This is a genomic window from Paenibacillus sinopodophylli (assembly GCF_005930355.1).
GTDB lineage: Bacteria > Bacillota > Bacilli > Paenibacillales > Paenibacillaceae > Pristimantibacillus > Pristimantibacillus sinopodophylli.
In genome coordinates this window covers 1-57,671 of sequence record NZ_VDBO01000013.1, presented here as the reverse complement: position 1 = coordinate 57,671, position 57,671 = coordinate 1, and the positions used below count along the sequence as shown (strand labels likewise).

Genomic DNA, 57,671 nt, shown 5'->3' with positions numbered 1-57,671 from the left:
TTGTAATACACATAAGGGGAGTATTGGAAGTACCATTGCTCCTCTTGAAGTGTGAGCGGCAAGACGCGGAGATTCTGACGAGCAGGGTGATCTGGACGTCCCGCATAGCCGACATTCTCAATGCACAGCAGACATTTCGGATATTTCGCTGGTGGCAGCGTTTTGAGCAGCGCAATTTCCTTAGGGTCCTTCTCCGGCTTAGAGAGATTAATCGTAATCTCCAGCTTGCCGAATTCTGTATCGTGCAGCCAATATTGATTTTTGCGAATACGATCCATTCGGATATAATTCGAATCAATGTTTAATTCGTAGAACGCATCTGTTGCAGCTTTGAGGCCCTCTTCCTTGGCTGTACGCTGAAAGGCTGCATTCGCCTCAGACGGACGCGGCAATAAATAGCCCATAATTCGCGCATCCAGAAGGTCTCTGTACGTATTCGTATTGTCTGGAATTATGCCAATTGCAAAACCATAATCAAGCAATGGCTCCAGCAGCGGTATCGCGCTGTCCAATTGCTCCTCGATGACTGACCCTTCATAGGCTTCCGTGAAGCCGAATAAATCAAGCAGCTGATTTCTTGCTGCATGCGTATCCAGCGGATCAGTCAATAGCTTGCGCTGCAATGCGAATTGCAGCAGTCTTTCGATTAATATCAGCGCGTCATCAGCTGATTGTTCTTGTTGTTGAATAGACAATTGCTGTTGCCCCTTTCCGTTAAGCAAGCTCCTACTTGTTACCGTACCCGTTTGGATTCGCCTCATGCCAGCTCCAGGCGCTTTGGATAATATCCTCCAGCTTGTCTCGCTTAGGATTCCAACCCAGCTCCTTGCGGGCGCGATCCGATGAAGCAACAAGAGTGGCAGGATCACCTGCGCGGCGAGCTTCGAATACGGCAGGAATTTCTTTCCCGGTTACAGTGCGAGCAATGTCAATGACCTGCTTGACGGAGAAGCCTGTTCCGTTGCCCAAGTTGTATACAGCGCTGTCTGCACCGCTGCGAAGACGGTCTACTGCAAGTACATGCGCATCGGCTAGATCGCTGACGTGAATGTAATCACGGATACAAGTACCATCCGGCGTCTCGTAATCCTCCCCGAATACCGAGATATGTGGACGCTGGCCAAGCGCAGCTTGAAGCACGATAGGGATAAGATGCGTCTCGGGACTGTGGTCCTCGCCGATCTTCCCGCTCTCATGTGCACCTGCTGCATTGAAGTAACGCAGCGATACGAATTTGATGTTATGAGCAACATCGAACCACTTCATCATTTTTTCCATTGCCAGCTTTGTTTCGCCGTAAGCGTTGGTTGGAAGCGTGCGATCGTACTCATCGATAGGCACGTTCTCCGGCTCGCCGTAGGTTGCTGCAGTCGACGAGAATACGATTCTACGAACATTGTATTCGTTCATCTTCTCGAGCAAACATAATGTACCGAATACGTTGTTATGATAATATTTGCCGGGATCCTTCATACTTTCGCCTACCAGCGAATTCGCGGCAAAATGAATAACCGCATCGATTTCATTTTCTTTGAACACGGTATCCATGAATGCTGCATCACGAAGATCGCCAACGTACAGCTTTCCTCCTAGCAATGCTTCACGATGTCCTTGCTGCAAATTATCAACAATGACAATCTCTTCTCCGCGTTCCTGCAAGGCTGCAACGGCATGCGAACCGATATATCCGGCTCCTCCTGTTACTAAAACCGCCATGATTCATTTCCCCTCTCCATACCTATAGTTACTGCTGCATCCTACACAACTAGATTTATACGAGGCGTTCTACGCCATTTCCAATCGTACATACATAAAAGTCTGCCTGGAGGCCAGTCGCTTCATTGTACTTGCGGCCTACTTCTTCTTGGAAAGCGTCAATACTGTCTTCATGCACAAGAGAAACCGTACAGCCGCCGAAACCTGCGCCCGTCATACGGGAGCCAAGCACGCCATTTACTTGACGAGCAGCCGCAACCATAGCATCGAGCTCATCTCCAGTTACTTCATACAGATCGCGCAATGAGTCATGTGATTGGTTCATCAATTGCCCAAACCCAGCAAGATCATTCGCTTTAAGCGCTTGGATGGATTGCAATACGCGGTCGATCTCTTCCACAACATGCTGAGCACGCATCCGTACTGTCTCATCCTTAATCAAGTGCTTAGCTGAATTAAGCTGCTCCAAGTTAATTTGTCCAAGCAGCGTAATCTCTGGGAATGCCGCCTGCAAATCTACCACTGCTTGCTCGCATTGTGCACGGCGCTCGTTATACGCAGAGTCGACAAGGCCGCGACGTTTGTTTGTATTACCGATAACAAGCTTATATTTTCCTGAATCAAATGGAATGAGATCGTACTCAAGCGTATCGCACATCAACAGAATCGCGTGATCTTTCTTGCCGTTCGCAACTGCGAATTGATCCATGATGCCAGAGTTTACGCCATTGAATTCATTCTCTGATTTCTGTGAGAGCAAAGCGATTTTCACTTTGTCAATCGCAAGTCCTTCCAGCGTTTGGAGCGCGTATGCTGTAACGACTTCAATAGAAGCAGAGGAGGAAAGACCAGCACCATTCGGAATTTCACCGTGGAAGAGCAGATCGTAGCCGCTGCTGAATTTCACGCCGGTTTGTTGAAGCTCATAGACGATGCCCTTAGGGTAGTTCATCCAGTCATCCGCATCATCATATACGATGGAATCGATGGAGAAGCTTTTGAAAGTCGGGAAGTTAGTCGTTGCAAGACCGAGATTACGATCTGTACGCTTGCGGATAAGCAAAGTCGTACCGAATGTCAATGCCGCAGGGAACACATAACCACCGTTGTAGTCCGTATGCTCGCCGATTAGATTCACACGGCCTGGAGCATGAAATACGGCAATATCGCCTGCTTCTCCGCCGTATTGTTGTATAAATTGCTGTGTTAGCGCGTCAATGTTTGCCATTTGCTATCACGTTCCTTTTTTATCAATTTTGTGTGTATCGTTTGCAACTTCAGTATAAGGGACTCCGGCAAAAAACGAAATGGCGGCAAGTGCTTTTTATATGGATTTATGTGACTTCTCACAGGTTGATTAATCATGATATGATAGTGTAAACACTACATTCGCTCTCCATTTCATCCCCATATGAAGCAGGTGTAAAGTAAAATGACACAGGATATGTATACGGTTGCCTCCAATCCAGTTATCGAGGGCAGTACGGACTCGCCGCTTAACGTGCTGTTTGCAGGCGAGAGCCAAACAAAGCCACTTCACAGGCTTGGACCCAAAGTTTACGATTTTTATTTGATGCATACTGTTCTGGAGGGCAAGGGCCACTTTATTTGTGATGGAAACAGACATGAGCTACACGCAGGTCATACCTTCCTCATTGAGCCTGATAAGTTGATCAGTTATGAGTCCGACAGCGAATGTCCTTGGCGATACCGCTGGGTTGCCTTTAACGGAACACATTCAGCAAGCTTGATTGCCTCCGCTGGATTTATTGATGGTCTTAAAGTGGTATTCACGCCCGACAAGCGCCGAACACATACATTGTTCCGCCAAATTTTTGAAACCTTCAGACGAGGGGAATCAGCCGCCGATATAAAGGCGACAGGCTATCTTCATCTTCTGCTCGCGGAGTACAAAGCTTTGTTGCACTCACCTGGCAATGGCTCGATGCGCAGCGGACAAGCAGAAGGCGATCAGCTTCTACAACAGGTCATCCATTATTTGACGACTCAGTATGCCCATCCCGTATCCATTGCTGACATGGCAGAATCGCTCGGTTACAACAGAGCGTATTTGTCTAGACTCTTCAAGCAACGTACAGGAGTATCACCCGTTACCTTCCTGCTGAAACTTCGCATTGACAAAGCAAGGCATATGCTCCGCGAGCGGCCCGAGCTTACGATTGAACAAATTTCCGCATCTGTCGGGCTGCAGGATGCCCTATATTTCTCCAAGCAATTCCGTCGATTTCACGGTCAATCCCCTACTGCCTACCGCAATGCGATGCTCAGCATCGTTGATTAATTAAGCCCGCCCTCCGCATGACCCTAGTATGATCATCTGTTCGCTTCATATTCGCAGATTCGGGTAATACTACCCATAGGGAGTGATGACCAATGAAGGAGCTGTACACCGGAAAATTATATTGGCCGGTAACACTGAACGATACGAGGGAATACCCACCGCTGCGAGACAACAAGAAAGTTCAGGTTGCTGTTATCGGCGGCGGCATGTCAGGTGCGATTTGCGCTGCCGAGCTCGTTAAGAGTGGACTTAGCACCGTTCTGCTGGAACGTGGACAAGTTGCGGGAGGAAGTACGTCAGCAAATACCGGTCTGCTTCAGTTCTGCAATGACATTATGCTCTGTGATTTAATCGACCAAATCGGAGAACGGGATGCGCAAACTTTTTATAAAGCATGCAAGGTTGCAGTAGAATCGCTTGAGAAAACGGCCAGCAGCCTTTCCGTCGACGTGGGGTTTAAGAGAAGAAGCAGCCTCTATTATGCTTCGACAGAACAAGAGTTGCCCAAGTTGAAGAAGGAGTATGCAGCATTAAAGGCTTGTGGCTTTGATGTAGAATTCTGGTCTCCGGAACAGATTGAGAGCCATTTCCCGTTCCGGAAATCAGGCGCAATCGTTACGCATGGCGATGCAGAGATCAATCCGTTCCAGTTCGTGAACGGCGTTGCTGATGCTGCTGCAAATGCCGGTCTTGATATCCATGAGAATACCGACATTATTGCACATGATACGCTTCCTAGCGGACTGCACGTCCTGCGTACGGCAGAGGGCTTCGAGATTGAAGCTGAGCATGTCGTCTATGCTGTTGGATACGAGCCGGAAGAGTTGAAAGGCAGACTAATTAAAGCGAATCTGAATCGTTCTTTCGTGATTGTTACCGAAATTCAAAAGAATCTTCAAAGCTGGCACGAACACTGCCTCGTATGGGAAACGGCGCGTCCCTACCTGTACATGCGTACAACCCTTGATGGGCGCGTTATAGTTGGCGGATTAGATGAAGAAACCGAGCAGCCGATTCATAGCGACAAGGTGAGGAGAAAACATAGTGAAAAGCTGCTGGATCAGCTAAAAGCACTGTTTCCGCAGTTGCAGGCGCCGGTTGAATTCGAATGGAGTGCTACCTTCGGAGAATCACGGGACAACCTACCCTTCATCGGTGCTGATCCAACATGGAGCAACGTCTATTACTGTCTAGGTTACGGTGGCAACGGTACCGTATACAGCATGATTGCAGCGGGACTGCTTGGGTGTTTAATTCACGGTGAAACTCATCCTTTGGTCGATATCATCAAGCTTGAGCGGCCTTCACTTACCAGCGTTTAAGGAAACTGTGCAAGGTGAAACGGCTGTCGCCGTCCTCTGGCGGCACAGCGCGCTTCATTCCGAGAAATATGGATAAAGGATGGAAAAATCCTATCCTTCCCTCTATTTTAAGCAAGCACCAAAAAGCCTCATCCATTTGCAGTCCGATTGCGAATGGAATAAGACTTCTTGGTGCTAATGAAGAGCCTGACGTCTATGCTCCAGCAACGATTAAAGATGCTCCGCAGGACCGAAAGGCAGCCTCTGCCGCTCCTTGCCTGGATAAATCCGGTCCGCCGTCTTTATCCAGCATTGATTTGGTTTCGTCTGTTTCCACGATAACGACAATAGAGCCTTGTTGGAGCGCTTGGCTGCATATTTGTGTTTCCTCATTATCAAGGCCGAGTGCGTGAAGCGTGCTCCCATGTTCATCATGGCCAAACCATACAGCAGCCGCAAATGCATTGCCTCCCACTGTATATGGCGCGATGCCGTATCCCGTCATGCCCATTACGGCATTGGCACCTGCACCTGCATAGCCAGTTGCAGCAGTCATGCCAAATACGGCATCCCCTTCATCATCCGATGCCGCTTCCAGCTCTCTGAGCTCATCAACATGGACATCACTCTCAGACTCGATTCGTCTTGAATGCTCCGAATCCTTGGCGAGCACTTTAAGCTCGCCTTGCACAAAACCAGCTTGCTCTAGCTGACTGATGACATCTATGGCTTGCTGCTCGGTCTGAAAAACGCCAATTTTTCTAGCCAATTTTATCCCTCCTGAATGTAGATAGATATTGATCTCATGCTCTATGAATCAAGCTAATGTTGGTATGCCCTGTTTTTGCAGAATAAGTCGTATCCTGTTGAATGCCAGCGTGAAATAATAAATGCTTTGTCTTATCCCGTGATCAGGTTGTGCATATATGCAGTTCGCGGTATGATGAAGCAATAGATATTGGAAAATCGGACAAGCAGGAGGCAAAGCGATGATCCATCGGATGCTTCGCTATCCCGCAGGATGGGAATGGCATGTACTGCAGCAAGCAAAGCAGCAAACCGTCAGGGATGAGCCTTTGCCGAGCAGAAAAAATGCACATAAGCGAGCTGCCTCTTCACATGAAGAGCAAAGAGCTGTTAAAGCAAAAATGAGGCAAGAGCACGATGCAGCAGAACAGCATACAGAAGAGCTGAAACAGCAGTATCCAGAATGTGCTGCATGGATTGATGAGTGTGCGGGCAGAAGGACTAACAATATATCAGTTGGGGAAACAACGCTGCCCGGCAAACTGCTCTATGGAACAGTCATGTTTCAAGTATCCGAAGACCAATCGGATGTGCAGCCTTTTCACTTCTGGCTGACACAGAGCAAGCTGTTGACCATGCATGAGGACATGCGGGTTCCACTCCGGCTGCAGGCCGTTCAGCATACTTCTAGACTTGAGAGCTGCAACACTGCTCCCGAAGCCATGTTTGTTATGCTCAGCATTATTCTTGATACGTTCCACGCCGGCCTGGATGGTTTTGAGAAGCGGCTCGGAGAGCTCGAGACAACCATGCGGCAAGAGAATCGTACCGGTCTCATCGATGTCATCTTCGAGCGACGGTATGATCTACTCCATTGGAGCCATCTGTTCATCCCTGTCAGAGAGGTGCACAGCGCTGCCAAGGAAGCATTCATGAATGACCTAACTGAATCGGACAGCTTCCAAAGAATTACTCATAAACTCGAGCGAATAGATGCGCTGCTCAAGCACTATGCGCTCGAGATTGATACGTTGATATCGATGGACGATGCGATTTCGAACTTCCGCGGCAATGATATTATGAAGACTCTGACGATATTTACCGTATTATTTCTGCCAGCAACCATCATTGGCGGCATATGGGGAGTCAACTTTGAGAACCTCCCTTTCAAGGATGACAAATGGAGCTTTGCAGCAATGATTACGGCTATCGTTATCATTACTCTATTCATGTATATCTGGCTATGGAAGAAAGGCTGGACAGGTGATTTGCTCAATGGACGTACGCCGAAGGAGATTGTTGCTTCGGACGATGCTACGGATCTCGTGCAGGGGAAACGCGCTAATCGGAGAAAAGGCAGCCGCTCGACAGCACCACAGAAACAAACGGCCGCTGGCTCACCCAAAAGCCGTTCACAGAAAAAACGAAGCTAACGGCGTTTAGCAGCTATCAGCAAGCTTATGAAAAAACCGTCCAAGAGGGCTATTCCCCTCTTGGACGGTTTTCGTTATTATTCGGACTATAGCTTAACAGGCAGCCCTGTACGGGCAGACTCGTTCGCTGCAATCGTAACGAGATGAGTAAGTACCGCGTCTGCATAAGTAGAACGGATTCGTGAAGTATCTCCTGTTCTGACAGCATGCAGGAAAGCGTCGTTCTCCAGCTCATAAGGATTGCTTCGGTTCGAATATTCCGTTCTGCGGCCTGTTTCCGTATCGATCAGCCCGCTATGACCAAGCTCCAATACGCCTTTATTCGTATAAATATGCAGCCCCGAACGGTCACCAGCCGGAATCGCACATGTATTGCTGATCGTGGCAACAGCACCGCCTTCCAGCTTTAGGGTTACCGTACCCACGTCCGGAACCGTTACACCGTCCTCTATGCTGCTCATATAGCGGTCGCCATAAGCGGCATAAACCTCTTTTACTTCGCCTACTGTATAGCGAAGCAAATCAACGATATGCGTAGTCTGCTCTACGAACTGCCCGCCTGACCCTTCCATTTTGCGCCACCAGCTTACTCCCGGCATGGACCCCATCCAATAGCCTAGAGCCATCAGCGCCGTGCGCTCCCGAAGCAGCTCCTTAGCGCGATCTGTACCCTCGAAGTAACGGAAGTGATAACCTACTGAAGTAATGAGCTTCTTCTCTTCTACTCCCTTAAGTATGGCGGAGGGAAGCTCCTGATCTAAGCCAATCGGCTTCTCCACGAGGAATGGAATGCTGCGCTCGAGAAGAGCTTTCTCAATCTCTCCGTGCGCGAATGGAGGCACACATATATAAACCGCATCAAGCTTGCGATCGTCAAGCATTTGGTGAATAGTCGCGTAACCTCGGGACCCCTCGAATTGCTTTGCCGCCTCATCTGCCTTCTGCTGGCTAGTCGCAACGAAACCAGCTACCTTTACGCCATCAAGCTTAGCCAGCTTCTCTGCATGCATCATGCCGAACCAGCCTGTACCTACAATACCTATTTGAAGTGTCATCTATGAATCCCCTTTCAGAATCGGTTTACTTCCACGATTATACTTGGAATGCAGCCGTAAAGTCTATTCTTTCCGCTGGTACCCATCCGCCCGCCTCTTCATACAATACAACATCGGAATGGCCGTAAGGCGTATGAGCGGAGGGATGGATATGGGAGCGAACTCAAGAAACACGGTGGCATCACAGGAACTGGATCTTCGAACGGCTCTATTTTTGGCCGCGGTATGCGGGCAAACCTATATGCAATATAACAACAAGGACGGACTGTTTCTTGTACCGAGAGGCTATAGCTTAGTTGGGGAATTTATGGCAAAAGCGTATGATAACAGTCAGGAAAGGTTCGGATTCGTTCTGACCTCGGACAGAGCTTCCGTTCTCGCCTTTCGGGGCAGCGGCTCCGCTGTGGACTGGGTATCCGATTTCATCGCCCAGCAGACCACGTATCGCCCTGTGAAAAACGCTGGACTCACTCATAAGGGTTTTACAGATATTTATATGTCTGCTCGTACTGGCATTCTCGAACTACTCAAGCAGCTGCCGCCTGAGAAACCTTTGTTTGTCACCGGACATAGTCTGGGCGGAGCGCTCGCAACGCTTGCTGCCATGGACATAGCGAGCCAATCTGCTTTTTCAGCTCCTATTATTTACACATTTGGTGCGCCGCGGGTGGGTGATCCTAAATTCGTAAGCAGCTATAACGCAGCGATCGCGACGCATTGGCGTTTCCAGAATGAATTTGATATTGTCCCTCATTTGCCGACCCTCGTCTACCAATCACCCAAAACCAAACAAACCTATTATTACATGCATGTAAAAGGTGAGGTGAAGCGCTCTTTCCGAATGGGGTCCGTCTCAGGCAACCATATCCTGTCCAGCTATTTCGCTGATCTTGTGAGCGATGATCCATCCTTTGCTATGTCCATTTGTGCAGATCCACCTGGCTGGTGCCCTGCGATTGAGCCCTAATATCCGTTCACTTTCCCCAAAAAAATAGTGAAGCAAGTCTCTTTTCTCATGAGAACATCTTCATGTCTTCATGTGAAATGAGAGTTGCTTCACTATAGCCGAACCGGCAGCACATACAGCAGAATCGCAAAGAAATGAACAATGGATCCGCCTAGCACGAACATATGCCATACCGCATGATGATAAGGGAAACCTCGCCATACATAAAACACGGTGCCGAACGTATATAACAAGCCTCCAGTAATGAGCAGTTGCAAGCCGCCTGGAGCCAGATGCTGACTAAGGGGTTTCCAAGCAAATACGATAATCCATCCCATCGCAATGTAGATAAGCGTCGAGGTAAATAAAAATTTAGAAGCAAAAAACGCTTTGAAAATAACACCTGCGAGTGCCGCGCCCCAAACGATGCCAAACAGTGTCCAGCCTAGCGCCCCTTGTACGATATGGAACAAGATCGGTGTGTACGTTCCAGCAATAAACACATAAATAAAAGAGTGATCAAGCGATTCGAATATCCGCTTTGCCTTTCCCTCGGGAAAGCTGTGTACGAGCGTTGAAGCAGCATACAACAAAAGCATGGCCGTCCCGTATATGGTGAAGCTGACGACATGAAGGGCCGTTCCCTTCGAAGCTGCAAATACAATTAACAAGACAAGCGCCGCTGCGCTTAGAGCAGCCCCAATGCCATGCGTGACCGCATTTGCTACCTCTTCCTTCTTGGTATACGTATGCGTATTTGCCATGTGACACTCACCTCCTAAGTCACAAGCATGAGCTGAATTCCATTTAGCACATAGCCTGCCTCTTCTTAGTGTAAAGGATCACACCCACCCTTTCAACCAGCTACACATGCGATCAATCGTTTTATCGAGATTACAAATCGCTTCTTGATCTGAATAATCCTCCGTATGACGGAAGTAATCCGCATGTCCGCCGATCATCGGGATGCCTTCTACGTAACTAGGGGCATACTTCATCCGGTTCCACCTTGGCATCGTGAAGCGGTCTCGGCTCCAGCCGCCCCAAGTACCGATCCGACTTATCGGATCGTTCAGCTTGCCGAAGCTGTTAATGGAGTGGAAGTAGCTTACGTGATTTTGCAGCTTAGGCTCAATCGGCGTTCTAGGTGAACCAATCTGAACAATACGGAAATCTTCTACCTGCTCTTGCTCATGGAGCATCTTCGCTGCTTGATACGCTGCAGCCCCGCCTCCACTATGTCCTATTAGCAGCATGCGTTCCCCGCCGAACGTTTCTTTAATCTTAGCAAGCGCGTTCCGCCCGCCGATTCTGCCTGCCGTTAGGCGATTGGACAAATCGCTTCTCACCTCAAGCACCTGCCTGACCAAGCTGCGGCTTGCATCTCCGTAAGGGAATATAACATGAATGGTCGGCTCAATGCCGTCGGACTGAAACAGCTTTTCAAGCTTTATTTTGCATTCCGTAAATATACTGTTGGATGTTGCGACACCGGCAAGCAAATAAATAGTCATGCGTGTGGGTTTGGTCGCCGTCATAACGAATCCCTCCAAAAATCATGTGCGTATACTCATTATGTGGGATAGCCGTAAGAATCATTCTTGTATATATATGTTTTTTCCTTGAAGATCGATTTTCCAGCCTAGAGCCGTTATAGCTTGCTTAAGCGGCAGTGCGCGTATGCTTCGGTTAATATGGTGCTGCCTCTCCGTTTTTAATCCTGTCCATATGTTACGTTGAACGACCGTTATTGGTGTCGTAGTCAACGGATATCCATCCCGGCTCAATAGCCTCCCGTATTCCACGCCACTGTCATCTCTGGCCACCTTCACTTTCAAACGCAGCAATTGTGAGAAGAACAGCTCATCTACATACAATTTCCCATTTTCCTTGAAAATGAACCCTCGATACGTAAAGTGCTGCTGTACCGCTTGCTTATAACCAGACGGATACTGAGCAAGTTGGTTTAAGAAGTGGCTTGAATTCGTCACACTTCGGTAAGCCTGCAGCAGCTCCGCATTGCCGGTTAAGGAGTAATCGTTAATTTGGCGTGCTTTGTTATAGGCGGCTACGTTGTTGACATCGAAATAATAAACCGCCTTCACACGTGGGTAGTCGCTCTCCAAGTGCCGATATAACCGGGAAATCCGATTGATTGCGAAGCGGGTATCTTCTTGTCCATCCGTCGTGTTATAGTGCGTGGCTCCGAATTCAGACAGCTGAATTGGCTTCGCACGACTGAAACGGTTATAGACGAAATTGAGAAGATCACGTGGATCTTCATGACTGGCATCATCTCTTTTATTCCCATTATGGTACTTCACATTGTACAGGTTAACGCCAACCCAATCCACATAACAGTCGCCAGGATAGAAATGCTCAATCGTGCTCACAGGAAACGTCAGCACTGTCCAAACCATCGCTACATTAGGAGCCTCTTTGGCAAAAATGTCATGAACCATGCGCCATACGCGTTTGTAGCCTTCTGCATCACCGCTGTATGCGGTCCATGTCCCATTCATCTCTGACGCAAATCGCAGAAAAATCGGCGTGCCCGCCTCATTGGCCTGACTCGCAAACTCATGAATATAGGCATCATCCTGTACCTTTCCAAGCCCCTTGTTCGGCTCCCATGCTATATGCGGAAATGCCCCCGCTTCCTTCACCTGCCTAACCCATTCAGCAGGAAAAGGCTTTCCATAACCGACATACTTAAAGAAGCTTGCATGCTGCCTGCCTGTTCGCTCGTTGAATGCCTTCATGCTGAATTGAATGGCGCTGTCCTGCAGCACATAAGCGCCCAAATAAACGCCTTTCTTCGGCTCGGCTTTCGCCAGCTTATACGAGGCTTCAGGCAGTTGATAATGAATCGTCCAATCCCCTCTTTGTACAAGCTTCATCCATTGTTTTGCACGACTGATGTTATGCTGTTGTCTAATGCTTGAATCGCCATCACCCGTATAGCCCTCTGCCTGCGTCCTAGAAGGAAGCAACAAAGCAGGACATATCAGAATCAGAACAGCAATTCCTTTCAACATCGACCAGCGAACATTCGAGCAGCTGCTTCTTTCCTGCCCCATCCTGTCTACACTCCTCCCGCACAGACTCAAACTTCTAGTGCTTGTAGGAAAATCATTACTTATGCTTACTTTAATTTCAGCTTTCGCTATCCTTACGAACGTTATTCCCTGTAAAATCCACCATCTGCATCAAGGTGAAGCGGCTGTCGCCATCCTTTGGCAGCGCGGCGCGTTTTATTTCGAGAAATATAGAGAAAGGCTGGCGAAATCATATCCTTTCCTATGTTTGAAAAAAAAAAGAACGCTCAGCTGATGTCAGCCGGCGTTCTTCTTTAGCTATTGCTGCGTCTAGCTTGCCGAGTTCAGCAGCTATACGCCCATTTTTTTACGCTGATTGTTGACCTTCTTCGTATTCTGGCTCTTCAGTGCCTGCGTCCCGGTAGAAAGATGTGCTTGACCAGGGGCCCCTCCAGCTTTCGCTTGCTTCTTCTGAGCAAGCAGCTGCTTTGCTTTCTCCGCTTGAGTCAGCTTCTTCGGCTGCTCTTCGGATTCGTTTTGTTCGATTGTAGACATAGGTTCACCTCGCTTCACGCGCTACATATTTCTTATTCTACTACACTTATATATCTGGTAAAAGAGGCTTTGCTCAGGGTTGTGCTTTTTGTTGTGCGCAAGCCTGCTACTAACAGCTGCCGCTCGATCGGCTCCGTCGTTATGATAACTGCACTCTTTGCCCATCTCTTTATGCTCACCAACATATCGAGCTGCTCCGCCTCGGGCAGTACGGAGCACAAATTGTAAGGCAAATCCACAATTGCTGCGTCGTACTTCCCTTCGATCAGACGCATATCGCCTAGCCTAACAACATCGGGATAACCGTAATATGCGAGGTTTGTTCGCGCTCCCCTTACGGCCAGCGGATTTAGATCGAGTCCTTCAATTGAGATGCCCATTGATAAGGCTTCAACTAGAACCGTCCCCATGCCGCAGCACGGATCAATGACGCGTAGCCGTTCCGTCGTCCTCCCCGCAGCAATGTTGACAATCGCTCTTGCTGCTCTCGTCGGCAGTGCAGTCGAATAGTTTTGCGGCTTGCTCTGATGCCTGAGCCAGACTGCGCTATTCTCCTCCAGCAATCCGAAAAACCAGCTTCCTTGCAGCTTCATTAACCCAAACTGCCGCTCAGGCTTCCGCATGTCTGCTTTGCCTGTAATAGCCGCTCCCGCAGCCCGCTCAAGCTGGCGCTGCTCGTCGTAGGCAACCGCTTCATCCCCTTGCGTATACACGACTTTAAACGTTAATCCGTCAAGCTTAATGGAAGAGAGCAGAGGCAGAAGGTTATGCAGGCTATCTGCCTGCATAACCACCTCAATTCTCCTTTTGAAGAACGGACTCCGATCAACATGGATGCTATAAGGACTTATTAGAACGCCTTCGATAGCTGTTTGGCCAAACAACGTTTGCAGCTCAAGCGCACATAGATCAGCTTCGTCCTCATGACAAGCGTACGTATAAATAAACATGCTGTCCTCGCTATTCTTATTCAATTACTCGCTCGGCGGGCAATACTGCCGATTCCTCCCGCTCCATTTGCACTGCTGTGCGCGATAGGCCTGTGCCAGACAGTTCCCCTTCACGGGATAGCTCAGCTACTTGCTTCTCCAATACTTTAATCGTTCGCTGAAGTCGAATTTGACGAATCATGCCAAGTAGCCCTACCGTCAGTCCCCCAAGCAGCGTCGATGCCAGAATAACAAGAATAAGCGGAAGCGTCGCTTCCGTAAACAAGAAGTTAACCTGAACGGAATCAACGTTTATGACTGCAAATATCGCGATTAGAAGCGCAAAAACCAGCGCGGATATGAGAATGCTTTGTCCCTTCACACCGATTCCTCCCTTTTCCAGAAATCATACCACAATTAATTGCAATTCGCCTATTGTTGCTGTGCACTGATTTGAACTGTGCACTGCTCAATTAAGCTTAACCACAACGAGGGCAACATGAAGCATATTACCATAAATAAATTTGTCTTATGACAGCTGCATAGGTATTTAGTCCAAATGTGCGTGCTTAGGTGTCACCATATCTTTGCGAAGCTGCGTAACGGTGACCTTTATGATAATAAATAACAGAACGGCTAGCTGCGGAATCGTCGTTTCCCAGGTCGGATATACACCAATAAAGCTAATAGTCGGGAGACCTGATGCATGGTGAGACGACACCCAGCCCGCTACCTGCAGAGAATGGATACTCTCGCCAAGAAAACGTACCACCAAGTAATAAATAAGTGCTGATGCCACTAGGAAGAATGGGCGAACAGGCAGCTTCGCGCTAAATCTGATGATGGCATAGCCTAATGCGAGCAGCAGTACAAATGTAACACCAAACCCCAGCGCGAGCTGAAGCGGAGCGATCGATGGCGCCATACCCACATAGAAAATGGTTGTCTCTGCTCCTTCACGAAAAATCGCCAGCCCCGATACAGCGAATAAAGACCATAAGCTGCCTCGTGCCAATGCACTGCCCATTTGCTTATCAATATAATGATTCCAGTTTTTCATATTGGATTTATTGTGAAGCCAATTGCCTACGGTGATCATGAGTATGACGGATAATAAGCCGGCGAGGCCCTCAATGGATTCGCGAGCACTGCCTGCAGCCACTTGGGCAATCGCGTAGGTTAATACAACAGCCATTATGCCGCTTAGCAGCAAACCAGCCCAAACCCCTGACCACACCCACTTACGCTTGTCATTGTTCCCTGTGCGCTGCAAGTAAGCCAGCAGTGCTGCCAACACTAGAATCGCTTCCAGTCCTTCACGCAGCAGAATCATACCCGCATCCCATGCTGTATATCGTGTTTCTTGCATCATCGGTTCAAGCTGAGACATCATAGTGGTAATAATGGCCTCCGCTTTATCTGCAAGCGGAGGGGTCGAAGCCAAATATCCGCCCGCCTCGGCCATTTTAATCTCAATGCTGCTATAGACTGCCGCAGATCGCAGCTGAACGTCGCCTTCAATTGCTGGCCATGAAGCGATAAAAGCATTCATCTGCCCTGCCGCTTCCGAATGATGAGCTTGCTGAATATCGTTTAACGCTTGTGCAAGCATGTCGACGGCATCTGCCACCGTCAAGCCAGCATCCTTAGGCGTAGATGCGATCTTGCCCGCTTCATAATCTTTAATGAGCTGGATCAGCGCAGTCGCTTCCGCTTGAGCTTGCTCTGCCCGGGGAGGATCAGCTTGTATAGCGATACGCAGCATACTCATTCTCGTCTCCAAGCTGCCATAGACGGTAAGATTGTCACCCCTTACAGCAGGCTCAATCTTAGGCCAGCCTGTATTTATTTGGCGGTAATCTGCTCTTGTCTGCTCCCACTCGCCTGCTGTCGCATGACTGAGTAATTGCTCAACGATTGGAAGCAGGCTTGCGGCAGCCGCTTTGCCATCAAGCTGCGGCGCTTTCTCCTCCACGCTTTTCACATAGTTATTTAAAGCCTTGGCAAGCGTAGAAAGCGGCTTTTTTCCTTCTGCTGCATTTGTACCGCTGCTCGCTGCCGACAACGCCTTAAGGGCTCCTGCGAACGCAGAATCAACAGCTGCCGACTCTTTGGTCGCCGCTGGTGCTAGCTGCCTCCACGTAGCAGCAGCCACATTGACATGCTCACTGGCTTCCTGCCAATCGCCTTGCCCAGCCTCGACCAATGCACTGCCTACAAGCGGCAGTAATTGCTTCAGCTCCGATGGCTGCTCACTCGCCGCATGGACAGGCAAGCTGCCGCTAGTTATGAGGACTAACAGAAAAAAAACGGAAACGAAACGCCCTAAACGGCGTTTCATCCCGTTGCTAAATTGTGCGGACAATGCCATCCGCTCCTTTCATCCTAACGAGTCTCTTACCTCTAGCCGATTGAACCTGACTTGTATCTTATCATTTATGATTAGAACAATGTTTCTCCAATATATCCGCCCTCGCTCACGCCAGGGAAGCAGGCAAATACGGCGCTCCCAGTATGCACGATATACTCATTCAAGAGATCGCTTTGCCCCAGTTTCTGCTGCATCGGTATAAACTGCTTGCGTGAATCGCGGTTGTAGCCTATGAATAGCAATCCCGCATCCAGTTGACCCGTTTTATTGTCCAGGCCACTTGAATAAGAGAATGAGCGGCGAAGGATTTTCACTGATCCATCACCGTGCGCCAGCCTTACATGAGCATTCATCGGGATAACCGGTTTACCCTTCTCATCTTTTTTGTCCAGATCAAGCTTATCCGTCTCATGAACAGCACCGATTGGTGCGCCACTAGCACGATGACGACCGAAAGTAGCCTCTTGGTCGCCAAGGGTAGAGCGGTCCCATACCTCGATCCGCATCCGAACTCTCCTGACGACCATATAACTGCCTTTGCTCATCCAAGCCGTACCGTCAGAAGCAGAAGCCCATACGACCTTATTCATCTCCGCGTCGTCGGTCACATCAGGATTGCCAGTTCCATCTCTGAAGCCCATCAGGTTGCGAGGTGTCGCTCCTGAAGGGTCAGCTCCGCTCGTGCGCTGAAAGCCTTCCTGCGTCCATCGCAGCACAGCTTTGCCCCTTGCTATTCGGGCTAGGTTTCGAAGTGCATGAAAGGCGATCTGCAAGTCATTCGCATTCACTTGAACACCAATGTCTCCTCCCGACCATTCAGCACGAAGCTCATCGCCGCCAAATGCCGGCAAATCCACAAGTGCTGCTGGTCGCTTGCCGGCTAAACCATACCTCCCATCAAAGAATGAGGGACCTACTCCAAAAGTTATCGTCGTTCGAGAAGGCGAAAGTCCCGCAGCCTCACCTGTATCTGACGGCGGCAGATTTAAGTTGTCATTCGTATCGCCTAGCAGTTCTCCACTTGCCATCGTCGCTGCTGCTTGGGTCCAGTCTTGAAACAGCTTGCGTACCTCGCCTAGCGAAGCTGCCGTTAAATCAAACGCTGCAAAAACGATAAAATCTTGAGCAGGGGTCGTAATGCCTGCCTGATGCTTGCCGTAGAAGCTGACAATTTGGTCTACATTTGCTGCGACTGTTGGCGCAGCAGATGAAACGCCACTGCGTGACTTCGCAGAGAAAAGGCCACTGACGCCTGTTGCCCCAAGCAGCAGCCCCGCTCCGCCAACGCCAGCCAGCCGCAGTAAATCTCTGCGGCTGATTGTTTTGTCCAAGACGTTGGATTTACCCTCATCCTGACTATCATTCGAGTCTTTTGGACCTGTCATGTTGTTAAGCCTCCAATATGGTTCCCATTTGAGAAAGTGGCTCTGCCAGTGCATCGATAAGCTGACTCAGCTTTTTCGTGTCCTCCTCTTTCAAATCCAAATAGGACACATAACCATCGCCCGATTTATAAGCCGCCAGCGCCTGTTCAAGATCAGCGAAGCCTTTGCCGATTTGCTCATCGAGTGCTGCATCCTTCTTGTTGAGCTCTGCTTTGACTAGTTGATAGATTTTGTCTGCACCCTCCACATTCGCTGCAAAATCATACAGATCGGTATGCGAATAACGTTCTTCCTCGCCCGTAACCTTGGATGAAGATACCTCGTTCAGAAGCTCAACCGCTCCCGTTAACAGCAAGCTAGGTTCAACCTCGACGGTTTCCATCAAAGCACGCAGCAACTTCACATCCTCAAGCAGCCGGTCTGCATACTCATCCAAGCCCTCCGTTGAATTCCGCTCCCATAATCCTTGCTCAATACGGTGGAAGCCGCGCCAGTCCTTGTCCTCCACGTCGTTCTCGCGCGCATCAATATTCGGATCCAGATCACCAAGTGCTTCCGCTATCGGCTCAATGCGTTCAAAGTACATGCGTGTTGGGGCGTACAGCTGCTTAGCCGTATCCAGATCGCCGCCCTTAACAGCCGTTACAAATTTCTCTGTTTCAATTATGAAAGTGTCCGCCTGCTCAATCGTAAATTGACGGTAGCTCTCCAGAATCGGTGCCCACACCTCTTCTGACACAGTCGTTTCATCCGCTGCATTAACCGCTGCTCCTTCATTCGCCTGATCATTCGTCTCCGCTGCATTCGAGCCGCATCCTGTAAATACAATCGTGCACGCTACTAAAAAAGATACTAATTTAAATTTCATTATGATTACTCCCCTATTTCTATAGATTAGTTCTGCTTTTATTCTAAAACGAAGTATATTCGCTAATGATAATCATTGTCAATTAAATGTTTTAGTACTAAATAGTAAGAGCCTCTTTCATGCTTTTTGCACGAGAGAGACTCTTCCTTATGATTCCTATTGGAGGAAATGCTTCATCGTCTAGACATCCAATTAATCTCAGATGAGTTAACCGTTCTGCCGGTTGTAATCGCCTGATCCATCAATAGTGCGAGATAGTGATCCTGTGCAGCGTCAGCCAAGCTGTAATATGAACTCCCACCTGCCGCATAGTCGCCCATACGAAGCAGACAAGTCGCAATCGCGATCTCATCATCGCTTAACCTCGCAGGAGCCACAGGATTTCTGTACAGCCATTCCCCATCCGCCATCACACCTCGATGATAATAACCCTCCAAGTTACCATGATGACCTGTATCCACTCGGCGCAGCTCTGTATATACAGGGGTAGCATAGTCATGCAGATAGCTGATCTCATTATCTACGAGCTCACCCTTGCTTCCTCTAATCAGCATACGGCTGCGTCGGATCCAAGAGAAGTATTGATCCCCTGTAAAATCGTAGACGGCGAGCTTCTCCCCAAAACGAAAGGTAGCAATTCGCTGTATGGACGGAGCCAACTGCTCCTCTAGTGGGTCACCTTGCCGAGTTGGCCCCTGCATAATGAAGGATTCGAACTGCTGTCCGCTAATTTCTGCCTTTTCGAATCCGATACCGAGTAACTGTCTAATTAAGCTGATCCCATGATAATCATGAGCGGCTGACACCTGAACATGCGATACGTCACCAAGCTTCCCTGACTTTGCAAGCTGAATACGAGCCGCATGCATCGGTTGGTACAAATACTGCTCTGCCACCTGAATTTTTGCATCTGCCGGGACAGAACTGCATAGCGATAAAAGCGCATCCAAATCAACAGCCGGCGGCGTCTCCGCAAGGACGGGAATACCACTGTCCGCAAGTTCAAGAAGGATAGCAGGTGCAGCTGTGCGAGGAACGGAAACAACCGCGAAGCTGTAATGCTTGGCCTCTGCCATAAACTGCTGAAGCGTGTGTACCGTGCGAATGCCCCATTTCGCTTCCAGCTCAAGTGCTTTTTCCTCATCCCTCACCAGCATAATTGGAATTTGAAATCTCTCTGGCAGCGCTTTAGCAATTCTGATGTAAAACTCCGCGCGCCAGCCTCCACCGATAATCCCGAAACTTATGATAGACATTATTGCTTCAGCCTCCATGTTTGAATGTGTATCTCATCGGGTAAAAAGAAAAAGACCTCTTCGTAAGAGATCTTCTCAGGCTGTTCGGAAGGTACCAGCTGTCGCTTTAATTTCCTCTTGGACGCCTGTATAGGCTTGCAGCTTACCATGATACACCAACTCAAGCAGCGTAGTGTTCTCCAGATCTGCCGGTGTAACGAACAAGGACGGCTTATTAACCAGATTCACACCGCTTTCCTCAAAGACAGAAGCGACGAACTGTGAGCAGAAGAAAGCGTAATCCCGCTTCATCTCAATGTTGAGCATAATGCCGAGCATGCCGAGCAGGTTGTATTTGTATTGATCTCGATTCTTCTCCATATAATGAATCTGATTTCTTATGTTTATATAGGCACTATGACTAATCGTGCATCTGTATAATGCGCAGGTTGAATGTTCAAAAAACTCGCCTCGTACATTTTCTTTCACGAAGCCGGCAAAAAATGGATTGCTCGGGTTCTTCCTCCCAAAGCTATAAACCTCGTTCAAATCACTGTCAAAAGCAATTGACGCATGATTGAGCATATTCTTCGTATACCATCTAATTGTTTTCGAAAATAATGTCCCTGTATTCGTTAGGAGCACATAAATTTCCATATCCCTATTCATGCCGTACTACCTCCACATTAAAGAACTTTCATATAGGTATTAACTTTAATGCAGGAGAAAAAAATTCTACACCTGCTCAGGTAATAGGCCTATCCACGACCTTAGTCCAGTTCTGTAAGCATAGTGTGACAGAAATTCGCCTACCAAACCTCTCATACTTGCATAACCTTACTCCATATTACTGGATTTCCTTCGTTTACTCAATACGAAACTCGCCCTTTTCTCCCTCTTGTTTAAAAAATTGTTAACATTTTCATGTCCGAGAGATGATATAGTAGGAAAAGATTGGTACCTATCTAATCTATATTGTATGCATAGAAATTTCATTTAGTATGGTCGTTACACTTACACAATGACAACGGAGGTTGTTTTCATGGAATGGTTTACGGTATATAAAGAACGGCTGGGCCAAGTGTACGCACAGGCCGAGGAACGTATTTCTCAATTTCCGGAACCGCTTAATACGCTAGGAATCGCTTATGCGGACAAATATAATCCGGTCAAGCATGATAGCGGTAAGGATTACATTTGCAGCCTGCTGCCTTACTGGGTCAAGGAGACTAGCGGAATCAGCGACTCGCAGTGCGAGCGGCTTGCTTTGGCTAATGTATATGGCATGTTGTATTTTTTTATTCAGGATGACGTAATGGATAGCCTGCCATCGGCGGAATGGAAGGAGCAGCTTGCCCTTGGCAACCTCCTGCTGCTTGAGATGTTCAGCGTATTTCGTGAACTATTCCCCTCACACTCAAGATTCTGGGACTACTATCACCGATATGTTAACGTTTGGGCCGAAAGCGTGACGAATGAGAATCGCGATAATTACTTTATCAGTGATCCGATCCGTACCGCAGGCAAAGCAGGTCCCGTGAAAATAGCAAGCACGGGTGCCCTCCTCTTAACCGGCCGCAACGAACGAATAGACAAGCTTGAGCGTGCCATCGAGATCGTGCTAATGACGCTCCAGATGGCTGATGATTACGCAGATTGGAAAGAAGATATGGCAGGCAGCAGCTATAATGGGCTGCTCGCTATGATACAAGCTGACAGAGATGCCCATGCTGAGCCTTTCACGGAAAAGGATGCTGAAAACGCCATCTATATTCGCGGCTGCATGCAGCAATACGTCCAACATGCGACGAACAATCATGCGAAACTACTGGATTTAGAAGCGGGTGTTTCGGGCCTAGTTGACTTCCATTTATATATATTGGATCAATTGAATCAGATTGCTGAGACGATAGAATCAAATAAACAACGGCTGCTTAAAGGTGGTTTGAACTATTTGTTCACAGCACCCGCTGCTGAACAGATACTATAGAATCTATTATTTGTCGAATATTTGAAAATTTATATAGAATTTGTCGAAAGCTCATGATAGACTGGGTATGGTAAACTTATACATATTCGGAAGGGTGATTAATGTGTCAACAAGACAAAACTTGCAAGATCAAATTATTCAAAAAGCATGGGAAGACGCTGAGTTCAAAAAACAGCTTATTGCTAATCCGAAAGCAGCCGTCAAAGAAGCCTTTGGCGTAGATCTCCCTGATGCAATTGAAGTCGAAGTTGTTGAAGAGTCAGCCGCTAAGTTTTACCTGGTTTTACCTGAAAGTCCTTCTGCCGTTAAGGCCGACCTTCATGTTGCCTATCCTAGATGGCCAAATGAATAAAAAAAACGCCCACTGCATTCGCAGTTAGGGCGTTTTCTCCTCATAGGGGAAGATAATCGTTGCTTCCGTACCAAACCCTTTCTTGCTGCTGAATTTCAAGATTCCTCCCATAACTTCTATGATTCGGAATGTAACCATCAGCCCTAAGCCAGTTCCTTTTGACTTTTGAGAATAATAGGGCTCTCCTAACCTTTTCAAATCCAGTTCGTTCATTCCTTCACCGTTATCCCTAATTCGGATAACTACACTATTATTTTTTTGATTCTTATAAGCCTGAATATGAATGGCACCGTTTTGCCCCAGTGCTTCTATACTATTTTTAATAATATTTATAAGCGCTTGTTTAAATTTAGATGAGTTACCGCGCACACAAAGTCCCTCAGCCAGATCCACTGTAATAACTCCACCCTGCATGGTTGCAAGAGGTATAAGTATACCTTCAATTTGCTGCAGCTCTTCCCCGATGTTCAGTATCGTCGTATTCTCTATCTGCGGCTTCGCGAATGTAAGGAAATCTGTAATAATCTCCGAGGCGCGGTCGAGCTCCTCGATTGCCATTAGCATAAATGCTTTATCCTTTTCGGCAACAGCCTTCCCACCTATTATCTGAAGAAATCCTCTTGTTACCTGTAGTGGATTCCTCACCTCATGTGCAACCGATGCAGCCAGCTGGCTAATAATATCCATTTTCTCAGCGCGTTGAAGCTCATTATTGAAAATCTCGACCTGTTTAGAATATGTAATAATTTGCTCATAATTATGCAGACTGCGGCGAATGAGAATAATAACAAGTGAGCATAGAAAACAAAGTACTCCCCACTTCCAAATGAACATATTGTAATTCATTTTCATATAGTAAAACCATGATAGTTCCATGATTCCAATAAAAGTAAACAAACCAAACCCCGCTCCTAAAATGATTGCCTCTTTATTTTTCTGCTTACAGTACATGATAAGCAAAATAATAAGAAGAAAATTACTGGTTAATAGTAATAGCGTAAAAACTACAGTGCCATAGAACGAGTACCATTCTCTAATATTTGTGAATTGAAAGCCTGCGATAAAGAACAATATATTAATTACAGCAAAACCTACCTGGATTTTTCTAAAACGTGTAATGAGTCTGTAAGGACCTTTCCCGAATACTTTCTCTAGGAATATAAAAACAGCAGGCATCAGGAATGTAGACGAAATATCGAATAAATGATAGGTGATTATCCCGAATTCAGGATACAGATGATCCAAATAAGGGGTAGACGTTAATATCATTATTCCGATCGACAATATGATATAAGCCAAAGAATTCACAGCTGTAAATTGTGTCTTTCTAATAAATAATAAACTAACAAGCATAGCCGCGCCTATAAATGAGAGTGCGACTCCTAAAATAATATCGCCTATGCCATTTTTCATGTTCTCTTTTTCAATTTGTTGGTATTCTCCCAACATGATTGCGCCCTGTAGACCTAATGGTTTTATTTTACGATTTATCTTTATATACACCATTTGGCTAGATTCTTCATATTGCAGCGGGACAATGATTTGATTTGTGTTATTCGTATACATACGATGCGACTCGAATACAATTTGTTCTTTGATATAGATGGTTAATTTATTTCCATTTAAATTGCTTATTGAAAGAGCTGGTCTCGCTAGTTCAAAGGGCGGTATTTTGAATCGCAGCCATGCTGCTGTCACATCAACAGGCTCTTCGGGAAGCTTATCTCCAGTGGACAACTTAAACCAACGATTATCTGAATGGTTGGATCGCGCTTCCTGAAGACCAGAGTTTTCATCATAATCCCACATCATTTCCCACTCTTCAATGAAAACAGCAGGCTTATTAGATAAAGCATAAGAGGTAGTTAACCCGAATTGAGAAACTGAAAACAATAAAACCAAGAATAGAACTATAAGTCTATTGAACCCCTTCATCGGACACCTCAATGATAATAATATAATCTCTCTACTTTACAGTATTTCGACAATCTTCGATTTAGCACCTTCTGACGTTTCCTTTTTTTCCAATTATATTAACTTGTAGAAATTTGATCCTTCATGATTATTATCATCCAATTTTAGTATATCGGCAACATATATAAAAAAACCACTTATAACAAGGCCTTTAAGACCATTTTTCACATCAATATAGAAAATAAAAGGATCTATAGTATCTATTATATGTCGAAAATAAGATTTTCATATAGATTATGTCGAAATTCCCTGTTACAATTAGGAAGAAAGACTTATACATATTCGAGAGGATGATCAATGTGACCGTGAAGCAAACGTTGCAAGAGCAAATCGTACAAAAAGCTTGGGAAGATGCTGAATTCAAGAAACAACTTATCGCAGACCCAAAAACAGCAGTAAAAGAAGCTTTCGGCGTTGATGTACCAGATTCAATCGAGGTAGAAGTAGTAGAAGAAACGGCAAGCAAGTACTATTTGGTGCTTCCGCAAAATCCATCAGACATACGCAGCGAAGACGATTCACAACTATCAGCTTGGCAATAAACATAGAAAGAGGAATAGCGCTTGACTGCTCGCTTGAGCAGTCAGCGCTATTTTTTAGCGAGAGGGAACTGAATAATAGCTTCTGTCCCAACTCCTTTTTCACTTGTAAAGATAATCGTGCCTTTCATAACCTCAATGATCCGGAAGGTGACCATTAAGCCTAAACCGGTTCCTTTCGTTTTCTGGGAGTAATAAGGCTCTCCTAGCTTGTTCACCTCGTGTTTGCTCATCCCCTCGCCATTATCTTTTATACATATGACGACGTGGCGGTTATCCTTCAGATAAGCTCTTATGGCAATAATCCCATCTTTATTTATCGATTCAATACTGTTCTTTATGATGTTAATAAGCGCTTGTTTAAACTTAGAAGAGTTACCGTGCACATATAAACCAGATGCTAATTCAACTTGAATTACGCCGCCCTGCATATTAGCCAACGGTACGAGTATCGCTTGAATTTTCAATATTTCATCTGCTGTATTAAGAATGCTAGTCTGCTCAAGCTCTGGCTTAGCAAACATTAGAAAATCAGTAATAATTTCCGAAGCCCGGTCAAGCTCCTCAATCGCTAGCTTCATAAAGCCTTTTTCCTTGTCATTCCTCGAGCCATCCCCGAGAACCTGCAGAAACCCTCGCGTAACCTGCAGCGGGTTGCGAACCTCATGTGCAACAGAAGCAGCCAACTGACTAATGATCTCCATTTTCTCTGAACGTTGAAGCTCATTATTGAATACCTCTAGCTGCTGAGAATATTCCAATACCTGATCGTAGCTTTCAATAATTCTTCTTGCCAATATGAATAACAAAGAAACAAGGAAGCTTAGAATACCCCATTTCCAAAAAATCATCTCGTAGTTCATATCGCTTATGAAATACCAAATGACTTCCGCTACGCTGATTGCAGCGAATATACCGAATCCTGTTGTCATAATAATCGCATTTTTATTTCTTTGCAGACAAAACCGGACCAGCATAACGAGCAACAATCCATTTCCAACAATAATAGTTCCACCAAAAGTAAAGATAGTAGCTGACGTATACACATTTAGTATGTCGTTTGAAGTTAAAGACAATAACAACCATGATATCGAAATAACTGAAACGACAACCTGAAACTTTCTGAAGCGGGTAATGAGCTTCCATGGTCCAGCACCGAAAATTTTCTCAAAAAAGAAAAATAGAGAAGGCATTAACAAATTCGAGCCTATATCGAATAAAAAATACATGGCTCTTCCATAATCGCTATGCGTCGCGTGCAAATAGGGCGATAACGATAAAATCATTAAACTTACCGACAAAATAACTATGCTAAGTGAACTCAAACCACTCAAATAGGATCTATTCAAAAATACAAAACATAACAGCAATGAGAGAGAGACAAACAGCAGAATCGCCCCAAGAATAACATCATAAATTTCTTTCTTCATAAAAACTTTGCTTAGTGCTTGCCCCTCGCCAATCTGTGGCTGTTGCTTTAGGCCAAGCCAATCAGAATCCGTTTGCAAATAAAGATATACCATCTTCCCCGATTCCGCTTCACTTAGCGATAATAAAATCTCATTTTTATTAAATGGGTAGTTTCTCTTGGATTCATAAACCATTTCCCTGTCCATAAAAACCATAACATCCTTGGCCGTCAGCTTCGTAATAGAAATAGCTGGCCTAGCCAAATCAAACTCAGGCAGCTTGAATCGAAGCCATGCTGCACGAATATGAGCAGGCTTCACAGGCAATGCGTCTTCGAATGTAAACGCCTGCCACTCACCAGTCCCGTGAGCGCCGTCCGCTTCTTCAATGTTAGGGACGGAATCCTCGTCCCACATCATTTCCCAGTGAGATATGCTGTTTGATTGCTCATATGCCTGCACCTTAGTCGTTGTTGATAAGATCAATGAGAGCGTTAGCACAATGAGTATAAGGGGGGCGATCCATCTATGTAATGCCTTCATGCAGCACCTCAATAATTAAAATAAAATACGCTTTATTTCGACAAACTTCGATCATTCTCCTAGTTCTATTTTAGCGCGTATACAAATAAATAGTAAGCAATTTTAACTAATTTCCAAAAAAAAAGCTGCCCTCCGTTAATCAAAATAACGGAAGACAGCCTATTTGCATAGGGTTAAACAACTTTTTTCTTAATCGCGACCCGTCGGATAAGCAAATAATTTAATCCAATGATACTCGCCATTACGATTATCGCAAGCACAATAACTGCAGCAAGCGGACTGCGCTCAACCTCGAACACCGATTGCATAAGGCTGCCCATCCAATCAGAGGACAAGACTACTTCCATTGCCATTGCAGGCAATAAGGCGACGACGGAGATGATGATGCCAATCTGCCATTGAAAGCGCGTAAAGCCGGAGCCGATCATCCAGCCGCTACCGAAATAAGCGAAGAACAAAAAGAAATATTCGAAAAAGATGCCGATCAGCTGATCAGAGGAAGTGAAGATATGAGGATTATTGAGCGCAAGCGACCAGCCATTCTTGTCGTAAATCATTTGTTCAATTGGATATCCGGCAACCATAACGAAAGCGAATATAGCAGACATCACCATCATGAAAAACCCAATACCCATTATAAAATGTTTTCTTGTAACACCGCTCGAAACAAAGCTTGCTAATGATAATGGTGTAAGCAAAATTCCTATGACCATAAGAAAGACTTTGGGCGAGTTGGCTGCACCTTCCCACACGCTTTGCGAATCCATAGCTTCTTTACTTGGCGCAAGATGATTTAACACAACTGCAATACCGATAAAAATGGCTATAAAAACAATCCAATACACAATAAACGTCCAGCGGTATGTGAATAGCAGCTGATGGGTTACATTATGAGCAGGATGCCTTCTCTTCCTTGTCATTGTCCATCCCCTCTTCTCTTCGTCAAATGTACGAACAAATCCTGAAGAGACACAGGGCCTAGCTCGATCCCCTCCGCAAGCGCAAGCTTACGCTGCTCCTTTGTCAGTTCACCGAATACCGTAACCGATTTGGTTCTGCCCAATTGCTGTTCGCCTAACACTGTCAATCCTTCAGTAAGCCGATCCACAACCTCATCAGGTCCAGTAATGGTAGCTCCGCGTGACCTAAGAGCATCTGTTTCTTCATGCATAATGAGATGCCCTTGATCAAGTATGAGTACCTCCTCAAACAACGTCCCTATTTCCTCGATCAAGTGCGTCGATAATATGAACGTACGCGGCGTTTCCATGTAATCCTGCAGCAGCTCCTCATAGAAAGCATATCGCGACGGCGCATCCATCCCTAGGTATGCCTCATCAAATATCGTTACGGGAGCACGACTGGCAAGGCCGACCGTAACCCCTAGTGCAGATTTCATTCCCCGTGAGAGCGCCGATAAACGTTTTTTCAGCGGCAGTTCATATAATTGGATTAAGCGCGCTGCATATTCCCGATCCCAATTCGGCCAGCAGCTCTCCGATAGCCTCAATACATCAGCTACCGATGTACTGTCCTGCATATAGCCGCTTTCTTGAATGAAGCATACCTGCTCCATGATTTTGGCGTTCTCGAACGGCGCTTCCCCGCCAATTGCGACTACACCGCTCGTTTGCTCACGAAAAGAGGCTAAGATAGAGAGCAAGCTCGTTTTACCAGATCCGTTCCGACCAAGCAGACCATAGATCTTGCCGCCTGCAAGTGTGAAGCTCACATCCTTAATCGCGCGAAAAGAACCATAATTGAGCTGTAAGGATTTCACCTCGATACCTAGTGTCATGCTTCATTCCTCCTGTTCGCCTTTTCAATTCTCCCAATAATTTCGGAGATCGGCACGCCGATTTTGTCCGCCTCAGCAAGCATCTGGTCAACAACTTCTTCGAAAAAACGCTCTCTCCGATTCTGTATCAGCGATTGCCTCGCTTCACCGCTTACAAACATGCCAATTCCTCTTTTCTTGTATAGAATGCCTTCCTCCGTCAATAAATGAAAGCCTTTCGCTGCCGTTGCAGGATTAATCCGGTAGAATGCCGCAAATTGATTCGTTGACATAACCTGTTCGTCCTCTTGCAGTAAGCCTCTCACGATATCGTCTTTAATTTTGTCAGCTATTTGCTGGTATATGGGACTACGATCATCAAACAAGAAATCACCTCTTTACTTATGTGGTTCATTACTTATGTAACTAACCATATAACGTATGAAAAGGAATGTCAAGCCCATTTGTTAAATGTACATACGCCCCATTCAGTAATAAACAACGCAAAAAAACTGCCCTCAGGAGATTCTATTCTCCTGAAAGCAGCTTTCCCTGTTTATATTCAATGCTGGAGAAGCGATGCGTCCGTCTATATAGCAGCAGCCTCCTCTTTAGGATTTGCTGCCTTGTATTCCTTTCATCCAACCGATAATCGCACTGCTTACACGTTCCAGCTGTTCCTCAGGCTTAATGCTTGCCTGCTTATCTCCCTTTTGAGAGCCATAAGAGCCAAACTGCCCATGGTTTCCACCCTCGACTGTTACATACTCTGTCTGGCTAGGCATAAATTTCTTCCCTTCGCTCCAAGCTTCCCAGTTCAGAACGCCATCATTCGAACCGGTAATTTGCAGAATAGGGAAGTCAGCATCAGCTAAATTTCCTTTCTCATCAGCATACGCAGCTAGAAAATACACGCCATCTATTTCCTCGATGTGTTCGGCCGCATAGCGAGCTGCAAATACGCCGCCAAGCGAATGTCCACCTATCACATAGCTCTCACTCGGATGCTCTGCGATAAATGCATCCGCTTTATTCTGCCCTGTGAACGCCAAATGAAGCGGCATGCTTGCAATATATACGCGGTGACCTGCCTCTGCCAGCTCACGCGCGAGCGGGGCATAGCTTTTCGGATCAACCAAGCCGCCGGGGTATAGAATAACATTCGGCTCGGCAAGTAGTGCCCCGCCTGCTTTAGGTTCAAAACGATATCCTGCTTGTCCAATACTGACCTCAACCTGATCATCGGTTTTCATAGCTGCCTTGGCAGCATCGCTTGGCGTATACAGCATCATCTGGTAAATAACCGCAAGCAATAATACCATTACCAGCAGGGCAGCCACCGCCCAAATCATACGTTTTCGGTTCCTATGCTGCTTAGGTCCCTGCAAAGCCTGTGATTGTTGACTCATATCCGCACTCCCTCTTCTTCCAGCAATGGCATCCACTGCCGAACTTCTATGTTGCTAGCATGAATGTCCATCATACGCCAAAAGCAGCCGTTCTAGCAAAAGCAGTCTTTTCCCCTGCCTCACTAACATTCATAAAAACACCCCGCATTCAGCATAAATTTGGTACACTAATAACAAATTTGTTTCTATAAGGATGATGACCATGTCGGATTATAATGACCACGACGATCTTGCTAATCGTCGCCGCAATAAGCTGAAGGTGCTTCGTTTCGATAATAACGGCAAGGATCTAATAGAATCCGAGAAGCCGGAAGAAAATTTCGCTGATGTAGGCGGTCTAGAAGACGTTAAGAAAAAAATACGCATGAATTTCATTCTGCCGCTTAAGCAACCCGAGCTTTTCGCTGCCTATGGCAAGGAAGCAGGCGGCAGCCTCTTGCTATACGGTCCTCCGGGATGCGGCAAAACCTTCCTCGCGCGGGCAGTCGCAGGTGAAATTGATGCTAACTTCATGCATATCGAGCTGCAAGCCATTCTTGGCATGTACGTAGGACAAAGCGAGAACAATTTGCATGATATATTTGAGAAAGCTCGTGAGAACAAGCCTTGTGTTATCTTCATCGATGAGCTCGATGCGATGGGTGGAAGCCGTAACCAAATGCGCCAGCATCATGACCGTATTCTCGTCAATCAGCTTCTAATGGAGCTCGATGGACTTCGTACCTTCAATGATCAGGTGTTCGTAATCGGTGCAACCAATACACCTTGGTACCTCGATTCTGCACTTCGCAGGCCAGGTCGATTTAATCATATGATCTTTGTGCCGCCACCGGAGGAGGCTGAGCGGGCCGTCATCCTGCAGCTTAAGCTTGCTGGAAAACCGCTATCCACTCTCGATTTGAGCAAAATCTCGAGGGAAACGAAGCATTTCTCAGGAGCTGACTTAGAGCAGATCGTCAAAGATGCCGTAGAGTGTGCGCTGGAGCGTACGCTGGACACGGGAGAGATTCAACCTATCACACAGGATGACCTGAAGAAAGCGAGCAAGCACCGCAAAGCGACCACCCTTGATTGGTTCGCGACAGCCAAAAACTATGCCACGTTTAGCGATGTCAATCAAGACTATCAGATTGTTCTGGATTATATGAAACAAAACGGGATGAAATAATGACGATAGAGCGAGGACATGACTGCTATGAATGAATGGGATGAAGAGTATCAGAATAGGCGTTACCAGGAAATACAGCAGCTGATAGAGTGGAAGAAGCTGGATGAAGCAAGAAGGTCCGCTGTTTCACTTATTCAGGATGCGCCGGAGGATCCGGACGCACACGCGCTGCTTGCGCATATATGCCTCTATCAAGATCAATACGATCAGGCGCTACACTGGGCAAGTGAAGCACTTAGGCATGATCCTGAGAATCAGTTAGCGTGGTTCGTCCGAAGCAACACCTACTACACGATGGAGCGTTGGAAGTCTGCTTTGGAGGCTATCACTGAGGGACAGCGAATTGATCCTTACGAGCCTCATTATTTTTTCTTGCTCGCTAATATTTACAATAAGACAAGCAAATACGAAGAGGCCCGCGAATTATTGCTGAAGGCGCTTGAGCTCTCTCCTGAGAATGCTCTGTATCTCGCCAATTTAAGCTATAATGAGGCATTGGTACGTAATTTCGTCGAGTCCAGACTGCTTGCAAGTCATGCGCTCCGCCTTGAGGTTGAGTCTGATCTTGTCTATCTGTACCTTGCATGGTCTGCTGAGAGACGGAATGATTATGATGAGTATCTGCTTATGTTGAAGAATGCTATACGACTGGACCCCGATGATCAGCAAATTCGCAAGGAATACATGGAGGGCCTACAGAAGACTTACAAGCTTTACCGAATCCTTCTGTATCCTAGCAGTTTAGCGAAACGGATGAAGCCTTGGCAGGTGCTGCTCATATGGATTGGGCTTTGGATCATATTTAGACCGCTTGTCATTGCCTTTATCGTTCTCTATTACGCTGTCTATTGGATTACACGATTAATGGTTCATGTTCGAATATTCGGATGGCAATTCCGGAAATAGCTACAACCAAGGTGAAACGGCTGTCGCTATTCTTTGACAGCGCAGCGCGTTTCAGTCCGAGAAATATAAGCCCTTTATAAGCTAACAATCTTATAAATGCTTATATTTGCACAAAGAAAAAGACGCTCGCAGTCTCATCAGACCGCGGAAGCGTCTTTTTCATATCCTTAACCTTCTCTATTCCTCACTCATCAAATCACTCAAACGCAAAATTGTTGTGAATGCTTGCTGGCGCGTGTATGTGCCTTTTGGACTGAAATTGTTATTGCCCGTGCCATTCATAACGCCATAAGTGAATACAAAATCCACACTTGGCTTAGCCCAGCTGGCGATTGCCTTGCTGTCCGCGAAAGTAGACGGATCGCCTGTAATGTCAAAGCCGAACACATCAACCGTATTCGTTAACATGACAGCCGCTTCCTGCCTTGTGATACTGCCGTACGGATCGAATATCCCATTACCTTTACCATTAACAATTCCCATAAGATTAGCCGCGATGACTTGCTTGATGGTCGTATCTGCGAAAGGGTTATCGCTCAAGCTAACTTCGTTCTCTTCGAGAATCGCATCAATGGTTTTGCCTGTTGTCACCTCGAGCAAATTGACGATAAGCTTCGCGAAGTCCGCGCGTGTAATCTGTTGCTTATAGTAGCTTTGCAGACCCTCCGGAACGAGACCGCCCGCTATAGCTGCTTCTACCTCCGTTTTCGCCCATGCATCTGGCTGGTCACCCGATACATTGCCCTTGTCGATTTTGAAAAAATAACTGGTTTGATTGCCTGTTTCCTCATCCGCTATGTACAACTCATAATAAGGCAGGCCATATTCAAACGTTACCGTTCCCGTTGTATTAGGAGCAAAACTATTCACTAGCTGTTTTTTTCCTTTTATTGTCCAAGGAAGAGACTCAGATACAAGTATCCCATTCTCTAAGCTATAGCCTAATACGACTGCGCTAGTCTTTGCTTTCGCCGTAAATGTAAGTATGGCTTTATCTGGTACAAGAGTAGAGGTCACATCCATGTCCTCATAGAGCTCACCTAAATCTTCAAATGTGATGACCTCATCCACTTCACCTAAGCTTTTGGATACCGAATGCGTATACTTATCCTCTGATACTTCTGCTGCTGCAGCCGGAATCGCAAATGACAATGCCATTAAACAGACAGCCATCCAAAATAATAATACTTTCTTATTTCTTCTCATTCCCTTACCTCCACGTGTTGTATAATTGTTAACTCATAAGCATTCCACACTACATGTGTTAATTCCTTTTCTCAGAACAATATAAACGTATTCACAACAAAGAAACTACCCGCAAATCATCATCGATGACCACGGATAGCCCCTTCGCTCTCACTTATACAATATTTCCTTCACACCTAAGCTCTTACAGCTGATGCTGCTGAATAAGATCCCTCTTCAATTCCCATACTGCCTCGCTCAAATTAACCCGATAAGCCTCCGCATTCAGCTTACGCAAATATTGAGGCCAGAACAGCTCGAATTGCTCCAGGTGATAGCGCCTGATTCGCTCCAAACTTGGCAGCTCATATACGAGATCACCGCCGCTGAATATCGGCTTCAAGAGAGGTATTGCCTCGTAACGCTCAATATATTTATGAATATAAGGATGAACGGGGTCAAATAGTTTAATTCGATTACCCCTGCCGATCTGCTGTTCATCCTTCAATGTGATATAATCGGCTTCTGCTTTTCCTGTATCCTTATTAACGATACGGTAGAGCGACTTGAAACCCGGCGTAGATACCTTCTCCGGGTTGGCCGATATTTTGATAACAGGCTCATAGCTTCCGTTTTTCTCGCGTGCTACCAGCTTGTATACACCGCCCAGCGAAGGCTGGTCTGCTGCCGTTATGAGCTGAGTACCAACGCCCCACACGTCAATTCTTGCTCCTTGCGACTTCAGATTGGATATAATGCTCTCATCCAGATCATTAGAGGCTACGATTTGCACATCGGGAAAGCCTGCTTCATCCAGCATTTTCCTTGCAATCTGCGACAGATACGCCAGATCGCCGCTATCGAGTCGTATTCCATTCATTCGCTTGCCTTGCTTCTCTAACTCACGGGCTATCTTTATGGCATTTGGAACGCCGCTTCTCAGCGTATTATAGGTATCTACGAGCAAGGTCACTTGATCCGGCAGTGATTCTGCATAAGCACGGAAAGCCTCTTCCTCCGAGTCATGTCCCTGCACCCAAGAATGGGCATGCGTGCCTTTGGCCGGTATGCCGAACAGCATTCCTGCACGCATATTGGATGTCGCATGAAAACCCGCAATATAGGAAGCTCTCGCCCCCCAAATAGCAGCATCTACTTCTTGCGCACGCCTTGTGCCGAACTCCAGCAGGATATCATCGCCCGCAACTTGCTTAATACGTGCAGCCTTGGTCGCAATTAGCGTCTGATAGTTCATCATATTTAGGATTGCCGTTTCTACTAATTGAGCTTCGAATACGCGTGCCTCAACACAGAGCAGCGGCTCATTCGCAAAGACCAGCGTTCCTTCTTCAACTGCAAAGAGGTTGCCCGTGAAGCGGAATTGCCTCAGTTCTTCAAGAAATGCTTCCTTGTAATTTTCCTCTTGAGTACGCAGATAGGCAATTTCTTCTTCTCCGAATTTCAGTGCTCGGACATAAGATACGATCCTCTCCAGCCCAGCAAATACAGCGAACCCATTGCCGAAGGGCAGCTTGCGGAAATATGCCTCGAATACCGCTTTATCATTCATGCTGCCCTGCAGCCAATGCGCGTACATCATATTAATTTGATATTTATCCGTATGTAGTGTCAAATTCGTATCGCTCATCCCGTTAACTCCCTTCTTTGTAAACTTACTCTCTCCATTACCCATACCTTTCACTCTTATACATATGTACAAACAAAAATAGCGCCGTTGAGTTTGGATAGCTCCTCTCAATAGCGCAATGGATCAGCCGATAAGGCTCCCAATTATTTGAACCAGCCCTTCTCCTTGAAGCGGGTAATCGCCTCAATGCGGTTACTGACATCAAGCTTGTCAAGAATAACCGATATATAGTTCCGTACCGTTCCCGTTGTAATAAACAGCTCACTCGCAATTTCCTTCGTATTCTTGCCATCCGCTACGAGAACGAGTACTTCCTTCTCACGCTCGGTTAACGGGTTCTCTTGGCCATAGGCTTCGTCAACGAGCTCGGATGCGAAGATACGACGTCCAGCCATAACACTGCGAATCGCATCAGCCAGTTCTTCGCTCGGGCTGTCCTTCAGCAAGTAGCCGCTCACTCCCGCTTTGAGCGCACGTTCAAAGTAGCCAGATCTTGCAAAGGTGGTCAGAATGATTACCTTGCAGTCCTTCCCCTTCAGCTCTTCCGCAGCATCAAGCCCCGTCTTCGCCGGCATCTCAATATCCATGATGCAAATATCCGGTTTATGCTGATGGACTAAACTGACAGCATCCTCCCCATTACTCGCTTTCCCGACAACCTTCATATCCTCTTCCAAATCAAGCAATGAAGCGAGGGCGCCTAGCAGCATGCGTTGATCCTCAGCAATGACGATTCTTATCATACCCTCAATCCCCTCTCTCGCAATGAATTAGATTTGTTTAATTACGTTAGGTACCTTGATGACCAGTGTTGCTCCATCTTCGTTCAAAATATCCAAGCTGCCGTTCACAAACTCCAAGCGCTCCTTCATGCCTTGAAGTCCATGCCCTCCATAATTACGAGCCGACTCAGGAATGCCTACCCCATCATCCTTCACTATCAGAAGCAGCTCCGTACGCGAAGACTGAATCGTTACGGTGCATGTAGATGCTTCGCTATGCTTGACGACATTCGTAACAGCTTCCTTCAAGCACATGCTCAGAACGTTCTCGGTCAACAAATCCGTTGTGCCCAGCTTGATGTCCCCTTCGAATTCAAATTCGATTTCAGCCGCTTTCAGAATCTGTTTGATTCGGAACATTTCGTCCTCAATTCTTGTGCCTCGCATCTGCGTAACCATTTCCCGTACTTCCTTAAGAGCTGTTCTCGCCGTCTGGCGAACATCGTTGATTTCGGCCTGGGCTTGAGCGGGATTTTTGAGCATCAACTTCCCAGCCAAATCACTCTTCAATCCAATCAAAGAAAGCTTCTGACCAAGCGTATCATGTAGATCACGTGCGATCCGCTGTCTCTCCTCAAGCTTCACAAGCTCAGAAATTCGCTTGTTCGCATCCTCAAGCTTGCCTTCAAGCAGGCCTTGCTTGTTTTTACTGTACGTGTTGAAGGGGAGCAGAATAACGACAATCAAGCTAATAAGAATAAACGGAAACTGCGTGAAAAACAACGTATTTTGTGTGGCGAAGCCATAATTGACAGTTATGAACGTGCTGACGATATGAATCGCATACAGCGTGAAAAATCCAGCCCTATTCTGAATATTACCGATAAAAAAGGCTAAAAAAATCGAAAAATAAACGTAGCTGAACAACAAAGTCATGGCAATCGATATGACAATTTGCACGCTCGTCCAGAAATACACGAGCCAGCCTTTGGATACAAAGGAAAGCCGGTAGCATATAAAAAACAAAATAATCATAATGATGCCTGAAACAGCTTGATAAGGAGTTGATGAACGGAAAATAAAATAAAAAGGCAAAATACAGAAAACGACCCAAACGTAAGGACTTAATCCTGTGTTTTTATGAAAGATTTGATACCATTTGTTCATCATCGTTCATCCTTTTTCATAAGCCCGAGTAGGGTTGCAATGAGCGGCTCAGTACCATTTTAGCATAGACAGCACATCACGTATTTATTTTCCTTATCACTAAACATACGAGAAGCCAGCCTGTGAGGGCGTGGCTTCATGGTCGTATATTTGCGATGAGCTATTTGAACTTCAAGCTTGGTTGATTTGTCTTTAGCTTATCAGATGCTGATTCCAGCTTGCGCAAGCGATGTTTAATGCCTTTGAAGCTGACGAATTTCTTATCCGTTTCGTCCCATAAGCGGAACTGCAGCGATTCCAAGCTTTCACTTATCGTAATGGTCGTTGCTTTATGAAGCGGAGGCGTCGCATTATGTGCTTTTTCCAGATTATAGTTAGGAACCTTAGGACTTAAATGATGGACATGGTGGAAGCCGATGTTGCCCGTTATCCATTGCAGTAGCTTAGGCAGCTTATAGTATGAGCTTCCGTCAACAGCTGCATTTACGTAGCTCCATTCGTCTTCATGCTCAAAGTAGGAATCCTCGAACTGATGCTGGACGTAGAACAACCAAATGCCGAGCAGGCCTGACACGAAGAACACCGGACCTTGCACGAGAAGGAAGGACTGCCAGCCAATTGCCCAAATCAGAAGTGCATATACACCTACGATTAATGCATTCGTCAAATACGTATTCAAGCGTTCCTTGCGTCTAGCACCTTTCACGTTGAAACGATATTGAATAAGGAAGACACCGATTGGACCAAGTCCGAACATCACAAGCGGATGACGATACATGCGATAAGCAAAGCGGCGCATAAACGGCGCAGCCGCGTATTCCTCTACTGTAAGAATCCATAGATCGCCAGTACCTCGCTTGTCGAGGTTACTACTTGTTGCGTGATGGATCGAATGCGAGTTTTTCCACTGTCTATAAGGAACGAGCGTGATCACACCCGTAATTGTCCCAATAATGTCATTCGCTTTTTTACTCTTGAAAAAAGAACCGTGACAGCAATCATGGAAGATGATGAAGGTACGGATGACAAAACCTGATGTAAGCAGCACAAGCGGCGCCGTAATCCAGTACGAAATCGAAAGACTATAGTAAGCAGCATACCAGAGCAGAACCAAAGGCACTAACGTGTTGATAAGCTGTCTAATGCTGGACTTTAAATCCGTTTTTTCAAATGGGGCAACTTCTTTCTTCAAATGAGCATGCTTCAGCTCTGTCATCGTATTCTTCCTCCTCAATATGACGCTTAGGAGTGTCCGGGGCGTCTATCGCAGTATTCTAACTTTATTGTAAAGAAAAACATCATACGCTTACAGTCATAAGTGTCATTAGCGAGTATGACAAATGTCATATAAAACGGCGTGTAATGACCAGATATAGGTAGTTGATCCCATTAAACAGCAAAAAGCTACCCAGAGGAGGACGTTGCCTCTTCTGAATAGCTTCTCACGGACTATGCGTTATTATATCGCCCAGTTTCCTTTACGGAAAATCGGTACAACCTTACCGTCCTTCGTAATTCCGTCAATATCCATCTCTGCTGAGCCAATCATGAAATCATTATGCGTGATGCTTGAATTGACGCCGCTTGCTTCAAGCTCCTCAGGTGACATCGTTTTGCCGCCCTCGATATTGAATGCATAGCCGCTTCCGATTGCAAGATGATTCGATGCGTTCTCGTCAAACAATGTATTGTAGAAAAGAATGTTCGATTTCGAAATCGGCGATTCATGTGGAACAAGCGCGACCTCCCCGAGGTAATGCGAGCCTTCGTCGATGTCGACCAGCTTCTGCAAAATGTCTTGGCCTTCCTCGGCTTCTACCTTGACGATGCGCCCTTCCTCGAATGTAAGCTTGAAACGGTCAATGATGTTTCCGCCGTAGCTTAGGGGCTTCGTGCTGGATACGTAACCGTTCGCCCCAGTCTTGAGTGGCACTGTGAATACTTCTTCAGTCGGCATATTCGCCATGAACGGGATGTTGTTGACGTTCGTACTGCCTGCCGCCACCCAGATATGCTTCTCAGGCAATTCGATCGTCAGATCCGTGCCGGGAGCCGTGTAATGCAACTTTTGAAAATGATTCTGGTTGAGTGTCTCGCCTTTGCTATGTAGGTTCGCATTATGCTCTTCCCATGCCTTTACTGGATCGTCCGCATGCAGCCTTACAGATTCAAATATGGCTTTCCACAGCTTCTCAACCGCTTCCTCCTCGTTTAATTCAGGGAATACCTTGGATGCCCATTCCTTACCTGCAGCCGCTACAACCGTCCAGCTTACTTTATCCGATTGGATCGCTCTGCGGAATTCTTTCAGCCCTTGGCCAGATGCCTTCTGGAAGCTTGAAATACGGCTCGAATCAATGCCCTTGAGTAGATCCGGACTCGATGAGACGATCGAAATAAAGGCAGCGCCGCGTTCCACGAAAGAATTGCGCTTGCCTGTCTCCCACTCCGGAAATCTGGAGAAAACGTCCTCAGCAGCTTTTTCGTATTTGAGCCGTGATAAGGAATCGTCCGTCCAATCCACATGCACGTTGCTAGCGCCTGCCGCGTAGGCTTTGCCGGCTACAAGTCTGACTAGAACAGCTTGATCCACAGCTCCTGTTACGAATACCTCTTGCCCTGGCTGTACATTAACACCTATTTTTACAATTAATTGTGCGTAAGTATCTAAATGATGTTCATAACCACTCATAATTTATATTCTCCCTTCAATCCTGCCTTTAGGCTGTACTTAGTATCCCCTAAATTGTATCGAAAGTCCGAGCCAACAGTCAAATCAGATAGACAGTAGCGAAACGGGCAACCGTAGCTACATGAGATAGAGAGCAATCGCTGCCTTCAGTTCCGCTGTTGCTCTCTCCCTAAGCTCGGCAGGCTCGGTCACTTGAATATGTGACCCGTAGCTTAGAACGATTTCACAGGCTGATTGCTCAGATTGGAATTCCACATGAGCAATCAGCCATCCCGCGCGCTCGCTGGAGGCTAGGGTTTCGATGATCGTAACATAACGTTCCTTGGTAAATCGCGTAAGAACAGACGCATCCTTTAGTTCAAGGACCGCAGGATACTTAGGTAATCCGCTCTTGAACTCCAAGGTCGACTGCTCCCAGTAGACAGCCAAATCAAAACCCTCTGGGCGCTCGAAGCGCTCCTCCTGCAGTTCCGCTCCAAGCAGCTTAGAGATGCGGTACGTTTTGCGCTCACCATCTGCCTCACCAATGACATACCAGATATTCTGTTTCGCAACTAGTCCAAGTGGACGGATTATACGTTCTGTGATCCCATCCTCCCTTCGATATCGGATACGAAGCAGCCGCTCCTCCCATACAGCTTCCTGTACAAGCGGCAGAAAAGGCTGCAGCACCTCCATCTGATGCCAGCCCGCTCCATCGATATGGATCTTCTGTCTGACTAAAGCCACCCCTCTGCTAACAGCATCAGGAGCAGCTGCCAGCAGCTTCTGAACCGCTGCCTCGTATTGCTGGGACTGGCCGAGATCACCAAGCAGCGCGGATGAGCTGGTGATAATGACAGAGATGAGCTCATCTATATGCATGCCAGTAAGCTCGGTCCGATAGCCCTCCGCAAGCATCCATCCGCCATGCAAACCCCGCTCCGCATAGACCGGTACTCCTGCCTCGCTTAATGATTCCATATCGCGGATAATGGTTCGCTCTGACACCTCCAGCTTCTCAGCTAGTGCCTTGGAGGTCATTTTTCCGTTATTTTGCATAAGCAGTACGATCGCTATCAGTCTTCCTGCTCGCATTGCGTTCACTCCCTCGCTACTTGTTTCTATGCTTAATTATTTTAATTGTAGCATGAATATATGACAGTAGTTGTCGTATATCGTTTGCTAAACTGGTTAAGAGTAAACAAATGACAACAGACAGGAGAGATGGGCATGAAGCCATTGCAAGGAAAAGTAGCAGTCGTTGCCGGTTCTACGCGCGGGGCGGGCCGTGGGATTGCAGCAAGTCTCGGTGAAGCGGGAGCTACAGTTTATTGTACGGGTAGAAGCATCCGTGGACAGGCATCTGACTTGAACCGTGCAGAGACGATCGAGGAGACAGCAGAGCTTGTAACGGCTCGAGGCGGGAAAGGCATTCACGTTCAAACAGATCATACGGTAGAAGCTGATGTGAAGGCTCTATTCGAGCGGATAGATCAGGAACAGAATGGACAACTCGATATTCTAGTCAACAATATTTGGGGAGGCGAGAAATTAACGGAATGGAAGAAGCCGTTCTGGGAGCATTCGCTCAGCAATGGGCTGCTAATGCAGGAGCGTGCAGTGAAAGCACATCTCATTACTAGCCATTATGGCGCACCGCTTCTGGTGAGAAGAAATAGCGGTTTAATCATTGAAGTCACGGATGGAATCGATTACCGTTACCGCGGTAGTCTATTCTATAGCTTGGCCAAAATTTCGCCTATCCATCTAGCAACTGCTATGGCGGCTGACCTAAAGCCTCATGGGGTCGCCGCTGTAGCCGTAACCCCAGGCTTTCTCCGCTCAGAAGAGATGCTGGAGCACTTTGGCGTGGAGGAATCCAATTGGATGGACGCCGTGAACAGCGGTATACAAGACGCCGAGCACTTCAGCCAATCCGAGACGCCGTACTTCGTAGGACGCGGCGTAGCCGCGCTTGCAGCACAACATGACCTCATGGAGAGGTCAGGCCGCGTTTTCTCAAGCTGGCAGCTGTCCGATGAGTTCAACATCATAGATGTTGACGGCAGACAGCCGCACTGGGGTAATTATGCGATGCAGCATGGCTTCTTATAAGATAAGCTAGCCGTTATCCGTTTACGACCTCGCCGCCATTTATGTGTAGGAATTGCCCAGTCATATAACTGGAATCATCGCATGCCAAGTAGACATAAGCAGCCGCGAGCTCATGCGGCTGTCCCGGCCTTTTCATCGGTGTATCGGAGCCGAATTCCGCTACCGCCTGATTATCGAATGTCGCAGGAATAAGTGGCGTCCAGATGGGACCTGGTGCGACTCCGTTTACCCGAATGCCTTGCTCGGCTATATTGACGGACAACGCTCGCGTGAAGGAGACGATTGCCCCCTTTGTGGCTGAATAGTCGATCAAGGTTGGATTGCCGCGGTATGCAGTAATCGAAGCTGTATTGATAATAGAGCTCGAAGCTTTCAGATGCGGCAGCGCCACGATGGTCAGGTAGAACATACTGAATACATTCGTACGGAATGTAGCTACCAGTTGCTCAGATGTGATGTCCTCAAGGTTCTGCTGCACATGCTGCTCCGCTGCGTTGTTGACGAGGACGTCAAGCTTGCCGAATTCTTTAATCGTCTGATCAATTACGCTCTTGCAAAAATCTTCATCCCCCACGTCGCCAGCAATCAGCAAACATTTCACACCGGCCTTCTCTACCACTTCCTTCGTTTTGTTCGCATCCCCATGTTCATTCAAGTAAACGATAACAACGTCGGCGCCTTCCTTGGCATAGGCTACGGCTACAGCTCGGCCAATACCGCTGTCTCCTCCCGTGATGATTGCTGTTTTTCCTTTGAGCTTGCCTGCAGCTTTGTACGTATCCGATTCGTAGATGGGAAGCGGGTTCATCTCAGCTTCGATACCTGGTTGACGGCTTTGATGCTGAGGCGGGTTTACTTGGCTTTTCGATGCGGAATTAGGCATAATCAATCAGCTCCTTATATTTTTTCCGTAAAAGATTTCGTCCATTTCAGTTTTCAATCTGCGCGTAATTTCCTCTTGCTCCTGATTGGTTAATGAATCCTTCGTATAGCCGAATAAGTAATTGTTCAGGTCAAACTGCTTCAGCTTGCATTTCGTATGAAAGACATTTTCTTGATAAATATTAACGTCTATCATGTCATACAAAAGGCATTCTTCCTTCGGTATGTAATTTTGAATCGAGTTGATATCATGGTCAATAAACAGCTTATGCCCGTTAATGTCACGCGTGAAGCCTCGCACTCGATAATCAAGCGTCATGATGTCCGTGTCGAAGGAATGGATCAAATAATTAAGTGCTTTAAGCGGTGATATCTCTCCGCATGTAGAAACGTCTATATCTGCTCGGAACGTGCTGATACCTTCATTCGGATGGTATTCCGGGTACGTATGTACCGTTATATGGCTCTTGTCCAGATGCATCACGACTGTATCAGGCAGCGGCCCTGGTGATTCCTCGAATGATTCATTAGGACCGCCGATGACTGGGCCTTCCGAAACGAGCAGCGTTACGCTTGCTCCTTGCGGCTCATAGTCCTGCTTAGCAATGTTGAGCACGTACGCCCCGATGATGTCGGATACGGTGTTTAATATTTTGGTCAGCCTATCTGAATTGTACTGCTCATCAATATAAGCGATATAAGCTTCGCGCTCTTCTTTCGTCCTCGTATAGCAAACATCGTACATATTAAAGCTAAGCGACTTCGTTAAGTTATTGAAGCCATGCAGTTGAATGCGCTGTTCTGGCGTTAGTTTCAATCGAATGTCCTCCCCTTTCAATAACTACTATTTCCTTTTACCCAAAGACCGATGCGGTAAAACCTAAATTTGCATTAAAAATAGCATGATGCTTTCACGCTGCTCTTCATTGAAATATAAAGAAAGGATGGCGAAATCTTATACTTTCCTATATTTGAAGAACAAATTGCGCTTACAGCTTCCGTTCGAGCTCTCTTCTACGACATTTCGACACCATAATCACACATATGCGCTTACAGCACACTCTTTACGGCTACTTGGCTGCTGTAGGAGCACATATGCGCTTACAGCTTCCTTTCGAGCTCTCTTCTACGCCATTTCAACTCCATAAGCGCATATTTGCGCTTACAGCACACTATTTATGGCTACTTGGCTGCTGTAGGAGCACATATGCGCTTACAGCAACCATCTTTAGCTTCGCATCATCTCCTAAAAAACAAAAAAACCTCCCAGAATGGAAGGTTTGATCATATGATTTATTGGCTTTATAGGTTGAATTTCTTTAAAGGCGTGGATCAATTTCCTTCTCTTTCGCTACCTCGAACAACAGATTCGCGACAGCTCCTGTGTAAGTCTCGTTATCCGTCGCGATCTCTGCGAAAGGAACCGCGAGCATGCTCTGCGCAAGCTTATATTCATTGAATGAGGTACGCAGCTTCATCGCAATGCTCTTCTGCTTAATTAGCTTGCTGTACTTATGAGGGAACTGATAGTCGTACCCATATATAATGGACATATAATCCTTATTGCGTACCTTCATATATGGAACCGTGTATGGCAGCGGGCGCTCCGGTTTAATGACGACACCCTCCATGTGATTGTCCACGGTCAGCGTACGGAAATATTGCTCAGCCCGATCGAAGCTATCGGCTTCTTCCAGCGAAAGAGTAACGAAATCATCATCCGAGAGGAACCGGTACATATCCGAGGTTGCCCAATCAGGAAGTGATTCGCTGCCATCTGCATAGACGATTTTGAGTAAAGAAAACGGCTTATAAGCAAGCTCTCCGCTCTCTGCATACAACTCTAGCTGCCTCTTGTACGTCGCATGAGCACTTTGATGCACGCTAAGTGGAACATGTTTCTCCATAATCTCGTGGACATACTTATAATTCTGATAGATATGCAGCCCATATTTCTCATTGATCGTTGCCTTAGTCAAGTGGTGTTGATCCTTCTCAAAGCCGCTTTCTTGGTAAGCAGCGATCAGCTTATCATAAGCCTCCTCGAAGCCATTCTCCTTCAGGAAGGCAAGCTCCGTATCTAGCGCCCTCTCGATCGGTTTGAATTGCTTGTCAATTAGCCCCTCGCCGAGTGCCTGCCACGGCAGCAGTTCTCCGTCGAGCAGCAGCATGGCAATGTTATTTTCCCGCATATAGCTGCCGAACCGCTCAAACAGCTTCTCATAGACCGCCGTCAGATCAAGCTTCTTAATCTGGTAGCCATTTCGGCTTACAGCGAAGCATTGCTCCACATCCTTATGCAGATAAACATTGCATCTTGAGCCCATGTATTTCGGCTGGAGGACAACATCCTTGGCACCGCGCTCCTTGAAATACGCCAAGCCTTTGCGCAGCGACTCCAGCTCCTGAGCAGCTTCGTCTTTGTCCGCAGGTGCCATCGTACCGGATATAAAGTTAATCTTGTTGCTCGAGCAGTACGCAAGCCTGCGGGTATCATCCTCGCCAAGCTCCTGCAAGGACACCTTGCGATCATCCTTAAAAAGCGTAGGCAGCTCTTCCGTCATTGCTGCATGAACTGATTTCTGAGACTTGAAGAAAGGCTTCACAGAAAGGGTCACCGACGACAACAGATTGCCGTGAACTGCGCCGGAATCCAGATGGATTTTATTTTTAATACGGAAAGTGTTTTTAGCTGCAATGTGTCCGAATACGTGATACGGATGGTTAGCTGTTGCATCTCGTTTCAAGAAATGAAGCTGCTCCTGAATCGGTGCCGAACGGTCGATTCGGAAATTGCGCTGATGCCTTATAGAGTTCGAATCCAGCTTTCCGATATATTTATTCTCGCAAGGAGCATGCGTTACATAGTAGGATGGCGTGCTATTGCCTATCATTCGGTAGAACGGCCTCGACAATGCTACGAGTTCATTGAACCTCCCGAGCAAATGCTCGTCAGCCTTCAGCACCTCTGTCGAATCGAAGTAGGCATGAAGCAGCTCCTCCTCTACACCCTTTATTTCCCCACGCATATACTTGTAGACGAAATTCTCATGATTGCCCAGTACGAACAGAAACTGCTCCTTGTTCGTGTGTAAGAAATCGATGATTGCCTTTGTTTGGCTCCCCTTATCAATCCAGTCGCCAACCAGAAGCACTTTCGTACCTGCGGTCTTGCTCGTCTCCAGCAGCTTCTCTCCATCGATTTGAAAACCATAACTGATAAGCAGTGCCTTCAGCTCATCCACACATTCGTGGACATCGCCTACGATAATCGTCTTTTGGCCTTGCGGCAATACTGTCGACAAATAGTCATCGACATCCTCAATCACTACCGTATAATCTAGATTCGCTTTTCCCTCGATGGGGGAATAGAAATCTTTAGCCCGAACTTTGTGAATTTTTGCGTACCGCTCCCGTGACAGCGAACCCAGCACCTCTTTGCGCAGGCGGTTGATGTGGCTCGTAATCAGCTTCTTCGAGCGATCCGATGCGTAATAATCATCCCGCTTCCTATAATCGAACAGAATGACCTCCAGATTGTAGTTGTTTTCCTTCACCACTTCCCTTACTCTTGCCCGGAAATCCTCCGACAGCCCCGTCGTATCAACTACGACAAATTCAGCATTAATTGGATAGCTGGTCACGTAGCGCAACTTATCGAACAACAGCTTAAATGCCTGATCACTCGCCTCGAGCATGACTTGATCGTATTTATCATAATCTCCGCCGAGCAGCTCCTGCCGTATGCTGTCAGAAGAAATATATTGCACATTGGTATTGACGCCTTTGGACTCATCTTGAAAACGCAGCTGCGGCAGCAGCACTTCGTTTGCAAATGTCGTTTTACCGCATTCCGTTGAGCCAATCAGCATAAAGACGGTATGTACCCTCGTTCTTATTTCCATAGCTGCTACTCCCTCCTTCTCTTCAATATTGCACCCTGCGTCGTTTGGACGCCGTTCACCCCGTCGCCGATGGCAACAAACTGACAATCGACGTTTTGTGTCCGCAGCTCTTCCAGCAGCCACTGCTCGAATGCCTCACGACCGAGCTCCCATTTATGATCATCATGCCTAAAGTCACTCAGCTCGTAGTATGCATTGAACTCCGCATTAGGAGTTGTCAGTACGAATTGGTCAAAGTCGACCGCTGCGCATATTTGACGGATTAATGCTCCAGCCTCATCAAGACTCATATGCTCGATAACCTCAGTCATAACGATATCCACCTGCTCACCGTTGTAAGACTCCAGGAAACGGTCAATGGATGAATAGGTTGCAATATTATCCAGTTCCTTCGCTTTCGCCTTCCGCTGCACAATTTCGAGCAGCGACTCCTCAATATCGACCGCATAATACGTTGCCTCAGTCTTAGCTGCAAACGGTATCGCATAAAATCCTTCACCGCAGCCAACGTCGAGAATGGACTTGTCGAACGGGAGTACACTGCCGATATAACTTCTTCGCTGCTGCGCCGTCCCACCGAAAGCAAGCTGGATCGCATAACGCTCCGTTTTCTCAAGCTCTGCTTTATACTTCTTGAATCGATCCCGGGATGCCAGAAAATTGCGCGCGAACAAGCTGCGAATATAGAATGGCGCATCGATGATTTGAATGCTTTTCACATATTTGATAAGAATGTCATCGGATATATCGATATACTCTTCACTGAACATCGACAGGAACAAACAAAGCACGCTCACGACATGCATAAGCTCGTAGAGCGATCTGCTCGTCTTGATTGTCAGCGAATAGCTTTTACTCGCTTGATGTACCACTTCGAATGAATAGTCCGGCAAATGCTTTTCGAAAAACGTAATATAATGGCGCAGTTGGATATGTATCATATTAATATGGAATGTATGCTCATACTGCTCCGTATCGCTTGTATGTTGTGCCTTGAGCGGCGAGGCAAAAAACTCATTGATAGCACTTAGCACAAACAGAGGCGTGTTGTACCTGGAAACGTTAAGGTACTCGAATTGATCTTCGCGATGCTGCTTGTAGGAAACTTCATTGTCCGCATCCTTGAAATAAACGTTGAAGGTTGTATCGTCTGTATACCAGCCGTAAGCCATCCCTTTGCGGACAGCGCGAAGCAGCATGCCGGAATGTGGGTTTTTGCGAATAATGAATGAAAAATTTGGATTCGTCGATTTCAATTGCACGATAGCCATTCTAATCTTCCCCTTGTCTCTTAATGAACTGCTTCCATCATGAACGCCATACCTCATCGAGTGCACTGCGGAACAGATCGTCAAGCTGGTCGTCCTGTGCGCCTTCACCCGGCTTCTGCTGTAAAGCGATTTGGTCGAAATATACGATACGATCCTCTAAATACGTATTGATCGGATGGAGGCGCGGCTCCATATTGAGCTCATCGCCTGCCTTCTTGCGGCGCAAGAGCTGCTCCACCATGACCCCAAGCTCGCTGTCTCTCGGAATAAGGGCCTCCACAAGCTTGTCGAATTCGATTGGCGGCATCGTATTGTACCTTTCGATCCAGCCACATGCTAGAATCGGGCGCAGCACATAAAAATATTTTTTAATTTTAACCTGCTCACCTTGCAAATAATCTCTATAGTTGCCCTTCGCCATATTGAGGTAATGGTACATGCAGGACTTCGGCGAGAAGGTAAGCGGAGATATTCCACGTATCTGATCCGCAACCGAATATTTCGTGTAATACGTTATCGGCGATTGCAGCCATTCCAGCAGCGGCGGGTTCGATTTGCGGAACAGGTTCAGTGCTTTTCTCAGATCCCAGCCGTTAATATCCAGCATGTCGCTGATTGGCCGCTCGATCACGTCTCTTTTATCAAAAATCGATAAATACCATTCAACCGGTCTGACGTAGATAAACCGGACATCATAGTCACTGTCCTTGGAGGGAAAGCCCCATGCTCTGCTTCCAGATTCGCAGGCATATAGGATTCGGACGTTCTCCTTCTGCTCAATCCTAGTCAGCTCCAGCAAAATATCACTATGTATGTTTGTCATTCGATTCACTCCTCTTCACGTACAAGAAAAGACCATGGATGCATTCATCCATGGTCTTAAGATACGGGCAGACAACATCGCAGTACTTCGTGCTGCGTGTGTATGCCCTCCCATCATTTAAGATTACGGATTCGGCAGATAGAGCTATTATCTTGTAAGGCGGCTTGATTGCTCAATGATTGACTGTGCAAGAATAACCGATCTTCTGCAAGTTGATTTAGCATTCTCCCAAACCCCTTTTTCCTTTTATTTTACGTTCCTTTAACAACAGCGAGCGGCTTGCATTTGGCAACAACCTTAGCGAGTCCTGCTCCTACGACGCTCTCAATAATTTGATCAACATCCTTGTATGCCTGCGGCGATTCATCTACAAGCGACTCCATCGAGCGCTGATTCGCCACAATTTCATCGTCCGTCCCTACCCGCATCGCGGCTGCTACCTCTTCTACTGATACAAGCTGCTTAGTCGCATTCCGCGAGCGAATACGTCCCGCTCCATGACAGATGGAGTAATGGTTCTCTTTCCCTTCGGGGCTGCCGACCATAATGTAAGAGGCGGTTCCCATTGAGCCGGGGATAAGTGCCGGATGCCCAGTTGCGCGGTACGGCTCCGGATTATCTGGATGCCCTGCCGGCAGCGCTCTAGTCGCACCTTTGCGGTGGACGAAGTAGGATTGCTCATCCAATTGCTCTCCCCAAGCGTAATTATGCATGAGATCATACAGCGTGCGCAGCTCGAACTTCGGTCCGAAGATATCTTTGCATGCCTCTCGAACCGCATACGCAATCAAGTGACGGTTCACGACGGCATAGTTCAATGCGGAGTACATGAGGTTAACGTACGTTTGACCGAGCGGATGAGCGAGCGGTGCATAGAGCAGCTTAGGATCAGCGGTGCCGATTCCCTCTTGCCGCATCATCTTCGCAATATCTGTGCTGCAATATTGGCTGACTGCTCCTCCCCAAGCCCTAGAACCCGAATGGATCATAATGACGATCTGACCGTCATACAAACCCCAAGCCTCTGCAATTTCACGATTCTCCTCCGCGATCTCGATCGCTTGGATTTCAACAAAATGGTTACCGCCGCCGAGCGTCCCAAGCTGTCGATGAGCCCGATGCCACACCATCTCAGGAAACATATCCAGCACCTCATCATCGAAATCGAATCGACTGCTCTCCACATGTGTGAGTGAGGTCGCTTTCCGCGGCGTATAAGCATCTGGAATATACTTCTTAGGAAGGCCATGCAGCCCTTTCTTCACGACGTGCTCCAGTCTAATATCCGAGAAATGACCTCTCGCATGCTCCTCGGCAGGCAAATACTTCTCAATTGCCCGGACCAGCTTCCGACGCAGCTTAACTTCCTTCAGATCATCCTTATGGAGGCTTGTTAGCTGTACGCGCATCCCGCAGCCAATGTCACTCCCGACGATAGACGGGGACACATAGCCGTCACTGGCCTTCCATACAGCTGTTGTTCCAATACAAGTGCCAACGCCAACATGCACATCCGGTGTATAGCTCATATACACCTGATTCGGAATTTGCAAATTGTTGTTCGCCATCTCAAATACTTTATAGTCCAAGGACGCGAATAGCTCAGGTCCTGCATATACATGTACCTGCCCAGATGGCAGCTGTACCTTTTGGTAATAATTTTCTTTCATAAACGTTTAATCTCCTCAATAATCAAATGAACACAAAAAAGCCATGGACCTTATAAATCGTCCATGGCTTTACTTGCGCCTTTGTATTCTAATCGATGCAGCAGCTTGCAGCATACAGAAAATTAGAATACAGTCACAGGCCCCGCAGAGGCCGATGAAATGGACTTGCTATCATTGAACTTGCTTTCATAACTTTTATTGAATAATGCTGTGCTTTGTTCTAGATTGTGTTTGAACATTGTCATCGACCTCCATTCATTTGATTTACATCATAATATTCCCATTACGATGCATCTGTCAACCTTTTTGTGGAAATTTGTTAAATTTACAAATGAGCCAATAAGTTCGCTCGCACCTCGGCAAGCGTCAAATCCCGTACGAGCTTGCCATCCTCAAACACAACCTCCAGCTGATCCTCCGCTTTGCGAGCTTCATATTCCGCCACGCTTAGATTGTCGGTGAAGGCAAGCTTACCATCCTGCTCCGTAACGAGTACAAGGCCCGTTTGCGATTTTTTCACTCCATTGTCGGTTTTAGGGTCTTTATAAATTTTACGTTCTTCGCCTTCAACGATCGTGAATGTCGATTTCAAGGCGAAGCCGAACGTGTCACGAGTATTGTATTGGTAAGTGAAAGAACCGATGCCAAATACCATATTCGTCGAAGCAAAGCCTTTGGCAGCAAGCTTCTCGCAAATTTCATTGCAGCGCGAAATCGTAATTGCATCGCCGTATATCGCACCAATATGGCTGTCAAGCTGTTTGTAGCCCTTCTCCGTAATCGTTCCTCCGAAAATATCCCACAGCATCTCAATTACGCCCTTGCGCTCGAATTCACTCTCCCCATTCGGGTCGCCGCATATAATGTTGACGGGATCTCCGCTATCCGGACGTATAACCACCTTACCGTCCCTGCTCATAATGTCTTCCTTCAGGCCGCGGATAACCACATCAAGCACGCTCCATAGATCCCAAGTATCCGATACGATCGACACAAAGCCGCTAGGATACACTTCCTTAATCAGGTAGCGGTACGACGCCATCTCGTCACGACCGTGCGCACACATGACGCTGTGCTCCGTTGCCGGAATCGATGTCCCTACCAATTCGTTCGCAATGTTAGCGTTATAATAGTTTTCTAGATAAATAATAGCTGGAATGGTATCCGTACCTGTGAACGATAATAGATGCCCTGCACTGCTCCCTAGCGCCGATTCAAGCGCCCCCATACCCCGCATCGAGAAATCATGGCCTTGGAACGGTACGCCAGCGCTGTCTCCATTTGTTTGGAGCGCGTAAGCCTCTAATATTTTGCGGTATTCGAAAGCCAGCGTCGCGCTTGTAGCCGGCATCCACAATTGGCACGACATGAGTGTTTCCAAATAATTTGTCAGCCAGAAAAATTCAGGCTTCGTGTTCTCGATTGTCAGCATCGGAACTCTTACGGGAACCATTGCGCCTTCTTTGATCGCTTTGATACGGATCGGCAAATAGCCAAGGTCATGCAGTTCCTCGATGTGCGAGGCGTCTGGGTTCGCTTCACCAAGTGCGTACTGGATCAACCGTTTGTACTCAGCAGCAACCTCTTCCTTTGCCCGGGCGAAGAAATGGTCATTGAAATAAGCGATCAAATATTGCTTGATAAACGATTGGAAACCAAAAGCAACAACCTCATGGATACCATCTAGCCGGCTCGTACGTGCAGTCCAGGTCGAATACACAAGCTCTGTACCTTTCGGATACTGGTTTTTGTGGCTCACCTTGTAGAAATCACATAGCAGCGTTGCTGGATAAACGAATGTTTGAGTCATCTTATAGGCCTCCCATTTCGTATACGTGAATTTTTTCATGCCCGTTTTGGCTGAGTATCGTATCGGTCGTATATACTTTATCAATAAGATCCGAACCTAGTATTTTTCCTTTGTAGATCGAATTCTCGCAGTGTCCGACCAACAAATAAATATGCGATGCTCCAATCTCCTTCAACTTCTCCGCACTAAGCATAAAGGTCCCGCCATACGAGCAAAGATCATCAACAATGATCGCCTTAAAACCTTTGCGCTCTACATTGCCTACAACGTCCAAACTTTTGATTTGCCCAGTCTGGAAGTCTCTTGCCTTGAAGCCTACCAATTGCTTATAGCCCTCTACTTTGCTGTAACGCTTCTGGGCACCTGCATCCGGGAAGAACAGATAATCTTGCTCTGCGTCAAACCCAACCTCTGCCGCTACCTGCTCCAGCAGCTGGATCGTCGGATATTTGCCTGTACTGCGGTCAAGGAGCGCAAGCGTTACGTCAGAATGCGGCTCGATAACCATAACCGACTCGAACTGCAATTGGTTAATGAACGACGCTGTATATTTTAACGTAAAGGCAGAGGTTCCCTCTATTCGATCCATTCGGCTATAAGGCATATAGTAGATCGTAAGCGTACATTTGACTCTTCGATCATCGAGATAGCTTTTGACGAACATCAGCTTAATGAGATCGCCGTCATCCTCGTATTTCCATACAATCGTATTGAAATCCGCCATGTACATCAGAATCTCATCGCCATTCATTAGCGTCTCGCCGTTCGGGAACTGCTTCAAACCTAGCTCCACTCCATTAAATTTCAGCATGCCGTCACTCTCCTCGTATGCAATCAGCTATAGATAGACAACTGTGGCTCTTCTTTTGTGAAACGGTACAATTGTGCCGCACGCTGCGAATACTGTTTAGACTGCTTGGGCACTCCGTTCTCATCCACAGCTTCCTCAATAATGGTGCTGCGGCTCTTCGTCGACGTTAGCTTGCGAATGAAATTCGGCTCTTCGAAATCTTGAACGACCGTCCGAATAACCTGGTACAGCTCGCTCAGCGTAAATTCCTCTGGAAGAAACTCCTTCGCAATTGTCGTCGTCATCATCTTCTTGCGTATGCCTTGCAGGGCATCTATTAATATCCGTTGATGGTCAAAAGCCAGATCCATGCGCAGTGCTTCTTCCATCGTGAACAGCCTTACGTCAGAAGCATCCACGGCTGCAGCTCTGTGCGCCAGCAGCTTTTCGTTGACGAGCGCTAGGAAAGCATGCGAGATAATCCATCCCCTCGGATCTCGTCCTGGCTCGCTGTATACGTTGAAATATTCGATATGCACATCATCGACTGCCGTCTCTTCGTGAAGCTCGCGCCTTGCGCATTCATAGACGGTTTCGTTCTCCTTGGTGAAGCCTCCTGGCAATGCCCACTGCCCTTCGAAGGGCCAAATATTTCGCTTGATTAGCATGACATGCAGCTCACGGGTGGGCAAAGCCTTCTTCGCAGACTGCTTATCTGTGGAAACGATTGTGAAGATTACGATATCCGCCGGAGCGCCGTCAGGCGTACGGTAATTGGCGGCAGAATAATTCGATTCATTTTCGACCATGGTTGTCGCTCTCCTGATCAGGAATATTTCTTCCTTTTGATATTATCATAATGACATTATTAAAGCGCGTTGTCAATTCTTTTGCTAAAAATAGGTCAATGGTCATCTAAAGCTGCTTGGTCTGCTGGATAGCTTAGGCCAATTTGCTTCCTTGCCTCATCCATGATTTCAAGCGTAATTAATGAATTCGTGAACGAATTAACATTTGATTCGGTACGACTGGCTTTCACCAGCTCGATAAACGCTTTCGCCTCATAGAACATAAACTTGCTGCTGGTCTCTCGCGAGATATCCTCACTCGTTCCGTCACGATAGACGATTTGAACCCTACTAGGCTCGCTTATCTTATCAATGACGATGCTGCCGCTCTCTCCCTGAATCTCCGACGGCAGGGAAGAATGTGTAATTTTTGAATACATGATGACTGCGTCCATCGTTGCGTATTGCAGCACGATACTGCCCTCACCATCTACGCCGGATTCCAGCATAACACCGGTCGCTTTGACAACATCGGGCTTGCCAAATAGCGCAACGAGCGGATATAGACAATAAATGCCTAAATCCATTAGCGCACCATTGGAGAATGAAGGATTAAACGCATTAAGCACCGTTCCTGACTTGTAAGCATCGTATCTAGAGGAGTATTGGCAATAGGTTGCAAAATAGCGCCGAACCTCTCCGAGCTTGCTTATATTTTCTTGTATCGCTTGAAATCCGGGAAGAAACGTCGATTTCAAAGCTTCCATCAGCAATACCCCGTTCTCTTTGGCAGCAGCGATCATCTGGCGCAGCTCATACGCATTCGATGCGATTGGCTTCTCACAGAGCACATGAATGCCCTGCTTCATGCAAGCAATCGCATGTCTCGCGTGAAAGGAGTTAGGACTTGCTATGTATACGGCATCGATTTTCCCGCTTGCCGCCATTTCGGTAATATCAGTGAATCTGCCTGCAATCTGATGCTTGTCTGCGAACGCATCAGCAGTTTCTGCCGAACGCGAATATACTGCCGCAAGTGCGAAGTCCTCTACCTCACGTGCAGCTTCAATAAACGTCTCCGTTATCCAGTTCGTTCCGATAATGCCGAATCTAATCATCATGTTCTCTCCTTGGCGATTGTATTGGGTTAGTCTTTGATCGAATGGTTTTCGGATCTTCATCCGCTTCTGCTTATTATAGCTATCCGAAGCACCCCCTGTCCAAAGTAAGCATTCATTTTTGACTATTCATCATATATGTATTACTATTCATAATACATATAATACTTTATAGACAGGGGTGATCCGATGATATTAAAGCTTGACTATAACAGTGATATTCCGATCTACGTACAGCTCCGCAACCAAATTGTCATCGGAATTGGTGTAGGCGGACTGGAATATGGTGAACGCTTGCCTTCCGTGAGACAGCTCGCAGATGATCTTGGAGTGAATGCTATGACGGTCAACAAAGCTTATGCCATATTGAAGAACGAGGGTTACATATCCATTGATCGTCGCCATGGCGCCAAGGTAAGCACCGTTTGGAACAAGCAGCTTGATTTCAGCCAAAAGCTCGGACATGAGCTGCAGCTCGTTATCTCAGAAGCCAGTCTAAAAGGAGTCGAGCAAGAGGAATTCATGAACATGTGCTCTACTCTATTTGCAGCAGCAGCCCGCAAACATCATTCCCTCCCAGAATAGGAGACCAACTATGAGCAATCTATATCTCATTATTACAGTTTTCATCGTGTATATCACTATCATTGTCATGTATGTGAAGCAAGCCGTACCAAGCAATCAGATCCTGTTCGGTGTTACATTCCCAAAGCAGGGACTCAAAGATCCAAGAATTAAACAACTTCAAACGGATTACAAAAAAAACTACACAGTCTATGCCGTTATTACACTCATAACGTTAGCACCATTTTTTGTGCTAGACCGCTATTTCTCGCTGTCGCTTATCTATCTGTTTGTATGGATTGCTGCTTTTCTGTATACATCCAAACTCCCCTTCAACCGTATTCATCATAAAGCCGCTAGAATGAAACGTGAGAATGCATGGTTTGTCGGTGAGACGCGGACAATCCGCATTGATGCCAAGATTACACAGCTCAAGAAATCGAGGCTCGTCTCTCCTTACTGGTTCATTATTCCTGCGCTCCTTTCCATTACACCCATTTTCATTTCTTTGTCGAACCATGACATTCTCCTCAGAATGTCCGGGGTTGCCTCGCTCGCAATGAGCGTCATATTGTATGTCATCTTTGCGGCCTTTGGCCATATGAAAACGAAGATTTACAGCGAAAACCATGATATAAATGCTGCTATCAACCGTGCCGCAAGGCGCTACTGGTCGATACTTTGGCCCGCAATGGCTGTTTTTGAGAGCATTAATGCCCTTGTCGCTTATTTGATACTCTCTAATGGAAGCACCCTAACCTTTACGCAGTGGATGATTGGCATCATCATGGTTTCCTTGATACCGCTTGGCAGTATCTTTTTTGTGCACAACAAAGTACGCGAATTAGAGGAACATCTAGCGGATACTAACGGGGAAGCGATTCTGACCGATGATGACGGCTACTGGATTAACGGCTCAACCTACTACAACCCTGAAGACCCGTCCGTTATGGTTCCTAAACGAATCGGTATGGGGTCGACAGTCAATATGGCTGCGCGAGGCGGAAAATGGCTTCAATATGGCAGTATCGCACTAGCGTTGCTCATTATCCTTCCACTCGCCGCATTTGCCGTCCAATCTGACCAAACTGTACCAACGATTACGATATCAGATAGCGGAGTCGTAGCCATTGATTACCCATTATACGATTACAGCTTTAACTTAAGTGACGTCCAAAGTATAACGCTCGAGAAGGAGCTGCCAAGCGGCTTCCGAACGAACGGTACAGCAACAGCAGAATATGCACGCGGTAACTTCTCATTAGAGAAGGTTGGTACAACCAAACTTTATGTATTCAAGAACAAGCCGCCATACATTGTCATCCAACTGGACGGGCTTGCCGTTATATTTAATGATAAAGAAGCCGCCAAGACAGAAGCACTATTTAACGAGCTGAAAGGTAAGCTCCCGCAATAGTGGAAATATAGCGACTAGCACCCATAATCTAAAAAGATCATGGCTGTAATGACTGCACACTGCCGGAGACTCCGCCGTATACGAACCTATCTAACATAGCTAACTTCTGCTCAGTCAGTGGGGCAGAATTGTCATAATAAAGGACGGAGGATGCTGTAAGCGGCCATTTCAGCTCTCGCTTAACGAGTGAGTGGCTGAACGCCTCCCAATTGTCTAGCTTGTATTGATCCAGCTCCAGACCTCTATGCTTGATCCGCTCATGGTGGAGCCGGTCATCTCGAAGTTGAACGAACACGACCCTTACATCTACATTCAATAGAGAGGCTCCTATTGCCGAGAGCTCTTGCTCGATCCAATTAGGGGTCTCCGTTTCCTTCGTAAATGGTCCAATAACGAACATATCCACCTCATTCGCAACATTCTCTAACGCAGCATCCATCGTAAGGCGATAGCCCAAATCACGACATAAAGCTTTGTAGCTGGCAGAATCTCGGTCGCTCGGATCAAGCCCAGCCTGCGTCATCAGCGCCACGGCTGCAGGACGAAGCACCGTATCCATATCTATAACAGCCACATTTCTTTTATTCGCCAACGCTTTCGCTAAAGTCGTTTTGCCAGCACCAGCCCCGCCAACAAAAAACACAAGTTTACGCATTTCGCCCAGCTCCTTGTCCATCATAATTACTCGCTTCCAGCACACTCTTTCGGTTACTTGGCTGCTGTAAGAGCACATTTGCGCTTACAGCAGCCATTTTCAGCTTCGCTTAATTGCCTAAATAACAAAAAAACACCTCGCAACGCAAGGTGTCTTGGATGTAAATAAGTTGGAGCGGAAGACGGGAATCGAACCCGCGACCCTCGCCTTGGCAAGGCGATGCTCTACCGCTGAGCCACTTCCGCATAGTCGTTAATCACCAGTTAAGGTGGTTTAACATTTCGGCGACAAGAAATAATATATCACTTTACGAGTAAAAACACAAGTTTTATTTTGAAAACTTACATTTTCTCTAGTCAATCTAATACGCGGCCGAAATCGACTCACTCTTAATAGATAAAGAAAAAGCCCTTGCTCAGCAAGGACTTCATTCATCTTATGATGCGCGTAGAGGGACTTGAACCCCCACGGTCGCCCGCTAGATCCTAAGTCTAGTGCGTCTGCCAATTCCGCCATACG

General features: G+C 46.8%; 52 protein-coding genes and 1 tRNA gene (1 of these 53 running past the window's edge). 12 read left to right on the top strand and 41 right to left on the bottom strand.

What is annotated here, in order from left to right; all coding sequences use genetic code 11:
• The 3 genes in view from FGT79_RS25860 to FGT79_RS25850 are tightly spaced (at most 55 nt apart) and all read right to left on the bottom strand, a layout consistent with a single transcriptional unit that may run on beyond the window.
• Nucleotides 1–761, bottom strand: partial view of a UDP-glucose--hexose-1-phosphate uridylyltransferase gene (locus FGT79_RS25860; protein WP_138755730.1) — the start only. The gene continues 895 nt to the left of window position 1, outside the view; only the first 761 of its 1,656 coding nucleotides appear in the window; its start codon is at nt 759–761; its stop codon lies off the left edge, out of view.
• Entirely contained in the window at nt 727–1,716 is a 990-nt protein-coding gene (gene galE, locus FGT79_RS25855) for a UDP-glucose 4-epimerase GalE (RefSeq protein WP_138755729.1), read from the bottom strand. Before galE ends, FGT79_RS25860 begins: the two co-directional genes overlap by 35 nt.
• 55 nt (nt 1,717–1,771) lie before the next feature.
• Complete coding sequence (locus tag FGT79_RS25850; protein WP_138755728.1) at nt 1,772–2,944, bottom strand: galactokinase; 1,173 nt, start codon at nt 2,942–2,944, stop codon at nt 1,772–1,774.
• Nucleotides 2,945–3,148: 204 nt separating this feature from the next.
• Between FGT79_RS25850 and FGT79_RS25845 the strand changes: the two genes are divergently transcribed.
• Together FGT79_RS25845 and FGT79_RS25840 are read left to right on the top strand one after the other, a co-directional pair.
• Nucleotides 3,149–4,018, top strand: a complete 870-nt coding sequence (locus FGT79_RS25845; RefSeq protein WP_138755727.1) for an AraC family transcriptional regulator — start codon at nt 3,149–3,151, stop codon at nt 4,016–4,018.
• 92 nt (nt 4,019–4,110) lie between these two features.
• Complete coding sequence (locus FGT79_RS25840) at nt 4,111–5,340, top strand: NAD(P)/FAD-dependent oxidoreductase (protein ID WP_138755726.1); 1,230 nt, start codon at nt 4,111–4,113, stop codon at nt 5,338–5,340.
• Nucleotides 5,341–5,533: 193 nt separating this feature from the next.
• Here FGT79_RS25840 and FGT79_RS25835 read toward each other — a convergent pair whose 3' ends face one another.
• The gene (locus tag FGT79_RS25835; RefSeq protein ID WP_171056455.1) at nt 5,534–6,088 is read right to left on the bottom strand and encodes a general stress protein; all 555 of its coding nucleotides are present in this window, start codon (nt 6,086–6,088) and stop codon (nt 5,534–5,536) included.
• Between the two features lie 220 nt (nt 6,089–6,308).
• On the opposite strand from FGT79_RS25835, the gene FGT79_RS25830 reads away from it, so the two are divergent.
• On the top strand, nt 6,309–7,499 hold the full coding sequence (locus FGT79_RS25830) for a magnesium transporter CorA family protein (RefSeq protein WP_138755724.1): 1,191 nt from the start codon (nt 6,309–6,311) through the stop codon (nt 7,497–7,499).
• A gap of 86 nt (nt 7,500–7,585) precedes the next feature.
• On the opposite strand, the gene FGT79_RS25825 is transcribed toward FGT79_RS25830, so the two are convergent.
• A complete protein-coding gene (locus FGT79_RS25825) occupies nt 7,586–8,554 on the bottom strand; it encodes a Gfo/Idh/MocA family protein (protein ID WP_138755723.1) in 969 nt (322 codons plus the stop codon).
• Nucleotides 8,555–8,705: 151 nt separating this feature from the next.
• Between FGT79_RS25825 and FGT79_RS25820 the strand changes: the two genes are divergently transcribed.
• On the top strand, nt 8,706–9,521 hold the full coding sequence (locus FGT79_RS25820; RefSeq protein ID WP_138755722.1) for a lipase family protein: 816 nt from the start codon (nt 8,706–8,708) through the stop codon (nt 9,519–9,521).
• Nucleotides 9,522–9,613: 92 nt separating this feature from the next.
• Here FGT79_RS25820 and trhA read toward each other — a convergent pair whose 3' ends face one another.
• The 11 genes from trhA to FGT79_RS25765 form a co-directional block, all read right to left on the bottom strand.
• Nucleotides 9,614–10,264: a PAQR family membrane homeostasis protein TrhA gene (gene trhA / locus FGT79_RS25815; RefSeq protein WP_138755721.1), complete on the bottom strand. Its 651-nt coding sequence runs from the start codon at nt 10,262–10,264 to the stop codon at nt 9,614–9,616.
• Nucleotides 10,265–10,342: 78 nt separating this feature from the next.
• Nucleotides 10,343–11,038 (bottom strand): lipase family protein, encoded by a 696-nt coding sequence (locus tag FGT79_RS25810; RefSeq protein ID WP_138755720.1) that lies wholly within the window; start codon nt 11,036–11,038, stop codon nt 10,343–10,345.
• Between the two features lie 57 nt (nt 11,039–11,095).
• On the bottom strand, nt 11,096–12,580 hold the full coding sequence (locus tag FGT79_RS25805; protein ID WP_138755719.1) for a glycoside hydrolase family 26 protein: 1,485 nt from the start codon (nt 12,578–12,580) through the stop codon (nt 11,096–11,098).
• Nucleotides 12,581–12,889: 309 nt separating this feature from the next.
• Nucleotides 12,890–13,093 (bottom strand): hypothetical protein, encoded by a 204-nt coding sequence (locus tag FGT79_RS25800; protein WP_138755718.1) that lies wholly within the window; start codon nt 13,091–13,093, stop codon nt 12,890–12,892.
• Nucleotides 13,094–13,125: 32 nt separating this feature from the next.
• Nucleotides 13,126–14,043, bottom strand: coding sequence for a TRM11 family SAM-dependent methyltransferase (locus FGT79_RS25795; RefSeq protein WP_138755717.1), 918 nt, complete (start codon nt 14,041–14,043; stop codon nt 13,126–13,128).
• A gap of 16 nt (nt 14,044–14,059) precedes the next feature.
• Entirely contained in the window at nt 14,060–14,404 is a 345-nt protein-coding gene (locus FGT79_RS25790; protein WP_138755716.1) for a LapA family protein, read from the bottom strand.
• Between the two features lie 168 nt (nt 14,405–14,572).
• Nucleotides 14,573–16,387: an FTR1 family iron permease gene (locus FGT79_RS25785; protein ID WP_246096628.1), complete on the bottom strand. Its 1,815-nt coding sequence runs from the start codon at nt 16,385–16,387 to the stop codon at nt 14,573–14,575.
• 77 nt (nt 16,388–16,464) lie between these two features.
• Nucleotides 16,465–17,778, bottom strand: a complete 1,314-nt coding sequence (efeB, locus tag FGT79_RS25780; protein WP_138755714.1) for an iron uptake transporter deferrochelatase/peroxidase subunit — start codon at nt 17,776–17,778, stop codon at nt 16,465–16,467.
• A gap of 4 nt (nt 17,779–17,782) precedes the next feature.
• The gene (efeO, locus tag FGT79_RS25775; protein ID WP_138755713.1) at nt 17,783–18,646 is read right to left on the bottom strand and encodes an iron uptake system protein EfeO; all 864 of its coding nucleotides are present in this window, start codon (nt 18,644–18,646) and stop codon (nt 17,783–17,785) included.
• A 173-nt stretch (nt 18,647–18,819) separates the two neighbouring features.
• Nucleotides 18,820–19,902 carry a Gfo/Idh/MocA family oxidoreductase gene (locus FGT79_RS25770; RefSeq protein ID WP_138755712.1) on the bottom strand — a complete coding sequence of 361 codons (1,083 nt, stop codon included), beginning with the start codon at nt 19,900–19,902 and terminating at the stop codon, nt 18,820–18,822.
• 75 nt (nt 19,903–19,977) lie between these two features.
• Nucleotides 19,978–20,550 (bottom strand): C40 family peptidase, encoded by a 573-nt coding sequence (locus FGT79_RS25765; RefSeq protein WP_138755711.1) that lies wholly within the window; start codon nt 20,548–20,550, stop codon nt 19,978–19,980.
• A gap of 373 nt (nt 20,551–20,923) precedes the next feature.
• Between FGT79_RS25765 and FGT79_RS25760 the strand changes: the two genes are divergently transcribed.
• Together FGT79_RS25760 and FGT79_RS25755 are read left to right on the top strand one after the other, a co-directional pair.
• Nucleotides 20,924–21,871 (top strand): hypothetical protein, encoded by a 948-nt coding sequence (locus FGT79_RS25760; protein ID WP_138755710.1) that lies wholly within the window; start codon nt 20,924–20,926, stop codon nt 21,869–21,871.
• A 103-nt stretch (nt 21,872–21,974) separates the two neighbouring features.
• Nucleotides 21,975–22,223 (top strand): NHLP leader peptide family RiPP precursor, encoded by a 249-nt coding sequence (locus tag FGT79_RS25755; RefSeq protein ID WP_246096627.1) that lies wholly within the window; start codon nt 21,975–21,977, stop codon nt 22,221–22,223.
• 24 nt (nt 22,224–22,247) lie between these two features.
• Here FGT79_RS25755 and FGT79_RS25750 read toward each other — a convergent pair whose 3' ends face one another.
• On the bottom strand, nt 22,248–24,158 hold the full coding sequence (locus FGT79_RS25750; RefSeq protein ID WP_138755708.1) for a sensor histidine kinase: 1,911 nt from the start codon (nt 24,156–24,158) through the stop codon (nt 22,248–22,250).
• Nucleotides 24,159–24,496: 338 nt separating this feature from the next.
• Here FGT79_RS25750 and FGT79_RS25745 point away from each other — a divergent pair, with 338 nt between their 5' ends.
• Nucleotides 24,497–24,739 carry an NHLP leader peptide family RiPP precursor gene (locus FGT79_RS25745; protein WP_246096626.1) on the top strand — a complete coding sequence of 81 codons (243 nt, stop codon included), beginning with the start codon at nt 24,497–24,499 and terminating at the stop codon, nt 24,737–24,739.
• Nucleotides 24,740–24,786: 47 nt separating this feature from the next.
• Here the strand turns inward: FGT79_RS25745 and FGT79_RS25740 are convergent, their stop codons facing one another.
• The 5 genes from FGT79_RS25740 to FGT79_RS25720 form a co-directional block, all read right to left on the bottom strand.
• Nucleotides 24,787–26,688: a sensor histidine kinase gene (locus tag FGT79_RS25740; RefSeq protein WP_138755706.1), complete on the bottom strand. Its 1,902-nt coding sequence runs from the start codon at nt 26,686–26,688 to the stop codon at nt 24,787–24,789.
• A 173-nt stretch (nt 26,689–26,861) separates the two neighbouring features.
• Nucleotides 26,862–27,608: a hypothetical protein gene (locus FGT79_RS25735; protein ID WP_138755705.1), complete on the bottom strand. Its 747-nt coding sequence runs from the start codon at nt 27,606–27,608 to the stop codon at nt 26,862–26,864.
• Entirely contained in the window at nt 27,605–28,486 is an 882-nt protein-coding gene (locus tag FGT79_RS25730; protein WP_138755704.1) for an ATP-binding cassette domain-containing protein, read from the bottom strand. The genes FGT79_RS25735 and FGT79_RS25730 overlap by 4 nt, the downstream gene beginning before the upstream one ends.
• Nucleotides 28,483–28,851, bottom strand: a complete 369-nt coding sequence (locus FGT79_RS25725) for a GntR family transcriptional regulator (protein ID WP_138755703.1) — start codon at nt 28,849–28,851, stop codon at nt 28,483–28,485. The genes FGT79_RS25730 and FGT79_RS25725 overlap by 4 nt, the downstream gene beginning before the upstream one ends.
• Before the next feature lie 225 nt (nt 28,852–29,076).
• Entirely contained in the window at nt 29,077–29,874 is a 798-nt protein-coding gene (locus FGT79_RS25720; protein ID WP_138755702.1) for an alpha/beta hydrolase, read from the bottom strand.
• A gap of 202 nt (nt 29,875–30,076) precedes the next feature.
• On the opposite strand from FGT79_RS25720, the gene FGT79_RS25715 reads away from it, so the two are divergent.
• Nucleotides 30,077–31,042, top strand: coding sequence for an ATP-binding protein (locus FGT79_RS25715; RefSeq protein ID WP_138755701.1), 966 nt, complete (start codon nt 30,077–30,079; stop codon nt 31,040–31,042).
• An 18-nt stretch (nt 31,043–31,060) separates the two neighbouring features.
• On the top strand, nt 31,061–31,948 hold the full coding sequence (locus FGT79_RS25710) for a tetratricopeptide repeat protein (RefSeq protein WP_138755700.1): 888 nt from the start codon (nt 31,061–31,063) through the stop codon (nt 31,946–31,948).
• A gap of 177 nt (nt 31,949–32,125) precedes the next feature.
• Here FGT79_RS25710 and FGT79_RS25705 read toward each other — a convergent pair whose 3' ends face one another.
• The 7 genes from FGT79_RS25705 to FGT79_RS25675 form a co-directional block, all read right to left on the bottom strand.
• Nucleotides 32,126–33,154 (bottom strand): S-layer homology domain-containing protein, encoded by a 1,029-nt coding sequence (locus tag FGT79_RS25705; RefSeq protein ID WP_138755699.1) that lies wholly within the window; start codon nt 33,152–33,154, stop codon nt 32,126–32,128.
• Nucleotides 33,155–33,338: 184 nt separating this feature from the next.
• Nucleotides 33,339–34,781, bottom strand: a complete 1,443-nt coding sequence (locus FGT79_RS25700) for a nicotinate phosphoribosyltransferase (RefSeq protein WP_138755698.1) — start codon at nt 34,779–34,781, stop codon at nt 33,339–33,341.
• A 143-nt stretch (nt 34,782–34,924) separates the two neighbouring features.
• Nucleotides 34,925–35,524, bottom strand: a complete 600-nt coding sequence (locus tag FGT79_RS25695; RefSeq protein WP_138755697.1) for a response regulator transcription factor — start codon at nt 35,522–35,524, stop codon at nt 34,925–34,927.
• A 27-nt stretch (nt 35,525–35,551) separates the two neighbouring features.
• On the bottom strand, nt 35,552–36,670 hold the full coding sequence (locus FGT79_RS25690; protein WP_138755802.1) for a sensor histidine kinase: 1,119 nt from the start codon (nt 36,668–36,670) through the stop codon (nt 35,552–35,554).
• Nucleotides 36,671–36,830: 160 nt separating this feature from the next.
• Nucleotides 36,831–37,886: a Delta(5) desaturase DesA gene (gene desA, locus FGT79_RS25685; RefSeq protein WP_138755696.1), complete on the bottom strand. Its 1,056-nt coding sequence runs from the start codon at nt 37,884–37,886 to the stop codon at nt 36,831–36,833.
• A gap of 243 nt (nt 37,887–38,129) precedes the next feature.
• On the bottom strand, nt 38,130–39,362 hold the full coding sequence (locus tag FGT79_RS25680; RefSeq protein WP_138755695.1) for an aminopeptidase: 1,233 nt from the start codon (nt 39,360–39,362) through the stop codon (nt 38,130–38,132).
• A gap of 117 nt (nt 39,363–39,479) precedes the next feature.
• On the bottom strand, nt 39,480–40,439 hold the full coding sequence (locus FGT79_RS25675) for a helix-turn-helix transcriptional regulator (RefSeq protein ID WP_138755694.1): 960 nt from the start codon (nt 40,437–40,439) through the stop codon (nt 39,480–39,482).
• Nucleotides 40,440–40,574: 135 nt separating this feature from the next.
• Here FGT79_RS25675 and FGT79_RS25670 point away from each other — a divergent pair, with 135 nt between their 5' ends.
• A complete protein-coding gene (locus tag FGT79_RS25670; protein ID WP_171056454.1) occupies nt 40,575–41,459 on the top strand; it encodes an SDR family oxidoreductase in 885 nt (294 codons plus the stop codon).
• A gap of 13 nt (nt 41,460–41,472) precedes the next feature.
• Here the strand turns inward: FGT79_RS25670 and FGT79_RS25665 are convergent, their stop codons facing one another.
• The 10 genes from FGT79_RS25665 to FGT79_RS25620 all read right to left on the bottom strand — a co-directional run bounded on the left by FGT79_RS25665 (nt 41,473) and on the right by FGT79_RS25620 (nt 54,516).
• Entirely contained in the window at nt 41,473–42,342 is an 870-nt protein-coding gene (locus FGT79_RS25665; RefSeq protein ID WP_138755692.1) for an SDR family oxidoreductase, read from the bottom strand.
• Between the two features lie 6 nt (nt 42,343–42,348).
• Nucleotides 42,349–43,158 carry an adenosylmethionine decarboxylase gene (gene speD / locus FGT79_RS25660; RefSeq protein WP_138755691.1) on the bottom strand — a complete coding sequence of 270 codons (810 nt, stop codon included), beginning with the start codon at nt 43,156–43,158 and terminating at the stop codon, nt 42,349–42,351.
• A gap of 502 nt (nt 43,159–43,660) precedes the next feature.
• On the bottom strand, nt 43,661–46,246 hold the full coding sequence (locus FGT79_RS25655) for a metallophosphoesterase (protein WP_138755690.1): 2,586 nt from the start codon (nt 46,244–46,246) through the stop codon (nt 43,661–43,663).
• Between the two features lie 5 nt (nt 46,247–46,251).
• Nucleotides 46,252–47,517 (bottom strand): class I SAM-dependent methyltransferase, encoded by a 1,266-nt coding sequence (locus tag FGT79_RS25650; protein WP_138755689.1) that lies wholly within the window; start codon nt 47,515–47,517, stop codon nt 46,252–46,254.
• Between the two features lie 37 nt (nt 47,518–47,554).
• Entirely contained in the window at nt 47,555–48,340 is a 786-nt protein-coding gene (locus tag FGT79_RS25645; RefSeq protein ID WP_138755688.1) for a nucleotidyltransferase domain-containing protein, read from the bottom strand.
• A gap of 251 nt (nt 48,341–48,591) precedes the next feature.
• Nucleotides 48,592–50,010, bottom strand: a complete 1,419-nt coding sequence (locus FGT79_RS25640) for an RtcB family protein (protein ID WP_138755687.1) — start codon at nt 50,008–50,010, stop codon at nt 48,592–48,594.
• Nucleotides 50,011–50,335: 325 nt separating this feature from the next.
• Entirely contained in the window at nt 50,336–51,820 is a 1,485-nt protein-coding gene (locus FGT79_RS25635) for a nicotinate phosphoribosyltransferase (RefSeq protein WP_138755686.1), read from the bottom strand.
• A 1-nt stretch (nt 51,821) separates the two neighbouring features.
• Nucleotides 51,822–52,631, bottom strand: a complete 810-nt coding sequence (locus FGT79_RS25630) for a ribose-phosphate pyrophosphokinase (RefSeq protein ID WP_138755685.1) — start codon at nt 52,629–52,631, stop codon at nt 51,822–51,824.
• A gap of 23 nt (nt 52,632–52,654) precedes the next feature.
• Nucleotides 52,655–53,419 (bottom strand): NUDIX domain-containing protein, encoded by a 765-nt coding sequence (locus FGT79_RS25625; RefSeq protein WP_138755684.1) that lies wholly within the window; start codon nt 53,417–53,419, stop codon nt 52,655–52,657.
• A 95-nt stretch (nt 53,420–53,514) separates the two neighbouring features.
• Nucleotides 53,515–54,516: a Gfo/Idh/MocA family protein gene (locus FGT79_RS25620; protein ID WP_138755801.1), complete on the bottom strand. Its 1,002-nt coding sequence runs from the start codon at nt 54,514–54,516 to the stop codon at nt 53,515–53,517.
• A 189-nt stretch (nt 54,517–54,705) separates the two neighbouring features.
• Between FGT79_RS25620 and FGT79_RS25615 the strand changes: the two genes are divergently transcribed.
• Together FGT79_RS25615 and FGT79_RS25610 are read left to right on the top strand one after the other, a co-directional pair.
• Nucleotides 54,706–55,101, top strand: a complete 396-nt coding sequence (locus tag FGT79_RS25615) for a GntR family transcriptional regulator (protein WP_138755683.1) — start codon at nt 54,706–54,708, stop codon at nt 55,099–55,101.
• A 10-nt stretch (nt 55,102–55,111) separates the two neighbouring features.
• Nucleotides 55,112–56,497 carry a DUF5808 domain-containing protein gene (locus FGT79_RS25610; RefSeq protein ID WP_138755682.1) on the top strand — a complete coding sequence of 462 codons (1,386 nt, stop codon included), beginning with the start codon at nt 55,112–55,114 and terminating at the stop codon, nt 56,495–56,497.
• Nucleotides 56,498–56,534: 37 nt separating this feature from the next.
• On the opposite strand, the gene FGT79_RS25605 is transcribed toward FGT79_RS25610, so the two are convergent.
• Entirely contained in the window at nt 56,535–57,152 is a 618-nt protein-coding gene (locus FGT79_RS25605) for a P-loop nucleotide/nucleoside kinase family protein (RefSeq protein WP_138755681.1), read from the bottom strand.
• 170 nt (nt 57,153–57,322) lie between these two features.
• A tRNA-Gly gene (locus FGT79_RS25600) sits at nt 57,323–57,397 on the bottom strand.
• Nucleotides 57,398–57,671: the final 274 nt, after the last annotated feature.

Excerpts from the sequence above, each read along its gene's own strand:
- galE (WP_138755729.1), bottom strand. The coding sequence starts at position 1,716 with ATGGCGGTTTTAGTAACAGGAGGAGCCGGATATATCGGTTCGCATGCC.
- FGT79_RS25850 (WP_138755728.1), bottom strand. The coding sequence starts at position 2,944 with ATGGCAAACATTGACGCGCTAACACAGCAATTTATACAACAATACGGC.
- FGT79_RS25845 (WP_138755727.1), top strand. The coding sequence starts at position 3,149 with ATGACACAGGATATGTATACGGTTGCCTCCAATCCAGTTATCGAGGGC.
- FGT79_RS25840 (WP_138755726.1), top strand. The coding sequence starts at position 4,111 with ATGAAGGAGCTGTACACCGGAAAATTATATTGGCCGGTAACACTGAAC.
- FGT79_RS25830 (WP_138755724.1), top strand. The coding sequence starts at position 6,309 with ATGATCCATCGGATGCTTCGCTATCCCGCAGGATGGGAATGGCATGTA.
- FGT79_RS25825 (WP_138755723.1), bottom strand. The coding sequence starts at position 8,554 with ATGACACTTCAAATAGGTATTGTAGGTACAGGCTGGTTCGGCATGATG.
- FGT79_RS25820 (WP_138755722.1), top strand. The coding sequence starts at position 8,706 with ATGGGAGCGAACTCAAGAAACACGGTGGCATCACAGGAACTGGATCTT.
- trhA (WP_138755721.1), bottom strand. The coding sequence starts at position 10,264 with ATGGCAAATACGCATACGTATACCAAGAAGGAAGAGGTAGCAAATGCG.
- FGT79_RS25810 (WP_138755720.1), bottom strand. The coding sequence starts at position 11,038 with ATGACGGCGACCAAACCCACACGCATGACTATTTATTTGCTTGCCGGT.
- FGT79_RS25805 (WP_138755719.1), bottom strand. The coding sequence starts at position 12,580 with ATGGGGCAGGAAAGAAGCAGCTGCTCGAATGTTCGCTGGTCGATGTTG.
- FGT79_RS25800 (WP_138755718.1), bottom strand. The coding sequence starts at position 13,093 with ATGTCTACAATCGAACAAAACGAATCCGAAGAGCAGCCGAAGAAGCTG.
- FGT79_RS25795 (WP_138755717.1), bottom strand. The coding sequence starts at position 14,043 with ATGTTTATTTATACGTACGCTTGTCATGAGGACGAAGCTGATCTATGT.
- efeB (WP_138755714.1), bottom strand. The coding sequence starts at position 17,778 with ATGACAGGTCCAAAAGACTCGAATGATAGTCAGGATGAGGGTAAATCC.
- efeO (WP_138755713.1), bottom strand. The coding sequence starts at position 18,646 with ATGAAATTTAAATTAGTATCTTTTTTAGTAGCGTGCACGATTGTATTT.
- FGT79_RS25770 (WP_138755712.1), bottom strand. The coding sequence starts at position 19,902 with ATGTCTATCATAAGTTTCGGGATTATCGGTGGAGGCTGGCGCGCGGAG.
- FGT79_RS25765 (WP_138755711.1), bottom strand. The coding sequence starts at position 20,550 with ATGAATAGGGATATGGAAATTTATGTGCTCCTAACGAATACAGGGACA.
- FGT79_RS25760 (WP_138755710.1), top strand. The coding sequence starts at position 20,924 with ATGGAATGGTTTACGGTATATAAAGAACGGCTGGGCCAAGTGTACGCA.
- FGT79_RS25750 (WP_138755708.1), bottom strand. The coding sequence starts at position 24,158 with ATGAAGGGGTTCAATAGACTTATAGTTCTATTCTTGGTTTTATTGTTT.
- FGT79_RS25740 (WP_138755706.1), bottom strand. The coding sequence starts at position 26,688 with ATGAAGGCATTACATAGATGGATCGCCCCCCTTATACTCATTGTGCTA.
- FGT79_RS25735 (WP_138755705.1), bottom strand. The coding sequence starts at position 27,608 with ATGACAAGGAAGAGAAGGCATCCTGCTCATAATGTAACCCATCAGCTG.
- FGT79_RS25730 (WP_138755704.1), bottom strand. The coding sequence starts at position 28,486 with ATGACACTAGGTATCGAGGTGAAATCCTTACAGCTCAATTATGGTTCT.
- FGT79_RS25720 (WP_138755702.1), bottom strand. The coding sequence starts at position 29,874 with ATGAGTCAACAATCACAGGCTTTGCAGGGACCTAAGCAGCATAGGAAC.
- FGT79_RS25715 (WP_138755701.1), top strand. The coding sequence starts at position 30,077 with ATGTCGGATTATAATGACCACGACGATCTTGCTAATCGTCGCCGCAAT.
- FGT79_RS25710 (WP_138755700.1), top strand. The coding sequence starts at position 31,061 with ATGACTGCTATGAATGAATGGGATGAAGAGTATCAGAATAGGCGTTAC.
- FGT79_RS25705 (WP_138755699.1), bottom strand. The coding sequence starts at position 33,154 with ATGAGAAGAAATAAGAAAGTATTATTATTTTGGATGGCTGTCTGTTTA.
- FGT79_RS25700 (WP_138755698.1), bottom strand. The coding sequence starts at position 34,781 with ATGAGCGATACGAATTTGACACTACATACGGATAAATATCAAATTAAT.
- FGT79_RS25695 (WP_138755697.1), bottom strand. The coding sequence starts at position 35,524 with ATGATAAGAATCGTCATTGCTGAGGATCAACGCATGCTGCTAGGCGCC.
- FGT79_RS25690 (WP_138755802.1), bottom strand. The coding sequence starts at position 36,670 with ATGAACAAATGGTATCAAATCTTTCATAAAAACACAGGATTAAGTCCT.
- desA (WP_138755696.1), bottom strand. The coding sequence starts at position 37,886 with ATGACAGAGCTGAAGCATGCTCATTTGAAGAAAGAAGTTGCCCCATTT.
- FGT79_RS25680 (WP_138755695.1), bottom strand. The coding sequence starts at position 39,362 with ATGAGTGGTTATGAACATCATTTAGATACTTACGCACAATTAATTGTA.
- FGT79_RS25675 (WP_138755694.1), bottom strand. The coding sequence starts at position 40,439 with ATGCGAGCAGGAAGACTGATAGCGATCGTACTGCTTATGCAAAATAAC.
- FGT79_RS25670 (WP_171056454.1), top strand. The coding sequence starts at position 40,575 with ATGAAGCCATTGCAAGGAAAAGTAGCAGTCGTTGCCGGTTCTACGCGC.
- FGT79_RS25665 (WP_138755692.1), bottom strand. The coding sequence starts at position 42,342 with ATGCCTAATTCCGCATCGAAAAGCCAAGTAAACCCGCCTCAGCATCAA.
- FGT79_RS25655 (WP_138755690.1), bottom strand. The coding sequence starts at position 46,246 with ATGGAAATAAGAACGAGGGTACATACCGTCTTTATGCTGATTGGCTCA.
- FGT79_RS25650 (WP_138755689.1), bottom strand. The coding sequence starts at position 47,517 with ATGGCTATCGTGCAATTGAAATCGACGAATCCAAATTTTTCATTCATT.
- FGT79_RS25645 (WP_138755688.1), bottom strand. The coding sequence starts at position 48,340 with ATGACAAACATACATAGTGATATTTTGCTGGAGCTGACTAGGATTGAG.
- FGT79_RS25640 (WP_138755687.1), bottom strand. The coding sequence starts at position 50,010 with ATGAAAGAAAATTATTACCAAAAGGTACAGCTGCCATCTGGGCAGGTA.
- FGT79_RS25635 (WP_138755686.1), bottom strand. The coding sequence starts at position 51,820 with ATGACTCAAACATTCGTTTATCCAGCAACGCTGCTATGTGATTTCTAC.
- FGT79_RS25630 (WP_138755685.1), bottom strand. The coding sequence starts at position 52,631 with ATGCTGAAATTTAATGGAGTGGAGCTAGGTTTGAAGCAGTTCCCGAAC.
- FGT79_RS25625 (WP_138755684.1), bottom strand. The coding sequence starts at position 53,419 with ATGGTCGAAAATGAATCGAATTATTCTGCCGCCAATTACCGTACGCCT.
- FGT79_RS25620 (WP_138755801.1), bottom strand. The coding sequence starts at position 54,516 with ATGATTAGATTCGGCATTATCGGAACGAACTGGATAACGGAGACGTTT.
- FGT79_RS25615 (WP_138755683.1), top strand. The coding sequence starts at position 54,706 with ATGATATTAAAGCTTGACTATAACAGTGATATTCCGATCTACGTACAG.
- FGT79_RS25610 (WP_138755682.1), top strand. The coding sequence starts at position 55,112 with ATGAGCAATCTATATCTCATTATTACAGTTTTCATCGTGTATATCACT.
- FGT79_RS25605 (WP_138755681.1), bottom strand. The coding sequence starts at position 57,152 with ATGCGTAAACTTGTGTTTTTTGTTGGCGGGGCTGGTGCTGGCAAAACG.